The organism is Ciceribacter sp. L1K23, assembly GCF_018122705.1.
Taxonomy (GTDB): Bacteria; Pseudomonadota; Alphaproteobacteria; order Rhizobiales; family Rhizobiaceae; genus Allorhizobium.
Genome location: NZ_JAGRRC010000001.1, coordinates 2,702,746 through 2,758,604, shown reverse-complemented (window position 1 = coordinate 2,758,604; position 55,859 = coordinate 2,702,746). Strand labels below are relative to the sequence as shown.

General features: G+C 62.3%; 53 protein-coding genes and 2 tRNA genes (1 of these 55 running past the window's edge). 28 read left to right on the top strand and 27 right to left on the bottom strand.

The window, feature by feature from the left end:
* From J5J10_RS13290 to J5J10_RS13275, 4 genes are all read left to right on the top strand, one after another.
* Positions 1-195 carry the end of an Ivy family c-type lysozyme inhibitor gene (locus J5J10_RS13290; RefSeq protein ID WP_211930248.1) on the top strand. It extends 210 nt beyond the left edge of the window, so the window shows 195 of its 405 coding nt (coding positions 211-405); its start codon lies beyond the left edge, outside the window; the stop codon is at positions 193-195.
* Between the two features lie 154 nt (positions 196-349).
* Positions 350-3,016 carry a pyruvate, phosphate dikinase gene (gene ppdK, locus J5J10_RS13285; RefSeq protein ID WP_211930247.1) on the top strand — a complete coding sequence of 889 codons (2,667 nt, stop codon included), beginning with the start codon at positions 350-352 and terminating at the stop codon, positions 3,014-3,016.
* A gap of 112 nt (positions 3,017-3,128) precedes the next feature.
* The gene (locus J5J10_RS13280; RefSeq protein WP_211930246.1) at positions 3,129-3,596 is read left to right on the top strand and encodes a carboxymuconolactone decarboxylase family protein; all 468 of its coding nucleotides are present in this window, start codon (positions 3,129-3,131) and stop codon (positions 3,594-3,596) included.
* Positions 3,596-4,456 (top strand): sigma-70 family RNA polymerase sigma factor, encoded by an 861-nt coding sequence (locus J5J10_RS13275; RefSeq protein ID WP_211930245.1) that lies wholly within the window; start codon positions 3,596-3,598, stop codon positions 4,454-4,456. Before J5J10_RS13280 ends, J5J10_RS13275 begins: the two co-directional genes overlap by 1 nt.
* A gap of 9 nt (positions 4,457-4,465) precedes the next feature.
* Here the strand turns inward: J5J10_RS13275 and J5J10_RS13270 are convergent, their stop codons facing one another.
* Positions 4,466-4,789: a hypothetical protein gene (locus J5J10_RS13270; RefSeq protein WP_211930244.1), complete on the bottom strand. Its 324-nt coding sequence runs from the start codon at positions 4,787-4,789 to the stop codon at positions 4,466-4,468.
* Between the two features lie 164 nt (positions 4,790-4,953).
* On the opposite strand from J5J10_RS13270, the gene J5J10_RS13265 reads away from it, so the two are divergent.
* The 3 genes from J5J10_RS13265 to J5J10_RS13255 all read left to right on the top strand — a co-directional run bounded on the left by J5J10_RS13265 (position 4,954) and on the right by J5J10_RS13255 (position 7,465).
* Positions 4,954-5,586 carry a HupE/UreJ family protein gene (locus J5J10_RS13265; RefSeq protein WP_208548681.1) on the top strand — a complete coding sequence of 211 codons (633 nt, stop codon included), beginning with the start codon at positions 4,954-4,956 and terminating at the stop codon, positions 5,584-5,586.
* 129 nt (positions 5,587-5,715) lie between these two features.
* On the top strand, positions 5,716-6,459 hold the full coding sequence (locus J5J10_RS13260; RefSeq protein ID WP_211930243.1) for a hypothetical protein: 744 nt from the start codon (positions 5,716-5,718) through the stop codon (positions 6,457-6,459).
* Between the two features lie 94 nt (positions 6,460-6,553).
* Complete coding sequence (locus J5J10_RS13255) at positions 6,554-7,465, top strand: DUF1499 domain-containing protein (RefSeq protein WP_211930242.1); 912 nt, start codon at positions 6,554-6,556, stop codon at positions 7,463-7,465.
* A 6-nt stretch (positions 7,466-7,471) separates the two neighbouring features.
* On the opposite strand, the gene J5J10_RS13250 is transcribed toward J5J10_RS13255, so the two are convergent.
* The 3 genes from J5J10_RS13250 to J5J10_RS13240 form a co-directional block, all read right to left on the bottom strand.
* A complete protein-coding gene (locus J5J10_RS13250; protein ID WP_211930241.1) occupies positions 7,472-8,386 on the bottom strand; it encodes an MBL fold metallo-hydrolase in 915 nt (304 codons plus the stop codon).
* A gap of 8 nt (positions 8,387-8,394) precedes the next feature.
* Complete coding sequence (locus tag J5J10_RS13245) at positions 8,395-8,691, bottom strand: cupin domain-containing protein (protein ID WP_208548685.1); 297 nt, start codon at positions 8,689-8,691, stop codon at positions 8,395-8,397.
* 119 nt (positions 8,692-8,810) lie between these two features.
* The gene (locus J5J10_RS13240) at positions 8,811-9,374 is read right to left on the bottom strand and encodes a type 1 glutamine amidotransferase domain-containing protein (RefSeq protein WP_211930240.1); all 564 of its coding nucleotides are present in this window, start codon (positions 9,372-9,374) and stop codon (positions 8,811-8,813) included.
* A 227-nt stretch (positions 9,375-9,601) separates the two neighbouring features.
* Here J5J10_RS13240 and J5J10_RS13235 point away from each other — a divergent pair.
* The 3 genes from J5J10_RS13235 (at position 9,602) to J5J10_RS13225 (ending at position 12,813) form a co-directional block, all read left to right on the top strand.
* Positions 9,602-9,676: transfer RNA gene (locus J5J10_RS13235), tRNA-Gln, on the top strand.
* 92 nt (positions 9,677-9,768) lie between these two features.
* Entirely contained in the window at positions 9,769-11,286 is a 1,518-nt protein-coding gene (locus J5J10_RS13230) for a PLP-dependent aminotransferase family protein (RefSeq protein WP_211930239.1), read from the top strand.
* Between the two features lie 144 nt (positions 11,287-11,430).
* Complete coding sequence (locus J5J10_RS13225) at positions 11,431-12,813, top strand: aminotransferase class III-fold pyridoxal phosphate-dependent enzyme (protein ID WP_211930238.1); 1,383 nt, start codon at positions 11,431-11,433, stop codon at positions 12,811-12,813.
* A 67-nt stretch (positions 12,814-12,880) separates the two neighbouring features.
* Here the strand turns inward: J5J10_RS13225 and J5J10_RS13220 are convergent, their stop codons facing one another.
* Together J5J10_RS13220 and J5J10_RS13215 are read right to left on the bottom strand one after the other, a co-directional pair.
* The gene (locus tag J5J10_RS13220) at positions 12,881-13,639 is read right to left on the bottom strand and encodes an SDR family oxidoreductase (protein ID WP_211930237.1); all 759 of its coding nucleotides are present in this window, start codon (positions 13,637-13,639) and stop codon (positions 12,881-12,883) included.
* 35 nt (positions 13,640-13,674) lie between these two features.
* Positions 13,675-14,415, bottom strand: coding sequence for a sulfite exporter TauE/SafE family protein (locus J5J10_RS13215; RefSeq protein ID WP_211930236.1), 741 nt, complete (start codon positions 14,413-14,415; stop codon positions 13,675-13,677).
* 422 nt (positions 14,416-14,837) lie between these two features.
* On the opposite strand from J5J10_RS13215, the gene J5J10_RS13210 reads away from it, so the two are divergent.
* The 5 genes from J5J10_RS13210 to J5J10_RS13190 all read left to right on the top strand — a co-directional run bounded on the left by J5J10_RS13210 (position 14,838) and on the right by J5J10_RS13190 (position 19,900).
* A complete protein-coding gene (locus J5J10_RS13210; RefSeq protein WP_211930235.1) occupies positions 14,838-15,854 on the top strand; it encodes an agmatinase in 1,017 nt (338 codons plus the stop codon).
* A 33-nt stretch (positions 15,855-15,887) separates the two neighbouring features.
* Positions 15,888-17,018 carry an extracellular solute-binding protein gene (locus J5J10_RS13205; protein ID WP_208548692.1) on the top strand — a complete coding sequence of 377 codons (1,131 nt, stop codon included), beginning with the start codon at positions 15,888-15,890 and terminating at the stop codon, positions 17,016-17,018.
* A 98-nt stretch (positions 17,019-17,116) separates the two neighbouring features.
* On the top strand, positions 17,117-18,208 hold the full coding sequence (locus J5J10_RS13200) for an ABC transporter ATP-binding protein (RefSeq protein ID WP_211930234.1): 1,092 nt from the start codon (positions 17,117-17,119) through the stop codon (positions 18,206-18,208).
* Complete coding sequence (locus J5J10_RS13195) at positions 18,205-19,089, top strand: ABC transporter permease (RefSeq protein ID WP_211930233.1); 885 nt, start codon at positions 18,205-18,207, stop codon at positions 19,087-19,089. The genes J5J10_RS13200 and J5J10_RS13195 overlap by 4 nt, the downstream gene beginning before the upstream one ends.
* A 7-nt stretch (positions 19,090-19,096) precedes the next feature.
* Positions 19,097-19,900 (top strand): ABC transporter permease, encoded by an 804-nt coding sequence (locus J5J10_RS13190; RefSeq protein WP_211930232.1) that lies wholly within the window; start codon positions 19,097-19,099, stop codon positions 19,898-19,900.
* A gap of 22 nt (positions 19,901-19,922) precedes the next feature.
* On the opposite strand, the gene J5J10_RS13185 is transcribed toward J5J10_RS13190, so the two are convergent.
* Together J5J10_RS13185 and J5J10_RS13180 are read right to left on the bottom strand one after the other, a co-directional pair.
* Positions 19,923-20,228: a hypothetical protein gene (locus J5J10_RS13185; protein WP_208548696.1), complete on the bottom strand. Its 306-nt coding sequence runs from the start codon at positions 20,226-20,228 to the stop codon at positions 19,923-19,925.
* Between the two features lie 156 nt (positions 20,229-20,384).
* Entirely contained in the window at positions 20,385-20,789 is a 405-nt protein-coding gene (locus J5J10_RS13180) for a hypothetical protein (RefSeq protein ID WP_211930231.1), read from the bottom strand.
* Between the two features lie 303 nt (positions 20,790-21,092).
* On the opposite strand from J5J10_RS13180, the gene J5J10_RS13175 reads away from it, so the two are divergent.
* Positions 21,093-21,169: transfer RNA gene (locus tag J5J10_RS13175), tRNA-Pro, on the top strand.
* A 322-nt stretch (positions 21,170-21,491) separates the two neighbouring features.
* On the opposite strand, the gene J5J10_RS13170 is transcribed toward J5J10_RS13175, so the two are convergent.
* Positions 21,492-21,656 carry a hypothetical protein gene (locus J5J10_RS13170; protein ID WP_208548698.1) on the bottom strand — a complete coding sequence of 55 codons (165 nt, stop codon included), beginning with the start codon at positions 21,654-21,656 and terminating at the stop codon, positions 21,492-21,494.
* 198 nt (positions 21,657-21,854) lie between these two features.
* Between J5J10_RS13170 and J5J10_RS13165 the strand changes: the two genes are divergently transcribed.
* Both J5J10_RS13165 and J5J10_RS13160 read left to right on the top strand, forming a co-directional pair.
* The gene (locus J5J10_RS13165) at positions 21,855-22,142 is read left to right on the top strand and encodes a BON domain-containing protein (RefSeq protein WP_211930230.1); all 288 of its coding nucleotides are present in this window, start codon (positions 21,855-21,857) and stop codon (positions 22,140-22,142) included.
* A gap of 85 nt (positions 22,143-22,227) precedes the next feature.
* A complete protein-coding gene (locus J5J10_RS13160; RefSeq protein ID WP_211930229.1) occupies positions 22,228-22,728 on the top strand; it encodes a ferritin-like domain-containing protein in 501 nt (166 codons plus the stop codon).
* A 138-nt stretch (positions 22,729-22,866) separates the two neighbouring features.
* Here J5J10_RS13160 and J5J10_RS13155 read toward each other — a convergent pair whose 3' ends face one another.
* A complete protein-coding gene (locus tag J5J10_RS13155) occupies positions 22,867-23,094 on the bottom strand; it encodes a hypothetical protein (protein WP_208548701.1) in 228 nt (75 codons plus the stop codon).
* Positions 23,095-23,161: 67 nt separating this feature from the next.
* Positions 23,162-23,536, bottom strand: a complete 375-nt coding sequence (locus J5J10_RS13150) for a response regulator (RefSeq protein ID WP_211930228.1) — start codon at positions 23,534-23,536, stop codon at positions 23,162-23,164.
* A 194-nt stretch (positions 23,537-23,730) separates the two neighbouring features.
* On the opposite strand from J5J10_RS13150, the gene glgX reads away from it, so the two are divergent.
* Complete coding sequence (glgX, locus tag J5J10_RS13145; RefSeq protein WP_211930227.1) at positions 23,731-25,809, top strand: glycogen debranching protein GlgX; 2,079 nt, start codon at positions 23,731-23,733, stop codon at positions 25,807-25,809.
* 4 nt (positions 25,810-25,813) lie between these two features.
* Here glgX and J5J10_RS13140 read toward each other — a convergent pair whose 3' ends face one another.
* Complete coding sequence (locus J5J10_RS13140; protein WP_211930226.1) at positions 25,814-26,821, bottom strand: diguanylate cyclase; 1,008 nt, start codon at positions 26,819-26,821, stop codon at positions 25,814-25,816.
* Positions 26,822-27,284: 463 nt separating this feature from the next.
* Here J5J10_RS13140 and J5J10_RS13135 point away from each other — a divergent pair, with 463 nt between their 5' ends.
* Positions 27,285-28,310: a LacI family DNA-binding transcriptional regulator gene (locus J5J10_RS13135; protein WP_249116740.1), complete on the top strand. Its 1,026-nt coding sequence runs from the start codon at positions 27,285-27,287 to the stop codon at positions 28,308-28,310.
* An 84-nt stretch (positions 28,311-28,394) separates the two neighbouring features.
* Here J5J10_RS13135 and J5J10_RS13130 read toward each other — a convergent pair whose 3' ends face one another.
* The 5 genes from J5J10_RS13130 to J5J10_RS13110 form a co-directional block, all read right to left on the bottom strand.
* Positions 28,395-30,089, bottom strand: a complete 1,695-nt coding sequence (locus J5J10_RS13130) for a methyl-accepting chemotaxis protein (RefSeq protein ID WP_211930225.1) — start codon at positions 30,087-30,089, stop codon at positions 28,395-28,397.
* A 190-nt stretch (positions 30,090-30,279) separates the two neighbouring features.
* Positions 30,280-31,188, bottom strand: coding sequence for a cobalamin-dependent protein (locus tag J5J10_RS13125; protein ID WP_211930224.1), 909 nt, complete (start codon positions 31,186-31,188; stop codon positions 30,280-30,282).
* A gap of 125 nt (positions 31,189-31,313) precedes the next feature.
* Entirely contained in the window at positions 31,314-32,801 is a 1,488-nt protein-coding gene (cysN, locus tag J5J10_RS13120) for a sulfate adenylyltransferase subunit CysN (RefSeq protein WP_211930223.1), read from the bottom strand.
* A gap of 1 nt (position 32,802) precedes the next feature.
* The gene (cysD, locus tag J5J10_RS13115; protein WP_211930222.1) at positions 32,803-33,759 is read right to left on the bottom strand and encodes a sulfate adenylyltransferase subunit CysD; all 957 of its coding nucleotides are present in this window, start codon (positions 33,757-33,759) and stop codon (positions 32,803-32,805) included.
* A gap of 189 nt (positions 33,760-33,948) precedes the next feature.
* A complete protein-coding gene (locus J5J10_RS13110; protein ID WP_211930221.1) occupies positions 33,949-34,695 on the bottom strand; it encodes a phosphoadenylyl-sulfate reductase in 747 nt (248 codons plus the stop codon).
* 220 nt (positions 34,696-34,915) lie between these two features.
* On the opposite strand from J5J10_RS13110, the gene J5J10_RS13105 reads away from it, so the two are divergent.
* On the top strand, positions 34,916-35,347 hold the full coding sequence (locus tag J5J10_RS13105) for an Rrf2 family transcriptional regulator (RefSeq protein WP_211930220.1): 432 nt from the start codon (positions 34,916-34,918) through the stop codon (positions 35,345-35,347).
* 209 nt (positions 35,348-35,556) lie between these two features.
* On the top strand, positions 35,557-36,573 hold the full coding sequence (locus J5J10_RS13100; protein WP_211930219.1) for a sulfate ABC transporter substrate-binding protein: 1,017 nt from the start codon (positions 35,557-35,559) through the stop codon (positions 36,571-36,573).
* 118 nt (positions 36,574-36,691) lie between these two features.
* Here the strand turns inward: J5J10_RS13100 and J5J10_RS13095 are convergent, their stop codons facing one another.
* From J5J10_RS13095 to J5J10_RS13080, 4 genes are all read right to left on the bottom strand, one after another.
* Positions 36,692-37,348: a DUF2161 domain-containing phosphodiesterase gene (locus J5J10_RS13095; RefSeq protein WP_211930218.1), complete on the bottom strand. Its 657-nt coding sequence runs from the start codon at positions 37,346-37,348 to the stop codon at positions 36,692-36,694.
* Between the two features lie 99 nt (positions 37,349-37,447).
* Positions 37,448-38,758, bottom strand: coding sequence for a TRAP transporter large permease (locus J5J10_RS13090; protein WP_211930217.1), 1,311 nt, complete (start codon positions 38,756-38,758; stop codon positions 37,448-37,450).
* On the bottom strand, positions 38,758-39,297 hold the full coding sequence (locus J5J10_RS13085; RefSeq protein WP_208548714.1) for a TRAP transporter small permease: 540 nt from the start codon (positions 39,295-39,297) through the stop codon (positions 38,758-38,760). Before J5J10_RS13085 ends, J5J10_RS13090 begins: the two co-directional genes overlap by 1 nt.
* 67 nt (positions 39,298-39,364) lie before the next feature.
* Positions 39,365-40,399 (bottom strand): TRAP transporter substrate-binding protein, encoded by a 1,035-nt coding sequence (locus tag J5J10_RS13080; RefSeq protein WP_208548715.1) that lies wholly within the window; start codon positions 40,397-40,399, stop codon positions 39,365-39,367.
* Positions 40,400-40,798: 399 nt separating this feature from the next.
* On the opposite strand from J5J10_RS13080, the gene J5J10_RS13075 reads away from it, so the two are divergent.
* Together J5J10_RS13075 and J5J10_RS13070 are read left to right on the top strand one after the other, a co-directional pair.
* Positions 40,799-42,100, top strand: a complete 1,302-nt coding sequence (locus tag J5J10_RS13075) for a phosphatidylglycerol lysyltransferase domain-containing protein (protein ID WP_208548716.1) — start codon at positions 40,799-40,801, stop codon at positions 42,098-42,100.
* Complete coding sequence (locus J5J10_RS13070) at positions 42,097-43,452, top strand: virulence factor family protein (RefSeq protein ID WP_211930216.1); 1,356 nt, start codon at positions 42,097-42,099, stop codon at positions 43,450-43,452. The genes J5J10_RS13075 and J5J10_RS13070 overlap by 4 nt, the downstream gene beginning before the upstream one ends.
* Here the strand turns inward: J5J10_RS13070 and J5J10_RS13065 are convergent.
* Both J5J10_RS13065 and betA read right to left on the bottom strand, forming a co-directional pair.
* The gene (locus J5J10_RS13065) at positions 43,449-44,735 is read right to left on the bottom strand and encodes a chloride channel protein (RefSeq protein ID WP_249116739.1); all 1,287 of its coding nucleotides are present in this window, start codon (positions 44,733-44,735) and stop codon (positions 43,449-43,451) included. The two genes, J5J10_RS13070 and J5J10_RS13065, sit on opposite strands and share 4 nt — an antisense overlap.
* A 233-nt stretch (positions 44,736-44,968) precedes the next feature.
* Complete coding sequence (betA, locus tag J5J10_RS13060) at positions 44,969-46,624, bottom strand: choline dehydrogenase (protein ID WP_211930215.1); 1,656 nt, start codon at positions 46,622-46,624, stop codon at positions 44,969-44,971.
* A 96-nt stretch (positions 46,625-46,720) separates the two neighbouring features.
* Between betA and J5J10_RS13055 the strand changes: the two genes are divergently transcribed.
* Complete coding sequence (locus tag J5J10_RS13055; RefSeq protein WP_211930214.1) at positions 46,721-46,966, top strand: cytotoxic translational repressor of toxin-antitoxin stability system; 246 nt, start codon at positions 46,721-46,723, stop codon at positions 46,964-46,966.
* Positions 46,967-46,969: 3 nt separating this feature from the next.
* The gene (locus J5J10_RS13050) at positions 46,970-47,320 is read left to right on the top strand and encodes a helix-turn-helix transcriptional regulator (RefSeq protein WP_211930213.1); all 351 of its coding nucleotides are present in this window, start codon (positions 46,970-46,972) and stop codon (positions 47,318-47,320) included.
* A 114-nt stretch (positions 47,321-47,434) separates the two neighbouring features.
* Here J5J10_RS13050 and betB read toward each other — a convergent pair whose 3' ends face one another.
* From betB to betI, 3 genes are read right to left on the bottom strand one after another with little or no spacing between them, the layout of a single operon-like run.
* Positions 47,435-48,898 (bottom strand): betaine-aldehyde dehydrogenase, encoded by a 1,464-nt coding sequence (gene betB / locus J5J10_RS13045; RefSeq protein ID WP_211930212.1) that lies wholly within the window; start codon positions 48,896-48,898, stop codon positions 47,435-47,437.
* A 2-nt stretch (positions 48,899-48,900) separates the two neighbouring features.
* Positions 48,901-50,418: a choline-sulfatase gene (gene betC / locus J5J10_RS13040; protein WP_211930211.1), complete on the bottom strand. Its 1,518-nt coding sequence runs from the start codon at positions 50,416-50,418 to the stop codon at positions 48,901-48,903.
* A gap of 54 nt (positions 50,419-50,472) precedes the next feature.
* Positions 50,473-51,060 (bottom strand): transcriptional regulator BetI, encoded by a 588-nt coding sequence (gene betI / locus J5J10_RS13035; protein WP_211930210.1) that lies wholly within the window; start codon positions 51,058-51,060, stop codon positions 50,473-50,475.
* Positions 51,061-51,296: 236 nt separating this feature from the next.
* Here betI and J5J10_RS13030 point away from each other — a divergent pair, with 236 nt between their 5' ends.
* Both J5J10_RS13030 and J5J10_RS13025 read left to right on the top strand, forming a co-directional pair.
* Positions 51,297-53,102 (top strand): GGDEF domain-containing protein, encoded by a 1,806-nt coding sequence (locus J5J10_RS13030; RefSeq protein ID WP_211930209.1) that lies wholly within the window; start codon positions 51,297-51,299, stop codon positions 53,100-53,102.
* A 105-nt stretch (positions 53,103-53,207) separates the two neighbouring features.
* On the top strand, positions 53,208-54,206 hold the full coding sequence (locus tag J5J10_RS13025) for an NAD(P)H-quinone oxidoreductase (protein WP_211930208.1): 999 nt from the start codon (positions 53,208-53,210) through the stop codon (positions 54,204-54,206).
* A gap of 4 nt (positions 54,207-54,210) precedes the next feature.
* On the opposite strand, the gene chrA is transcribed toward J5J10_RS13025, so the two are convergent.
* A complete protein-coding gene (gene chrA, locus J5J10_RS13020) occupies positions 54,211-55,434 on the bottom strand; it encodes a chromate efflux transporter (protein WP_211930207.1) in 1,224 nt (407 codons plus the stop codon).
* Between the last annotated feature and the right edge of the window lie 425 nt (positions 55,435-55,859).

The window sequence follows — 55,859 nt, the reverse complement described above, 5'->3', positions numbered from 1 at the left end:
GAAGCCATCGAAGTGGATGGCAAGCCCATGGAATTGTTCAGGGCATGTGAGCCGAGAAATTGCCCGGTAAGCGAAATCCGGGTGCTGTTCTCGCCCGATGGAAAGCGGGCGGTGATGATGAGCAGGGATGTCGACAGGGGCGTCACGCTGCTTGGCGACCCGTCTCCAGCCGAGCGCGTGCGTCTCGAGGATTGATGGCGCAACGCGGATTTCTGTCGCTCTCCCAACCAAATTAACCGCGCCGCCGCATTTATGATGCAATGCAGCATTTTCTTTGTTTCCCCACGTTTTCAATCTGTCACAATTCCTGTAAGGGCAGAACTGGCCGTTGTGGGTGGAGAAGAGAACAATGACCAAATGGGTCTACACGTTCGGGAACGGCGCGGCTGAGGGGCGCGCCGCCGATCGCGACCGTCTGGGAGGAAAGGGCGCCAATCTGGCGGAGATGGCGGCACTCGGCTTGCCCGTGCCTCCGGGGTTCACGATCATAGCCGACGCCTGTTCGCACTTCTATGCGAACGGACGCACGCTCTCCGACGACATTAAGACCGAAGTCCTCGAAGCGCTGAAGACCGTCGAGGCCGTCACCGGCCGTGGTTTCGGGGAGACCGGCACCCCGCTTCTGGTGTCCATTCGCTCCGGTGCGCGCGCCTCGATGCCGGGCATGATGGATACCGTCTTGAATCTCGGCCTTAACGACGTCACCGTCGCGGCGCTTGCCCATCAGGCGGGCGATGCGCGCTTTGCTTGGGACAGCTATCGCCGCTTCATCCAGATGTATGGCGATGTCGTCATGGGGCTGGATCACGAGGTCTTTGAAGAAATTCTGGACCACGAGAAGGCGCGGCTGGGTCACGATCTCGACACTGAACTCTCCGCCATCGAGTGGCAGCACGTCACCGACCTCTACAAGCAGACCATCAAGGAAGAGCTCGGCGAAACCTTTCCGCAGGACCCCTTCGTCCAGCTCTGGGGTGCCATCGGCGCCGTCTTCTCGAGCTGGATGAACCCGCGCGCCACCACCTATCGCATGCTGCACAATATTCCCGGCGATTGGGGTACCGCCGTGACCGTCCAGGCCATGGTGTTCGGCAATCTCGGCTCCACGTCAGCTACAGGCGTTGCCTTCACGCGCAATCCGTCGACCGGGGAAAACGCGCTCTACGGCGAGTTCCTGATTAATGCGCAGGGCGAGGATGTCGTGGCGGGTATCCGCACGCCGCAGTCGATCACGGAGGAGGGGCGTCTTGCCGCCCTCTCGGACCGGCCGTCGATGGAGAAGGTCATGCCGGAAGCGTTCGGCGAGTTCAGGGCAATCTGCACGCGCCTGGAAGCGCACTACCGCGACATGCAGGATCTGGAGTTTACCATCGAGCGGGGCAAGCTCTGGATGCTTCAGGCACGCTCCGGCAAGCGCACCACCAAGGCCGCGATGAAGATCGCCGTGGACATGGTCGGGGAGGGGTTGATCAGCGAGCAGGAAGCAGTCTCCCGCATAGACCCCGCCTCCCTTGACCAGCTTCTCCACCCGACGATCGATCCCCGCTTCGAACGCAAGGTGATCGGCTCCGGCCTGCCTGCGTCCCCCGGGGCGGCGACGGGCGAGATCGTGTTCACGTCGGAAGAGGCTGTCATCGCCGAGGAGGAAGGCCGCAAGGTCATTCTCGTTCGTGTTGAGACCAGCCCCGAAGACATCCACGGCATGCATGCTGCCGAGGGCATCCTGACGACACGCGGCGGCATGACAAGCCACGCGGCGGTTGTCGCCCGCGGCATGGGCATCCCCTGTGTCGTCGGCGCCGGAAACATGCGTGTCGATACCCGCAACGAGCTGCTGCTGGGCGTTGGCGTCACGTTCCGCAAGGGCGATGTGATCACTATCGACGGTTCGTCCGGACAGGTTCTGAAGGGTCATGTCCCGATGCTGCAGCCGCAACTGTCGGGCGATTTCGCGAAGCTCATGGAGTGGGCCGACAGCAGCAGGCGCATGACCGTGCGCACCAATGCGGATACTCCCGTGGACGCTCGCGCCGCCCGCTCGTTCGGGGCCGAGGGCATCGGCCTTTGCCGCACGGAGCACATGTTCTTCGAGGGTGACCGCATTCACGTCATGCGAGAGATGATCCTCGCCGAGGACGAGGGGGGCCGCCGCGCCGCGCTCGACAAGCTGCTGCCGATGCAGCGGTCTGACTTCACCGAACTCTTCGTCATCATGCATGGCCTGCCCGTGACGATCCGTCTGCTCGACCCGCCCTTGCACGAGTTTCTGCCGAAGAGCGAGGAGGAGGTTGCCGAGGTGGCCGCCGCGATGGACATGGAGCCCGCCTTCATGCGCGAGCGGATCGACGCCCTGCATGAGTTCAATCCCATGCTCGGACACCGCGGTTGCCGCCTGGCGATCTCCTATCCGGAAATCGCCGAAATGCAGGCCCGTGCCATTTTCGAGGCGGCGGTCGCCGCCGCCCGCGAAACCGGTGCCGCCGTGGTGCCGGAGATCATGGTGCCGCTCGTCGGCCTTCGCTCGGAACTAGACTATGTCAAAGGTGTGATCGACCGCGTTGCCCGCGCCGTGATGGACGAGGCGAAGATGGAAATCTCCTACCTCGTCGGCACCATGATCGAACTGCCGCGTGCCGCCTTGCGTGCCCACGTGATCGCCGAAGCCGCCGAATTCTTCTCCTTCGGCACCAACGACCTGACGCAGACCACCTTCGGCATGTCGCGCGACGATGCCTCGGCCTTCATCCCGACCTACCAGAAGAAGGGGATCATCGAGCACGACCCCTTCATCTCGCTCGATTTCGACGGCGTCGGCGAACTGATCCGCATCGCTGCCGAGCGCGGCCGCAAGACGCGCCCCGACATGAAGCTCGGCATCTGCGGCGAGCACGGCGGCGACCCGGCGTCCATCCACTTTTGCGAGGATGTCGGACTGGACTACGTCTCCTGCTCCCCGTTCCGCGTGCCGATCGCGAGGCTTGCCGCAGCACACGCGGCGATCAAGGCGAAGGGATAGTATCCTTACGCATTCCGCTGTTTCCGGAATGTGCAGAAAAATTTCTCCCCTCATGTCACATTGACCATCCTCCGCTCGTCATGATCTCGTAACCAACAGAAGGAACGATCTCATGACTGCAAGACTTGATCCCTTTGCCGCCGCTCCCGCCCTGATGAAAAAGTGGATGGCGGTCTCCATCGATGTGGCAGGAAGCCTGGAGTCGAGCCTGGTCGAGCTGGTGAAAATCCGCTCCTCCCAGATCAATGCCTGTGCCAATTGTCTCAACATGCACACGGCAGAAGCCCGTGCCAAGGGAGAGACGGAGCAGCGCATCTACCTCCTGTCAGCCTGGCGCGAGGCGCCCTGCTATACCGATCGCGAACGTGCGGCACTCGCCTGGACGGAAGCGCTGTCCACGCTGTCCGAGGGGCACCCTGAGCCGGCGGTCCAAGAGGTCCTGCAGACCGCCTTTACCGAGGAAGAACAGGTGAAGCTGACGCTGATGATCAATGTCATCAATGGCTGGAACAGGCTTGCCGTCGGCTTCGGCCTGTGGATCGAGACGCCGGCAACCCAGGCGGCCGGAGTTGCCGCCTGATGTTGCCCGCCGACCATACGGATGCGGCGGCGAGCTTCGATCCCCTGAGGCGCAAGCTGATGCGGCTCGCCTATCGCATGTTGGGTTCGGTCTCGGATGCGGAAGACATGCTGCAGGAGGCCTTCATCCGCTGGATGAAGGCCGATCGCACAGAAATTCGCGAACCCGAAGCCTTTCTCCGCCGCGTCGTCACGCGACTTTGTCTCGACCAGCTGAAATCGGCACGGCACAAGCGCGAAACCTATGTCGGCCCCTGGCTGCCCGAACCGGTGGTGGAGGACGAAGACGAACCTGAAGACGTCAGCTTGCCACTGATGCTCGCTCTCGAACGATTGTCGCCGCTGGAGCGGGCCGCCCTCCTACTGCACGACGTCTTCGGCCTGCCTTTCGAAGAAATCGCAGCGACTTTGGAGCGCGATGTTGCCGCCTGTCGCCAGCTAGCGGCGCGAGCGCGTCGAAACGTGCGGGAGAGCCGCATCCGCTACGCCGTCGACCGCCAGCGGGGGCTCGAAATGGCGGAAGCTTTCTTCAAGGCCTCGCGTAGCGGCGATATGACGGCGCTGTCGGCCATGCTCGCCGCCGATGTCGGCCTGCATTCGGATGGGGGTGGCAAGCGCCCTGCGGCGATCGCACCGATCCTTGGCCATGCGGCGGTGATGAAGGTTCATACCTACCTCTCGGACAAGATCTGGCGGACGGGATCCGAACTGTTGCGGGTCGGTCTCGTCAACGGCCTGCCGGGCTTCGTCACCCGGGAGCCGGACGGCGAGTTGCAGACAACGGCGTTGCAGATCGAGGACGGCGCCATTACCGCGATCTATGTAATGCGCAATCCGGATAAACTCCGCCACCTGCATTGAACGAGTGGCTCAGCCGGGGATCGCCGGGATGTCCCGCATGAGATCGGGTTCGTCATGCAGGAAGGTGAGCTGGAGTGTTACCCGGCGTTCCCGGTCGTCTCCGCTTGCTGGCGCCTCGGGAGGATCGACGGCGATTCCACCGTCTATCAAGGAGCCGATCAAATCCTCTATCGCCGTGCCCGGTAGCGCAAGCCGGACCGTCGTCATCTTGTTGGAATACATGTGCACGTCCTCGATCCAGCCGCCGCACGCATTGATCGCGTCGAACACGAAGCTCGTCGCGTCATTGCGCTCCCGGCGCGTCGCCGCTGTCAGCATCAGGATGGAAGTCATGTGGGGTTGTCTTCTGTCAGGTCGTCTTCGACGCAGGTTACGCCTCAAGGAAGGCGCCGACAACCGGTCATGGAAGCCGTCATTTCGGCCGGTTGCATGCCGTGACAAATGCCGCCGACTGTGGGATAGCGGGGTGAAGTCAAACCGCGCTGGAGGGTGAGTCGATGCCGGTCCTCAGGCCATTCCCTGTCGCTCGCGTGCGGCAAGTTCTGTTCCACGTCGCCACCGTTACGACGATCCTCGTCGCCACCGCCGGGACCGCCGACGCCCATGTCCTGGGCGGCGCCATGGGTGGTTTCGGTTCGGGTTTCGAGCATCCGCTGCTGGGACCTGACCATCTGCTCGCGATGCTTGCCGTCGGCCTTTGGGGCGCCCAGCTTGGTGGCCGTTCCGTCTGGTCGCTGCCCGCCACTTTCCCGCTGATCATGTGTATCGGCGGCATTGTCGGCATGACGGAGCTCTTCCCGATACCATTCATGGAACTCGGTATCGGTCTCTCCGTGCTTGTGCTGGGTCTTGCAATTGCGGCCGCCTGGAAGGCGCCGGAGTTTGTTGCGCTGCTGCTGGTCTCCGTCTTCGCGATCTTCCACGGTTACGCTCACGGCCAGGAACTGCCGGGCGCCGCCGATCCCGCCGCCTACGCGGTCGGCTTCGTCGTCGCGACCGGCCTGATCCATGTCGCCGGTGTCGTCATCGGCATGGTGCTCGGTCGCATCCGCGAGGGCCGGGTGGTTCGCCTGCTGGGCGCGCTCATCGCGCTGTGCGGCGTCTACTTCGCCGTCAGCGCCGTCGTCTGAACCATGGCTGCGCGTGGAACGTCACAGACAGGCGAACATGGCGTCCCTGGCGAAAGCCGGGCGGAGCGGCGTCGGCGGTTGCGTGCGCTCGGATCGGCGGGACCGACATCGTTCGAACCTCCTTCGCGCATGGATCGGTTCAGGGCCGTAGCGCGGACAGGAGGGTTCCGTTTCTCCGCTGCCTGGCTTGCCTTCGGCTTCCTGCTCGTTCTTCTCTCCCAGACGCTGCCGCACGACTACGGCTTTCTGGAGCTTGGCTGGCTCTTCACGCTCTCGGTCTATGACCTCGTGCTTGCCATGCTGGGCCTGTCGGTGGCGCTCGCCTTCGCCGAGACGGTAGCGGCCGCCGCCGCCATCCCGGTGATGTTCGCCCTCGTCCTGCTGCCGATAATGATCTTCTTCGACGAGGTCTTTTTTCTCATCCGTGAGACGGTTCTGGGCTATAATCTCTTTCTCGTCGCACCGCTCGCCGTCATGGTTACCGGCCTTGCCCTCTGGCTGCCCGGCCGATGGAGAGACCGGGCGGCCGTTCTCGCCGCGGCAATCGTCGCCTTTTCGCTGTCGCTCTTTGTCGGACTGGATGATCTCGGCGTGGGGGTTGCCGATTTCGCCTCGGGCACGCTGTTCTGCAGCCTCTGGCTGGTCACCGCGCCCGGTCTCGTGTTGCGGCAGTTCCGCGGCGGCTGGCTCACCATCCCGTCCCGCATTATCGGCAGCTGGCTGGTGGTGATCGCGATCGTCGTCGGTGTCTCGCTCTATGTTCCGCCGAAGCGTATTGCCCCGCCACCGCCGCAGCCTTCGACCGACACCAGCATCCGCCTCGACGATGGAACGGTGATCGACGTTCCCGATCCCACCGACGAGGAGCAGTAGTCATGGACATCGCCACGCTGCTCCCTGGACGGATCGGATCCTTCGGAAAGACTGACAGCCTCGCACCAGCGCACCATGTCTTGGTGGTGACTGCATGAAGATCCGCTACGATCGCCCCGTATCCAGGTCCGCTTTCCTTGCCCGCCGGCTCGCCCTTTTCGCGCTGGCAATGATCCTTGTTGCCGGACTGGCGCATCGTTTCGGTCCGCTCTCCACGCCCGATTTCGTGGCACTTGCACTCGTCGCGGCCGTTCCGGCGGCTGTGTCGGTCCCCCTCGCACTTATCGGTCTCGCGCGTTTGTGGTTCGTCGGCGCCTTGGGCGGCGTTGCCGCAACGCGTGCCCTTCTGTATGCGGCACTACCGCTCGGCCTCGCGCTGTTCGGCGCCTGGCGCTACATGGCGCTGCCGGAAATCTATGACGTGACGACGGATGTCATCGATCCCCCCGCCTTCATCGAAACGGCCGAGTTCGACCAGAAATGGCTTCCGCGTCCGGCGATCCGTCCCGAGGACCGGAGGGAACAGGCCCGCGCCTATCCGGCGCTCGCCTCCCGCAGATACGATGGTGCGCTCGATCGCGTCTACGAGGCCGTGGTTCGCGTGGCGGCGCAAAAAGGGTGGCGGATTGGTCCGACCCGCGGCACCGAATATGCCGTTCCCGAACTGTTGCCGGAGACAGAAGCAGGCGAAACCGAACTCGACGGCGCACCGGATGACGTCGTGCCGGAGGTCGGCCCTGTTCCCAAGCCACGTCCGCAGGAGCCGCTCGTCTCTGTTCCCGCCACACCCGAAGGGACCGTCCTCATCCAGGCTGAGACCCGCGGCCTCGTTCTCGGTTTTCCCATGGATACGATGATCCGCCTGCGCGAAGAGGCCGAGACGACGCTCGTCGATCTCCGCGTAGAAAGCCGCTACGGACCCCATGACCTCGGTTTCGGCGCGGAGACTGCGCAAGACTTCCTGCATGCCCTCGATGCGGAACTGCTTGGCATCGCCGGCGATTGAGGAATGTCAGGCAGGCATGTAGGTGCCGGTGAGCCGGGGCGGCCCCTCGGTGATAACAAGCCCCTTTTCAACCAGATCCTCGATATGGGCCAACACTGAAAGTGCCGCAGCGCCGTGCAGTCTCGGATCCGTGCTGGCGTAGATAACCTTGACCATATCAGGGATCAGCCGGTCTCCCGCCTTGATGCGCTCCAGCACGGCCCGCTCGCGCATGCGCCGGTGGGTCCTCAGCCCCCGCAGGAAGGATTGCGGCTCCCTGACCGGGCCGCCATGGCCCGGCAGGAATATCCGGTCGTCACGCGTAAGCAGCCGCTCCAGTGAGGCCATATAGTCGCCCATCGCCCCATCCGGAGGAGCAACGATCGAGGTCGCCCATGCCATGACATGGTCGGCGGAAAACAGGATGCCGCTGCCGTCGAGAGCGAAAGCGGCATGGTTGGCGGTATGTCCTGGCGTCAGGATTGCCGTCAGCGAAAACCCGTCGGCTTCGATCCTGTCACCATCGCCGACCTTAACGTCGGGCACGAAGTCCGTGTCCGAACTCTCCGCAAACGGATTGGTCTCGCCCTCGTGCAGCGGTCGCGCCGGCCGGTGCGGCCCTTCGGCCACGATCAGGGCGCCGGTTGCCGCCTTCAGGCGGCGCGACAGCGGCGAGTGATCGCGGTGGGTGTGGCTGACGAGGATATGGCTGACGGGCCGATCGCCGATCGCTGCCATCAGAGCGGAAAAATGCGCGTCGTCCGCCGGTCCCGGATCGATCACCACGAGGCTATTCCTGCCGACAATGTAGGAATTGGTCCCGTGGAAGGTGAAGGGGCCGGGATTGTTCACGGTGATCCGCAAGACGTCCTCTGCGACAGGCACGGCCTGGCCATGGGCGGGCTGGAACTCCAGCTCGAACCGGGGTTGCTCGTCGCTCATTGGCTCGCTCACTTGTACTCGATCTCGATGAAGCTCATCGGCGCATCGCCGCCATTGATCACGTTGTGCTCGACGCCCGCCTCGCGGCGGTAGACCTCGCCGGCTCTGCTGGTGACACGCCGTTCGCCGCCGGCGTCCTCGATCAGGAAATGGCAGTCGGTCATCGGCACCACGACATAGCCGAGCCCGTGCACATGATGGCCGGTCGCAGCCCCCGGCTCGAAATCCCAGCGCGTCGCCCGAACCACCGCGTCATCGATCAGCAATGTGGGGATGGCGGGTGGACGGGCCGAGTAACCGGGCATGGCAGGCTCCTGCTGCGGGTGCGAAGGAACCGATTGTTATCGCCAAGCCGAGGCCGGCGCAAAGAAAAACAGCCCCGCCTCCGATGGAACGGAGACGGGGCTATCGTGCCGGGACGCAATCAGGCGGCGCGGCGCCGCTCGTGCTTGCCTTCCTCGATTTCCTCGACGATCTTGGAAACAAAGGCATCCAGATCGGCCGGCGACCGCGAGGTGACGATACCCTGGTCGGTCACCACTTCGGAATCCTGCCAGTTGGCACCGGCATGGACGAGGTCGGTGCGGATCGATTCATACGATGTCGCGTCACGACCCTTCAGAGCGCCGGCCTCGACCAGCAGCCAAGGACCGTGGCAGATGGCCGCCACAGGTTTGCCGCTGTCGACGAAATCCTTGACGAGCTTTACCGCGCTCTTTTCCTTGCGCAGCAGGTCCGGATTGATCTGGCCGCCGGGAATGACGAGGGCGTCATAGCTGTCTATGCGGGCATCGGAGACCGTCAGATCGACATCGATGGAATCGCCCCAGTCCTTCTGATCCCAGCTCTTGATCGGACGCTTTTCAAGCGAGGCGATCTCGACCTTGGCCCCTGCGGCCTTCAGCTTGTCATAGGGAACGCGAAGCTCCGAACGCTCGTAGCCGTCGGTGGCGAGAATAAGGACGCGGGCGGAATTGATGGAGGGCATGGTCTTCTCCTTTTTGTTTCGTTTCGGGGGACGACAGGAAAACCCGTGGCGGCATCGGATGTTCCGACACCTGCGACATTTGACCACCATGCGAGCGCTTCGTCCCGGCATCGCATCCGTCGTGAGACAACCCGTCAAAAAAGCGCGACGAAGTGATTGCCGCCATCGCCGAGCTTTGCTAATCAGGCGTCGATTTGCGGCGGGTGACACCGTTCCGCGATCTCTGTTGGGGCGTCGCCAAGCGGTAAGGCACCGGTTTTTGGTACCGGCATTCCCAGGTTCGAATCCTGGCGCCCCAGCCACCGCTTTCTTCCGAATTTCGCTGCTAAAGCGGATTGGTCCGAGCGAAGAGGCAGCACGCGCGGGCTGGCCCGGTTCTTGCTTCTTTTCGGGCATGAAAATAGCCCAGCTCCAACTTGCTTCAGACCATACCTGGCACCAGGTGTTCACGACGCTTGATCGTGAAGGCCAGGCGCTCAATATCCAGATTCGCCGTATGATCGTGCAGGCGGTCGAGACCGGACTTCTGCCGGTCAATGTGCGTTTGCCCTCTTCGCGCGAGCTTGCGCTTCGGCTCGGCGTCGGCCGCAATACGGTGACGGCGGCCTACCAGCAACTGATCGACGAGGGTGTGCTTGCCTCCCGCGAGCGCGCCGGCATCTTTGTTCGTGCCGTCGCGAAACCATCGGTCGCGGCAACTAAAGCCCGCCCGTCATCGGACTGGTCGGCCCGCTATGCGATCCGGCCGTCGCGCCTGCCGCAGATCAGCAAGCCGCGTGACTGGCGAACCTATCCCTATCCCTTCCTCTCCGGCCAGTACGATCCCGGCCTGTTTCCGACGAACAACTGGCGCGAGGCAGTGCGCGCTACATCCAGCGTCCAGGAAATCCAGGTCTGGGCCGCCGACATGATCGATGACGACGATCCCGACCTGATTGAGCAGTTGCGCATCCAGGTCCTGCCGCGCCGGGGCATATTCGCCCAGCCCGGGGAGGTGATCCTCACGCTCGGTTCCCAGCAGGCGTTATCGATGCTGGTCCAGCTGTTCGTCGGTCGCGATACGCCGGTGGGGCTGGAGGATCCCGGTTATCCCGACCTGCGCAACATGGTGCGGCTTGCCACCCGCAGACCGGTCTTTCTGCCTGCCGATCGAGACGGATTGCTGCCGGGCGATGAGTTCGCACGCTGCGAACTCGCCTTCGTCACCGCCGGCCATCAGTGCCCGACCACCGGCGTCATGCCGCTGGAGCGGCGTCTGGCGCTGGTCGAGGCCGCGGCGCGCAACGATGTGCTGCTGGTCGAAGACGATTACGACGCCGATCTCTCGGTCGAGGCCGACAGCGATATCCCGGCGCTGAAGAGCCTGGATACGGCGGAGAGGGTCATCTATGTCGGCAGCTTCTCGAAGGTGCTGGCGCCCGGACTTCGTGTTGGCTATGTCGTCGCGCCGAAGCCGGTGGTCGACGAACTGCGGGTCCTGCGGCGACTGATGCTGCGCCATCCCCCGACAAACAACCAGCGTTCACTCGCGACATTCATCGGCCTTGGACACTATCGGCTTCACCTCGCCCGCGCCGGCGCGGCCATCCTGGAACGGGCAAGTCTTATCGCCCGCCTTCTGCCGGAAACGATGCCCTCCTGCCGATTTGAACGGGGCGAGGGGGCGACGAGCTTCTGGATCGAGGGACCACCCGGCTTCGACGCGCGCGCCATGGCCGAGCATGCACGAAAACAGGGCATCCTCGTCGAGGCTGGCGACATCTTCTTCTCGGATCCGACACGCGGCGCCCGGTTTTTCCGTATCGGCTTCAGCTCGATCGCCACGCACCGCATCGAGGCCGGTATCGTCAAACTTGGGTCGGTCGTTGAGGAACACTGCCGCCGAGCGCTGGCTTTCGCCGATCCCGTTTGAGGCCTGGAGGAAGGCGGGGTACCAGATCGCCTTTTCGATGGTGCCAGCACCGGAAAACACGCCGGTTCAAGCGCGCGCGTGATAAAACTCTTCCGCCCGGAATGTCCGGGTTCGGCGGCCGAAAGGCAAAACGGGAGAGGTCTAATGAACATAGCCGCGCAGCCCAACGACATACGCGATGTCATCGAGGCCGACCGTGCCCATGTCTGGCATCATCTCGTCCAGCACAAGCCCTTCGAAACCAACGATCCGCGCATCTTCGTCGAGGGCAGGGGCATGCGGCTCTGGGATGCTACCGGCAAGGAGTATCTTGACGCGCTCTCGGGCGGCGTCTGGACCGTCAACGTCGGATTCGGCCGCGTCAGCATCGCCGATGCGGTGCGTGACCAGCTTGTGAAGCTCAACTATTTCGCCAACTCCGCGGGTTCGATTGCCGGCGCGAAGTTCGCCGAGAAGCTCATCTCGAAGATGCCTGGCCTCACCCGCGTCTACTATTCGAATTCCGGCTCGGAGGCGAACGAGAAGGTCTTCAAGATGGTGCGCCAGATCGCGCATCGTCATCACGGTGGCCGCAAGGTGAAGATCCTCTACCGCGAGCGCGACTATCACGGCACCACGATCGGCACGCTTGCCGCCGCCGGCCAGCCGCAGCGGCGCGAGCAGTATGGCCCCATGCCACCCGGTTTCGTCGAGGTGCCGCATTGCCTGGAATACCGCAGCCAGTACGGCGCCATCGACAATTACGGCGAGCGCGCGGCCGAAGCGATCGAGGAGGTCATCCTGCGCGAAGGGCCGGATACGATCGGTCTGCTCTGCCTTGAGCCGGTCACGGCGGGTGGCGGCGTCATCGTGCCGCCGACCGGCTATTGGCAGAAGGTCCAGGAGATCTGCAAAAAATACGATATCCTGCTGCATATCGACGAGGTCGTCTGTGGCGTCGGCCGCACCGGAAAGTGGTTCGGCTACCAGAACTTCGGCATCGAGCCTGACTTCGTCACCATGGCCAAGGGGGTCGCCTCCGGCTACGCGGCGATCTCCTGCACGGTGACGACCGAGAAGATCTTCGAGATGTTCAAGGACGATGCGGACGATCCCATGTCCTATTTCCGCGATATCTCGACCTTCGGCGGCTGCGTCGCCGGCCCTGCTGCCGCGCTGGAAAACATGCGCATCATCGAGGACGAGGGCCTGCTGGACAATACGCTCGCCATGGGCGAGCGCCTGCGCGCCAATCTGCGTGAGCTGATGGAAAAACATGCGGTCATCGGCGACGTTCGCGGCGGCGGCCTGTTCTGCGGCGCCGAACTGGTGGCCGATCGTGGCACCAAGGAGCCGGCACCGGAGAAGCTGGTCCAGGCGGTCGTGGCCGATTGCGCCGCCCAGGGCGTCATCATCGGTGCGACGAACCGCTCGCTTCCCGGCTTGAACAACACGCTCTGCCTCGCGCCTGCGCTGATCGCCGGCGAGAACGACATCGATACGATCACGGATGCGATCGGCAAGGCGCTGACCAAGGTCTTCGGCTAAGGCTTGCTTCACAACTGGAGATGCGGCACGAGAGGCCGTCGCGGTTTGCCGCGGCGGCCTTGTCCGTTCAGGTCGTTTCGCGATGGATCTGGAACGGCGCCCAGGACTGGCTGACCGGCATAATTTCCAGGCTGTTGATATTCACGTGTGGCGGCAGCGACGCGACCCAGTGGATGGTCTCGGCAATATCCTCAGGCTGCAAGGGGTTGGCTCCGGCATAGAGCCGGTCATAGGCCGCCTTGTCGCCGCCGGTACGGACCAGCGTGAACTCGCTCTCCGAAAGCCCCGGCTCGATCGAGGTGACCCGCACCCCTTTGCCGGAAAGGTCGCTGCGCAGTCCGAGCGAAAACTGGCGGACGAAGGCCTTGGTGCCACCATAGACATTGCCGCCCGGATAAGGCCAATTCGAGGCGATCGAGGCGAGATTGACGACGAGCCCACGACGCGCGATGAGCGTGTCGAGAAGCAGCCGCGTGATGGTGACGAGCCCTGTAATGTTGGTGTCTATCATCGTCTTCCAGTGGTCGAGATCGCAATCCTGAGCGGGGCCGTTGCCGAGCGCGAGGCCGGCATTGTTCACCAGCACGTCTATGTCACGGAAGCCTGCCGGTAGTGAGGCGAGGGCAGAGCGGGTCTCGGTTTCGTCGCGTATATCGAAGCACAGTGCCAGCGCTCGTTCCTGGCCGCCCAGTTCCTCGACCAGGGCATCCAGCCTGTCCTTGCGGCGGCCGGTCAGCACCAAGCTCCAGCCCTCGCGCGCGAAGCGTTGCGCCACGGCCTTGCCGAAGCCCGAGGTGGCGCCGGTGATGAAAGCGGTTTGCGACATGGGGTAATCCTTTCGACGGGCAAGAGACGTGCCGGTCAGGCCAGCGCGACGACGTAGACGGTCTGTGCGAGGCCGATCAGCGCGATGGCAACGAGGCCGATGGCGGCGACCCGTTCCCAGACATGTGGGGGCAGGCGGTGGGACAGGAAATAGCCGCACGCAAAACCGGCGAGCGTCATTGGACAGTAGATGATGAGCAACCGCAGCAGGTCGGCATCGATGGCGCCCATGGCCGCGCGGCTAGAAAGCGTGAAGATGTCGATCAGGCCGAAGAAGACAGCCAACACGCCGCGGACGTTTTCACGGCGCGTTCCTCCGGCCAGAAGCCACGCGGCAACGAGCGGTCCGCCGACCGCGAAGGCGGAGAGCAAAAGCCCGGTCGCGAAGCCGATGACGATGCCTAACGAGCGATGTGCAAGCCACGCCGGAGGGTTGCGAACGAGCGCCACCGATGCGGCGACCACGATCGTTGCCGACACTAGGATGCGCGCCAGATCACCTTCGAGATAAGGCACGATCAGGCTGCCGCAGAGCGCTCCCGCGAGGCCGGTCGCGACCAGGAGCCTCGTCACGCTCCAGTCGATGGGGCTTCGGCCCCGGTCGAGGACCGTGAAGCCGGTCAGCAGCAGATCGTTGATCAGGATGAACGGGACCATGCCGACAGGCGAGAAAAAGCCGGCGAAACCGAGCGCCGCGACGAGGGCATAGCCAAAGCCGGTGAGGCCGCGAAATGCGGCGGCGACGATCGTGACGGCTCCGATGACGAGCGCATCCATGCGCAGGGTCTCCTGACTGCCGGGAAAGCCGTCCGTTATCGAGCAGCCTTGCATTTGATAGCTGTCGACCGACACACCAGACAGGTCCAGTTTCGTCCGATCATGGGGCCAGCGTGGCTCGATATGCCCCGTCGTGAAAACACCGAGGCCTGATCTGTTTCACCCTTTTATTTCAAGGGAGCCTGAACGTTTCAGCCTTGTCGTTGATGCGCACATGAAGATGTTGATGCTATTTCAAATGCAATATGCCGAATAAAACGGCATTATCTTGATTAAAAAATATACTCCGTGAATAGAAATTGTGTTTTTACAAGTCTATCGGGCTGAGTCTCTCATGATGTCGCAAATATATTATTGTCAGGATTTGGCGCCATGCTAGCCTGAGCACAAGAAATAAGCGGCAGCGGCCGCAAGGGGAATGAATGACGACTGGCAGTTTTCATCCGGTTTCCGGAGTTGATCTCCCGCGCTTTGCCGGCATCGCAACATTCATGCGATTGCCGCACGTTTCGCTGGACGACCCGCGCCTGCCGGACGTGGAAATCGGCTTGATCGGCGTGCCATGGGATGGCGGCACCACAAACCGCCCAGGTCCCCGCCACGCGCCGCGCCAGCTGCGCGACAGTTCCACCATGATCCGCTTCCAGAACGCTACCACGAAGGTGCGCCCTTACGATCTGGCGCGCTGCGCAGATCTGGGCGATGTCGGCCCCAATCCGGCCGATGTCGCCGATTCCCTCACGCGCATCACGAGCTTTTACGAAAGGGTGAAGGCTGAAGGCATCCTGCCCTTGAGCGCGGGCGGCGACCACCTTTGCACCCTGCCGATCTTGCGGGCACTCGCCAAGGACCGGCCGCTCGGCATGGTGCATTTCGATAGCCACACGGATCTCTTCCATTCGTATTTTGGCGGCTTCAAATACACCCATGGTACCCCGTTCCGCCGCGCCGTCGAGGAAGGCCTGCTCGATCCGAAGCGCGTCTGTATGATCGGCATTCGCGGTTCCGCCTACGATTTCGAGGATCGCGATTTTGCCGATGCGGTCGGCATCCGTGTCATCCCGATCGAGGAATTTCATGCCCGGGGTGTGGACGACGTGATGGCCGAGGCCCGCGCTATCGCGGGCTCCGGCGAGACTTATGTCAGTTACGATATCGATTTCGTGGACCCGACGTTTGCGCCCGGCACCGGCACGCCCGAGATCGGCGGCCCGAACAGTTTTCAGGCGCTGCAGGTGGTTCGCGCTCTCCGTGGTCTGAACATTGTCGGCGCCGACCTCGTGGAGGTGTCTCCGCCAGTCGACCCCGGCGGCGGCACGGCCTTTCTCGGCGCCACCATCCTTTTCGAGCTTCTCTGCGTGCTTGCCGAGTGCAGGGCGCAGAAAACGGGCGGTATCGCCCGCAACGACAACAGCAAGACCGGAAAACCGGCGGCATGACTTCACGCAACCGATAAAACTGGGAGCATACCGATGACCATACTGAACAAGCCGCTGACACGGCGCACGATCCTGAAATCCACCGCGATCGGTGCCGGCGTTCTCGCCGCGCCCGGCATCATCTCTTCGAGCGCGCTGGCATCGTCCGGCGAACTCAACTTCACCGGCTGGGCCGGTTATCCCGGCATGACCGAAAAGGTTTTCCCGGCCTTCGAAAAGGCCACCGGCATCAAGGTGAACTTCACCGAGCAGCCGGACCAGGACACGATGTTCGCCCAGGCGAAAATCTCGCTCGAGACCGGCACATCCGACGTCATCGAGCCGACGCTCGACCGCGTATCCGCCTGGAACGCGAACGGCCTGTTGCAGGGATGGGATACCTCCAAGCTCGCAATGGACAATTATGCGCCCGGCCTCGCCGACGGGTCCGCCGACGAACTGGCGACGATCGACGGTCAGAAGCTGATCGTCCCCTCCGTCTGGGGAACCGAAGCGCTGGTCTACTCCAAGGAAGACTTCCCGACCGAATACGGCAAGGCCAGCCTCGGCGACCTGTTCAACCCGGACAATATGGTCACCGTCCGCGGCCATTCGGCGCTTGCGGCCATGGGCCGTTGGCTCGATGCCCAGGGCAAGCTGCCAAAGCCGTGGATCGATGGCTACAAGGACGAGGCCACCATGGTCGAGCTTTGGGACATCGCCCTTGCCGAGGCGATCAAGGTCAAGAGCAACATCGTCCAGTTCTGGAACGGCGAGAATGACGCCCAGGCGGCATTCCGCACCAACGGCGCCGTGCTCGGCCTTTGCTGGGACTCCACGGGCTTCAACATGGCCAAGGAAGGCTTCGGCTACCTTGCCCCGGCCGAAGGCGCCTTCGCCTGGAACCAGGGCCTCGTGCTGCTGAAGAGCGCCAAGAACGTCGAGCAGGCTCACGAATTCGCAAAGTGGGTATCGACCGCCGAAGGCTCGGCGCTCTGGGCGACCGCGTTCTCGGCCAACCCGGTCGGCAAGGGCGGTATCGACCTCATGGATCCGGCCGTGGCGGAATTCTACAAGTCGAGCTTCCCGGGAGATGCGGTCAGCAAGATGTACTGGTGGCCGAGCCAGGCCGCATGGTTCCTCGCCAAGCGCGGCGAATACGCCGACAAGTACAAGGCTGCCTGAGGACCTGAAGGAGCCGGAGCCGGTCGCGTGAGACGCGGCCGGCTCCCGACCTGCAATGACGGTCCGGTGACGGGCCATGAGGTGATGAGTTCCCGATCATGAGTGCCAGTATCGAACTTCGAAACGTATGCGCGGATTTCGGAAGCTTTCGCGCGGTCGATAATGTCTCGCTGTCGATCGAGCCCGGTGAATTCTTTTCCTTCCTCGGTCCATCAGGCTGCGGCAAGACGACGATTCTGCGCATGGTCTCGGGTTTCATCCAGCCGACCGCCGGAACCATCGCCATCGGTGGGCGCGATATGCGCAACCAGCGCCCCAACCAGCGGCCGACAGCCCTGATCTTCCAGAACCTCGCGCTTTTTCCGCTGATGCCGGTCTGGGAAAACATCGCCTTCGGGCTTGAGGCGAGGGGCGTTGACAAGAAGACCCGGCGCAAGCGCGCGGAGGAACTTCTTGCACTGGTCGATCTTCCGAATGCCGCGGACAAGGCTGTCAGCCAGCTGTCGGGCGGTCAGAAACAGCGCGTGGCGATCGCCCGAGCGCTCGCCGTCGAACCCGCCGTGATGCTGCTCGATGAACCGCTCTCGGCTCTCGACCTCAAGCTGCGCCAGCACATGCGCGCGGAACTGAGGGCGATCCAGAAGCGCACCAACGTCACTTTCATCTATATCACCCACGACCAGGGCGAGGCGCTGGCGATGTCCGATCGTGTCGCGGTGATGTCTCACGGCAAGCTGCAGCAGGTGGCTGCTCCCCGCGAGATCTACAACAAGCCCGCCAACGGCTTCGTCGCGGCCTTCGTTGGCGAAAGCAACATTTTCCGAGGTTCGCTGGCCGGCGGCGCGGAGGAGTTCGGCGAGTTCAAGACCGAGTCCGGCGTCTTCAAGGCGCGTCTCGGTCGCGATGTCGACGCCACCGCCAAGCTCTATGTCCGCCCCGAAAACGTCCGGCTGGAGGCGAAGGCCGGTTTACACAACACGGTCCCGGTCGAAGTCACCGACATCGCCTTTGAAGGCAATTTCATCTCCATCCAGACGATCGACGCCGCCGGCCGCACGATTGTCTCCGAAACCCGTAACGATGGTGCCGGGACGGTTCCCGACCGAGGCGCGAAACTGTTCGCGACCTTCGACCCCGACAAGGCCTTCATCCTCGCCGACGAGGTTGCGGCAAGCGTGGTGGCGGCATGAGGGACCTGATCGATCGATATGGTGCGACGCTCACTACGCTGATGTGCCTGCTGGTAGCGTTCTGGCTTCTCGTCCTGCTCATCCTGCCCAATCTGTACCTCTTTGAGAACTCCTTCCGGCCATATCTCCCGGTGCAGGAGATCGGCGGCCCGAAGGATGTCTACACGCTCAAAAACTATCTGACCTTCTTCCAGAGTCCGATCCATATCTCCGTGTTCCTCTGGACGGTCATCTACTCGTCCTTCGTCACGGCAATCTGCTTCGTCATCGCCTATCCGCTGGCCTACTACCTCTCCAAGAAGGCCACGCCTTCGAGCCTGCCGACGATTTTCCTGCTGCTGACGATTCCGCTCTGGGTCAGCGAGATCATGCGCTCCTTCGCCTGGTTCATCATCCTGTCGCTGAAAGGCCCGCTCAACTATCTTCTGATCAGCATCGATCTCATCGAAAAGCCGATCCGCTGGATGACGGGCTTCCGCAGCGTCATCATCGGCCTCGTGTACACCTATGTGCTGTTCATGCTGTTCCCGATCTACAACGCGATCCAGTCCCTCGATACCAGCCAGATCGAGGCGGCGGACGACCTCGGCGCACCGGCCTGGCGCATCCACTGGCGGGTGATCCTGCCGCATGCCAAGCCCGGCATCGCCTCCGGCGCTGTCATGGTGTTCATGCTGGCCGCGGGATCTATCCTCGTGCCGACGCTGCTCGCGTCGACGAATTCGCGCTGGTTCACCGAGATTATCCAGCAGTGGATGTTCGACTCGCTGGACTGGAACACGGGCGCGGCCTACGCCTTCCTGCTCCTGATCCTGTGCACCGTCTTCGTCACGCTGGTGATGCGGCTCTTCCGCGTCAAGCTGTCCGACATTGCGAAGTGAGGGTGCCATGAACCAGAAATCCGACTGGCTGTTCCGGCTCTATCTCGCCATCTTCCTCGCCTACATGCTGCTGCCACTCGTCGTGATGGGCGGCGCCGCCTTCAACGATAGCCGCTTTCCCTCTGTCTATCCGTGGGCCGGCTTCACCCTGAACTGGTTCGTGGAACTCTGGAATGATACGCGCCTTCTGAACTCGTTCAAGAATACGGTTCTCGTGGCTCTCGCCGTTGTGGCGGTGTCGGTGCCGATCGGCACGGCTGCGGCGATCCTGATCAACAGTCTCGGCGGTGTCGTGCGCTCCGCTCTCTACGGGCTGATGGTCGCGCCGATCCTGACGCCCGGCGCCGTCATCGGTATCTCCACCCTTCTTTTCTGGAATTCGCTTTCGGTTCCGCCCGGTCTCCACCTCGCGGTTCTCGGCCAGGTTTCCTATATCGCGGCCTTCGTCATGCTGCTGGTACTGGCACGCCTGCAGAGCTTCGACCGTTCGCTCGAGGAAGCTGCGCTCGATTTGGGCGCCAGCCATGCCATGGTGCTCCGCCGCGTGCTCCTGCCGCATCTCTATCCCGCACTGGGCGCCGGTGCCGTCATTGCCTTCTTCCAGTCTGTCGAGAATTTCAACGTCACGCTTTTCACACGTGGACCGTATGACACGATGACGGTCTACGTGTTCTCGAAGGTCCGCAGCGGCATCACGCCGACCATCAACGCTCTGGCGGTGATGCTGATTGCCGTCACGCTCGCCGGTGCTTTCGCGATGGAACTGCGTCGGCGGCATCTCCTGAAAAAGGTTCCAGCGCCCGTCGTGTGATCGGCGTGGGCCGTGCGCTTCGTCAGTCGCAGGTGCCGGGTATCTCCAGGCTATACGTCGTCTTGCCCGGACCATCCGGCAGAACCGGAACGAGATAGACCGTGAGGTCGCATTCCTGCGTCCGGACCAGCCACTCCTGTGCGCCGTCTTTTCTCGCTCCCGTGTTGGAGATCATGCCGATCGGTGCCTGGTGCAGGATGTTTGCCAGCTGTGCGCTGCCAAGAATCGTGCCGATCTTTTCGACGCTGTCATAATACCCTGACACGGCGGCCGCCGCCGGGGTCGAGAAAACCAGCGCCACCAGGATTGCAATCAGTCCAGACTTCATTCTGCTCTCTCCCGCTGAAGTGTGAGCAAGATTTTCACCATCCTTTTAACCGCGCAAGACGAATGGCGTCCTGACGCATCGCGATGATGCGCGGCTTAACGCCAAAAAAGAAGGCCGCCCCTTGGAACGGCCTTCCCGACTTGCGGCACCGGCGCGTTACGCGCCGCCGAGGAATTCCTCGCAATAGGTCTTGCCGTTCTGGCCCGGCTTGTCGACAACGATGCGGATGCTGCGGATCGTGTAGTCCGGGGCGACGGTCAACTGCACGGCGCAGCTCAAATATTCGGTGCGGGCAGAAGAAATCTTCTTGCCCTTCTTTCCGTCCGGCAGCGTTTCGTAAACGGCTGGTACCGAACGGGTCTTGTGACCGCCGCGCCATGCGTAGATCGTCGAGCCGCCGGCCTGGCTGTCGCTGTTCGGCGGGCCGAAGTTGGCAAAGAAGGCTCCGGCCGACTGGCCGTTCCAGCGTGCTTCGACATCGTTGCGGGCGGCACCGCCCGTGGTCGTGCATCCGGCAAGTGCCAGCATGAGGCTGGCGGTGGCTATTCCGCGAAAATTCATGTCCTTTTGTCCCTTGCGCTCTACGCCTGCGCCAGGCTCCGGTCCATCCGTTCTGCCGCCCCCGCAGGGCAGATCCGGCCGGGCCCCTTCCAGAGCCTGCGCATCTCCGGCTTAGCCTTATTCGGCAGCGGAAGAAATCGGCGTTTGCGGCTGGCCGATGAAATCTTTGCGATGATGCCGTGTTGCCACGCTTGCCGAGGAACCATCCAAAGCCGTCGCGAATTCGTCACGAAGGCTCCCCACAAAATGCAAATCTCCGCTTGTGCATCAAAAAAGGCTGGTCTATAGAAGCGCCGCTGGTCACGGAGTGTAGCGCAGTCTGGTAGCGCACCACGTTCGGGACGTGGGGGTCGAGTGTTCGAATCACTCCACTCCGACCAGTCGAAAAGCCCGCAAAAGCGGGCTTTTTTCTTTTTTGCGCAATCGCTGATGTGTAGCCTTTCAGCACTGCGGATGGAACTCACGCTCTCTCCATGGGTTTATCACCCGCAAACATCAAAGGAGAGACATCATGAACAGCGTCATCTATCTTGTCGGCCTCGTCGTCGTCGTGATCGCGGTCCTGTCGTTCTTCGGCCTTAGCTGATCGGCTGATCTTAGTTCCTGCGCCCGCTTGGGCGGGGATAAGCGACACCAATGGAAAAAGCCCGCTCCGGCGGGCTTTCCTCGTTTGTGGTCTATCGATGTCGGCTCTGAAGCTCCTTACGATCCCTTCTTGCCATCCGCCGGCTTCTGCTTGCGTTTGGCGTTGGGGCTCGGTCCAGTGCGCGCGTCCGGCTCCTGACCGTAGTAGGTCCCACCGAGCTGTCCGCCGCCGCTGGTATTGAGCGCGGCCTTTATGTCCTTGCGGTAGTCTTTTCTGGTCATGTTGATCTCCTTTCACCCAGACTTAACCGCGCAGGCGTTCGTTCGTTCCCCTCGTTTGGATTAAGGCGATGATACTTCGGTGCTGCATCCCCCGGCCCCCATCATGGCGGGATGTGTCTGCGAGGAACAATCTCCACGGGCGGGAATTACGGTTGATCGGCAGCACTACGTGCGCCGCCATCAGCGAGGAGAACCAAAATGCAGTTCAAGCCACAGACTTTTCATGGCGAACCGCCCGTCGTCGAGATCGAGAATCCGACCCAGGAACTGGTGGAGCGCCGCGTTGCCGATCTCTTGGCGGTGTCCGACGGAATAGACGCATCCGATATCGAGGTAACCGAAACAGGAGGCGATATCGTCCTGTCGGGCAGCGTCAGCCGGGAGGGTGAGATAGAACGGGCGGTCGAGATCGTGCGATCCATCCCTGAGGTTGGCAACATTATCTTGCGACTCAGATTGCGCAACCCACTCGCTGGCGCCGGCTGATTAAGCCTTTTTATCCAAGCCGGAACAAAGCGGGGGATTCCCGGTTGGATCGGCGGCAATAGCGCCACGTTTCAGGGAGAGTAAAATGGCTGAAAAGACATTGGAAGATCTGTTTCACGACACCCTTCGTGACATCTACTACGCCGAGCGCAAGATCGTGAAGACGCTGCCGAAGATGGCGCGTGCCGCTCAGGATCAAAAGCTCAAGGATGCGTTCGCCAAACACAAAGACGAGACCGAAGGCCAGATCGAACGCCTGCAGCAGGTCTTCGACATCATCGGCAAGCGCGCTCGCGCCAAGACATGTGCCGCGATCGAGGGCATTGTCGAGGAAGGCGAGGAGATCATGGAGGAATTCAAGGGCACCGCAGCCCTGGATGCCGGTCTCCTGGCGGTTGCGCAAGCGGTCGAACACTACGAGATCAGCCGCTATGGAACGCTTCGGGCGTGGGCCGTCGAACTCGGCATGAAGGATGCCGCCAAGCTTCTTGAGGAAACCCTCGATGAAGAGTCCAAGACCGACGAGACACTGAGCAAGCTCGCGACGTCCGCCGTCAATCTGGCAGCCCAGAAGAAGGCTGCCTGACACCCTCACGGATAGTTTGCTGAAAGGGGCGCGGCGAGGCCGTGCCCCTTTTTTGTCGAGTGGCCAACAGCGAAAAGAAAAAGGAGCCGGTTGCAGAGCGACCGGCTCCTTCCTCCTGGCCGATGCTCGACCGCCGCATTAATCCTCAAGATGCCGTTCGTGGGGTGCTCTGAGCGCTCGTAACCGCCCCGTCAGGTCCTGCCTGCGAATAACCACCTTTCGGCCGTCCTCCGTCTTGGCGGCAAACCGCCTGCCGGCGGACTCCGCCTCATGAAAGCTGGCATAACGTGCATGCTGCCACCGTCCGTCGACCATACAGACCCAGCCACTGCTATCGGGAAGAATGTCGAAATACACCTCAACCATGGAAGTCTCCTCGTCCAACCACCCACAACGCAGCGCCTACGGTTTGGTTCCATGGTGCGTGTTGATTTCAGGCGGCCCGGGCCGAGAGAATGTCGTCCACCACATTGTCGTAGTCGATCGGCTTCGAGCGAATGACGTCGCGCGGTATTCCGGCCTGTTCGATGATGGCCGGCGTCATCGCCGATACGACCCTGAACGGAATGGCCGCTTCCGTCAGCCTCTTGACGATGCCGGCTACGGTGCCGTCCTGAACATTGAAGTCCAGGATCGCTCCTCGAAAGGAGCGGGAGGCCAGAAGCGCCAGAGCTTCGCCACTCCGCGCCGTCATGACCACGTCGCAGCCTGCCGCGGTTACGCTTGCCGCCGCGTCGAGGGCCAACAACACATTGTCTTCAACAACGAGGATGGTATCGCAATGATGCAGGTCATCTGTGATCGTCATCCGCTTGGCTCCTTGATGTATCACTGCTGCCACAACTCCCGGCACGACCGTTTGTTCGCATTTATCTAAAATGCATGAAAACATGCTTTATCGAGAGTTAACGACCTAGCCGCGGAGCTTTCGCTGCAGCGCGGGAACCTATCGCGCCGCGCAGCATTATGGGCGCACCTTCCTCTGCTCGAAAGGCGGCCCCAATGGATACCCTGCGCACCTCTCGCGATGTCAGGCCGGGCGATTCCGCCCGTCTGGGCGCGACCTATGATGGCGATGGCGTCAACTTCGCGCTGTTCTCGGCCCATGCTGAAGGGGTCGAGCTCGTCCTTTTCGACGAATCCGGGCGTATCGAGACTGACCGTATAACCCTGCCTGAATATACGGACGAAGTCTGGCATGGCTACGTGCCGGGACTGAAGCCGGGAACGCTCTATGGCTACCGCGTCCATGGGCCGTATGATCCTGCGAATGGCCATCGCTTCAATGCAAACAAGTTGCTGATCGATCCTTACGCGCGTGAACTGGTGGGCGGCATTCGCTGGTCGCCGGAGGTCTTCGGATACAATCTCGACGCGGAAGACAAGGACATGTCCTTCGACGACCGCGACAGCGCGCCGTTCATGCCGAAATGCCGCGTTGTGGATCCCTCTGCCGCCGACTGGGGCAATGATCGCAGACCGATGGTTCCCTGGGCGGACGCCATCGTCTACGAAACACACGTCAAGGGCTTTACCATTCTCAACCCCGACGTTCCGGAAGAGCTTCGGGGCACGTTCGAGGGCATGAGCCAGAAGGCGGCGGTCGACTATATCAAGGCTCTCGGCATTACCTCCGTCGAACTGATGCCGATCCACGAATTCCCCGACGACAGCCACCTGCTCGACAGGGGTCTGAAGAACTACTGGGGCTACAATACGCTTGGCTTCTTCGCTCCCGCCGGCCGTTACTACGGTCCGCGCGGGCTTCAGGGGTTCAGAGATCTCGTGCGGGCATTTCACGATGCCGGCATCGAGGTAATCCTCGATGTCGTCTACAATCACACCGCGGAGGGTAACGAACTCGGTCCGACGCTATCATTCAAGGGCATCGACAATTTCTCATATTACCGCACGCTGCCCGACAATCACCGCTACTACATCAACGATACCGGCACGGGGAACACCGTGAACACCTCGCATCCGCGCGTTCTGCAGATGGTCATGGACAGCCTGCGCTACTGGGCTGGCGAAATGCATGTTGACGGGTTTCGCTTCGACCTCGGCACCATCCTGGGACGCGAACCGCAAGGCTTTGACCAGCGCGGCGGCTTTTTCGACGCGGTGACGCAGGATCCGTTGCTCTCGCGCATCAAGCTGATTGGCGAACCCTGGGACATCGGGCCGGGCGGCTATCAGGTCGGCGGCTTCCCGCCGGGCTGGGCCGAATGGAACGACAAATATCGCGACAGCACTCGCGAGTACTGGCTGAACGGCGACAACATCGCGCCGGACTTTGCGGCCCGCATTCTCGGATCGGGCGATATCTACGACCAGCGGGGCCGCCGCCCATGGTCGAGTGTCAACTTCATCACCGCCCATGACGGCTTCACGTTGAACGATCTGGTCTCCTATGACGGCAAGCACAACGAGGCCAACGGAGAAGAAAACAACGACGGTCACAACCACAACCGGAGCCACAATTACGGCGCCGAAGGTCCGACCGACGATGAGGGGATCAATGCCGTCAGGGACCGCCAGAAACGGAACTTCCTGGCGACTCTCTTCTTCTCGCACGGCACGCCGATGCTGCTGGCTGGCGACGAGTTCGGCCGCTCGCAGATGGGCAACAACAACAGCTACTGCCAGGACAGCGAGATTTCCTGGCTGCACTGGGAAAATCTGCCGCCAAGCAACGAAGCCCTGCGTGAATTCACGCGCCGTCTCATCGAACTGCGCAAGGCCCAGCCGCTGCTCCGGCGTGGCAACTGGCGCGATGGCATGGTCATCGACTGGCGCAACGCCGAGGGCGGCGAACAGAGGCCGGAGCACTGGCTCGACGGAAACACGCTCGTTCTGCACTTGAGGCGAGATGACCTCACGGAGGTCGAGGGCGCGTGGAGCGAGGTGCTGATCGCCTTCAATCCGGTGGACGCCGATATCGAGTTCTCCATGCCCGACCATTCCCTATGGCGCATGGAGTTGACAACGGCAGATCCCGACAGGAGCGGGGAGGACGTCGAGGAAGGCGGCACCTTCGCCATGCCGGCTCGCAGCCTCGCGCTGTTTTCGGGCAGACGGTGAGCGATCAGCTGTCGGAGAGCCGGGTCAGCACCTCGAAATCGTAAAGCTGCCCCCCGAGCGACAGCCGCCGCGCCGAGATCTGTACCGGTATCATTTCGCCGGAAGCACCACGGATCTCGGCGAGTTCGTCCGTGTAGCCACCATGTCTGTCGAGCAGCATGAGACGCCGCGTGCGCGCGTCGCTGCCGACGACCACGCCTGACGAAACCATCTCGCTATTCTGTATTTCGTCCCAGGTCTTGCCGACGAGGTCGAGGTAAGCCTGATTGACCCGCACGTAACGGGAATTCTTCTCGCCGGTGCTGGAAATTGAGAAGGCAACGGGAGAGAGATCGAAAAGTGCCTGGATGACGGGGTCAGACATCACTGGCGCTGCGGCAGGCCCCTTGTCTGCAAAGCCGAGGAGATCATCATCGATCGATGGCGTCATCTCGTAATCGGCGGGCAGAGAAAACTCATCCCGAATGACGGCGACCAGACGCCAGAGGTCCACTTCCAGGAACATCGGCTTGTGTCTGTCGTCCACCGACGCCAGCGTCTCCGGAATATGCGCGGCCGTATCCTGAAGACGTTCCCGTTCGCGCATGTCGGTGGCCGATTTCAGAAGATCGGTGAATTTCGCGGCGGCGATCTGGCGGACGATCTGATAGGCGTCTTCCAGCCGGGCGGCGCGCTCCCGTTCGAGCTCTTCCGTTCCAGCCCCGCCCCGCGATATCGGAAGCGTTTCCAGAATAGTGCGGACTTCGGCTTCCTCCGGACAGTCTTCCACCGCCGGCCGGCCCTGCGGGGCGAAGCGGATAAGTGCGAGGATTGCCTCCAGACCGAAGCGACCGGCATCGACCGGCGTCGGCGTGCCATCCTGGCCACCGGCGTGCGCCGTCAGCCGCGTCGGTCCGCCGTTGTCGTCGAAATAAATGCTGATCTCTTGCACATCCTCCGCAAGGTCCAGCCAGGGGTGTTCGCGGCGGAAAGCGGCAAGCGCATTCTCGTCCAGTATCGCGACAGCGTACATGTGTCTCCTCCTCGGCAAGATGACGACGCTTGCTTGCTTGCGCCGTCCGTCCGGGCACTTTGCCGGCCCGGATCGTTATGCCCGTCAGTATCGGCCGTCGACCTGTGAATATCGCCCCCAAAGCGGCATGGGTCACTCGACCTTCCCGGCATGGCGCATATATAGAAAAATACTTAAGTGTCGATGGTCTTAAGGCTGCAGTACCAAATTTCGCCCGCGGGGCCGGTATTCGGTGGAGATACCGCTAAACCATAACAAGAGGGCGCCGTTGTCACTTTCGATCGGAGCCATTCCAAGGCTAGACTACCAAAAATGTCGCCCCTTGAAAAGAAAATGGCGAAAAGAGACTATGGGTTTTGTTGTATTCTCGACTTTGACCTTTTGTTCCTGCGGGTTGATCGTGTCTGACGAGGTTTATGGGAAATGACGATCTCGAATATGGCCACTGCCCCGGAGGTGCTGCTTGCCTGACAAGCGAAAGAGCTCCCGCGTGACATTGGGCGACGTCGCCAAGGCAGCTGGTGTCAGCCCGATCACCGTATCGCGGGCTCTGCGCAATCCGGATATGGTATCCGCGGAACTGCGCGAGCGCGTGATGAGCTTCGTGGAGCAGATGGGCTATGTCCCGGATATCGCGGCCCAGGCTCTCGCAAGCCGCCGCAGCCAGCTGATCGCGGTTCTGGTGCCGGCGATGACGAACTACGTTTTCTCGGAGGTCATGAATGGCATTGAAGCGCGGGTCCGGCCGACGGATTTCCGTCTTCTCTATGCCAATTCCCATTTCGATCCCTGCGAGGAAGCCCGGCATCTGAAGCTGTTTCTCGGGCAAAGACCGATTGGTGTCATTATCGCCGGTGTCGACGGCCCTCAGGACAACAGCGCACTCCTGTCCCGCATGGGATGCCCGGTGGTCCAGATCCAGGAGATAAGGGAAACGGCGCTCGATATGGCGATCGGCTTCAGTCACTTCGACGCCGCCGCCGCCGCGACGCATCATCTGGTCGAGTGCGGATATCGACGTATTGCCTTGCTCGGCGGCAATCTCGGCGTCCGGGGCGAGCGGCGTCTCCTCGGCTATCGCAGCGAGCTCGAACGGCACGGTATCTTCGATCCCGCCCTCGTTCGTGGCTCCGCGGTTTTCGAGGGCGTCGGTGCAGGCGCCGAGCTCTTTCGCGACCTTCTCGAACGCGTCCCGGATGTTGATGCGGTTCTCTGTCAGACCGACGATCTCGCGCTTGGCGTGCTTTTCGAGTGCCAGAGACAGGGACGGCGGGTTCCCGACGACATCGGGGTTTGCGGTTTCAATGATCTTGAGTTCGCGCAAGGCTGCGTGCCGCCGCTGACGACTGTGCAGGTGCCCCGTTACGACATGGGTTATCGCGCCGCGGACATGGTCATCGCAGCGCGGTCCGGTGCTCGTCCCGAGTCGCGCGTCGACGTCGGCTTCCAAATCATGGTGCGCGGTTCCACAAAGAAACGCCCGACCTGAGGCCGGGCGCAAGTTGGGGGAGGAGATTATGGCGCCGGGTTCTGCCAAACCCGCGCTGTTTCTGTTGCGGTCAGACAGTCTGGATCAGGCTGCCCTTCCGGGTTTAAAGTGGCTGACCGCGGTCACGCCGTGTCCGCCGAGGTTGAATTGGCTGATCATGCCGCGCAGCTTCTGCGTTTCATTGGCGAGGCTTGAGGCCGCCGCGCTGCTCTCTTCGACCATCGCCGCGTTCTGCTGGGTCGTCTGGTCCATGGTGTTGACGGCGCCGTTGACCTCGTGAAGGCCGGTTGACTGCTCGCGCGAGGCCGTCGAGATCGCGACGACCTGGTCGTTGATCTCGACGATGAACTGGCTGATCTTGCGCAGCGCGCCGCCCGTGTCGCTGACGAGCTTCACCCCGGACGCGACTTCCGTTGCCGAGTTCTGGATCAACTCCTTGATTTCCTTGGCCGCCTTGGCTGATCGTTGCGCAAGTTCGCGAACCTCCTGCGCCACGACTGCGAAGCCGCGTCCTGCCTCGCCGGCGCGGGCAGCTTCCACGCCCGCATTGAGTGCAAGCAGGTTGGTCTGGAAGGCAATTTCGTCGATTACCCCGATGATGTTGGAGATCTTTGACGACGAGTCCTCGATGCGGCTCATGGCGTCCACCGCCTGCGAGACCACTTCGCCGGATTGTTCGGCGTTGGCCTTGGCCGTGCCGGCCATTGCCTGGGCCTCCTGGGCACGTTTGGCGGAGGCGGTGACATTGGCTGTGATCTCGTCAAGCGCCGCCGCAGTCTCCTCCAGGCTTGCCGCCTGGCTTTCGGTTCGGCGCGACAGGTCCCCGACACCCTGGCCGATTTCGCGCGTGCCCTGGCTGATCACGTCGACACTGCTGGAGATTTCACGGAACGTGTCGCAGAGCTGGGACACCGAACGGTTCAGGTCGTGCCGCAGGAATTCGAATTCCGCCGAGAACGGCTCGGAAAGCTGGAACGCGAAATCGCCTGAGCAGAGCCGTTTAAGCGCATCGCCGAGGGATGACACCGTATTCACCCGGGCGGTGACATCGGTGGCGAATTTCACCACCTTCACCACCTTGCCATGCAGGTCGAGGATCGGATTGTAGGACGCCGAGATGATGACTTCTTTGCCGGATTTTGTTACCCGCTTGAATTCGGATGACTGGTAGCGGCCTTCACGCAGCGCCGTCCAGAACGCCTTGTAGTCCTCGGAATTCGCAAAGGTCCGGTCGACAAAGATACTGTGATGCTGGCCGATGAGCTCCGGCAGCGTATAGCCCATCAGCGAGGTGAAGTTGTCGTTGGCGCCCATGATGGTGCCGTCGACACTGAATTCGATGATCGCCTGTGAGCGGCTGATCGCGGCGATCTGTGCGGCGTAGTCGACGTTCAACAGACGTGCCTTTGCATCGGCCCATTCGACGACGAAGCCCACGGTTTTGGCCCCCTCTTTGAGAGGCGTCACCAGAAGGTCGAAGACACGCGTTCCGACGGTGATGGTCGCGCTGTGCCGACTCTTCAACGCCGCCAGCATCTTGCGCTGATGCGACGGGTTCTTGTGGAACACGTCGATATTGCTGCCGATCAGCGACGCGACGCTGAATTTCGGCAATTCCTTCTTCAGATCCGCTTCGGCCTCCTTGAGCAGCTCGATCACGGCCGGATTCATGTAGGTGATGTTCAGCTTGGCGTCGGCGATCATCACATTGGCCTGCAGCGAGTCGAGGGCGAGGCTCTTTGCGGCGGTCTTGGCATTCACGAGAGAGGCGAGTCCCATTCTGTCCACCTGGCTGGGCGATCACGCGTCGGAAGGCGGTCGCCTGGAGTAAATTAGCGTTACAAGAAATATCGACGGAAAATAAACAAATCGCTAAAATAGAATGTCTTTGTATATCTTTTGCGCGCGGTTTTGGAGTTTCCCGCATGAGAGGAAGCGGCAGCTCCAGCGTGCCGATGGTGGTGGCAAATCAGGCCGTATGCGACCGTATGGCGGGTGTGGAATGCAGCATGTCCACGCAGATGTCGAGATTCTCGAAGAAACGAACCGCCGGCATGGAGGGCATCTCGGCGAAAGCAGGTCCGCCGAGCCAGATAGCAGTCTTTTCCGGTAGCACGCCGCGCAGGTCGCGAAGCCGCATTTCCACCAGCCGCTTTTTCCCGGCAAGCCCACTGAGGCAGACGACATCCGCATGGCGCTGCCGCGCGGCGGAGGCGATTTCGCTGACCGGGAGGTCGGGTCCGAGGTAAAGCGCGTCCCATCCCGCAAGACGCGCCATCAGCGCGACAACGAGAGCGCCCACTTCGTGCTGTTCGCCCTCGAGCGTTGTGGCAATGAGGCATTGGGCGCCGGCAGAGGCGGGAGGGCACGAATCGAGCATGGTGCCGAGAACGCGTTTCACCGCGGATGTTGCAAGATGCTCGGCGGCTACCGTAACGGCGCCGTTCGCCCAGAGCAGTCCGACCTCGTGAAGAAGCGGGATTGCGGTATGGCGAACAAACCCCTCCGATCCCTCCTTGTCCGCCCGCTGTTGCAGGGCATCCCGGAGTTTCTCGCCATCAAGGGTCTGGATGTGCTCTAGGACCGATACGAGCGAGAGGCGGGCGCGATGGTTCTCCTCGATCCGTATCAGCTCCTCGATAGGCAGATTGATCAGAGTTCCGATCCTGTAGCCCGCATCGCTGCATGCTTTCAACAACCGCAACTGTTCGGCCTGTTCGCGGGTGTAGAAACGTCGTCCCGTCTCGCTTCGACCCGCCGGCGCAAAACCGTATCGCCGCTCCCACGCATGCAGCACAAGTTTCGTAATGCCGCTGATCCGGAGCACATCCGCGAGGGTCAGAAGAGCCTCACCTCTGCCGGCTTGAGCATCCGCCATGCTTGTCCTCTCTCGACTCAATGTCGCGATTTTAGCAATGCGGAATGAAAGGCGGGAGCAAATTTTGCGGATCGGCAAGAAATCGCCCCTTGCGAGGCGATTTTCCGTGGTTTTCGCCTGAAGGACTAGCCGTCGATATCGTCCAGCAACTGCCGCGCTGTGGTCGTCGTCACACGGCGCGTCTCGACTTCGTCGCGGCGGCTGGCGAGCAGTTCTGTTGCCAGCAGCTGTTCGGCGAGATCGGCCGGCAGCGAGAGAATGACCCGGCCCTCATGGGCATTGAGCCCGCCGAGGTCGGTGCGCTTGGCCGTGATCATGCCGCCGGCGACCGTGTTGTTGGTATCCGGATCGATCAGGATGAAGGCACCCGTACCGCGATTGAGCTCGTAGGGATCGAAGATCGCCGTCTCGTCGAAGGAAAGATGCACCTTGCCGATGGCATTCATCTGCAGCATTTCAGCTGCCTGCCACTTGCCGGACTTCAGATCCAGTTGCTGCACCGGCTGCACCTGCACCCGCTGGCGACGCGAACCGGCCTTCAGCCAGTAGCGCTTGCCGGGCACGATGCCGTCCGGCTGGAGAGCAACGATCTGGGCATCGAAGGCTAGCCCCGTCTGCGGCTGGGCATCGAGCGAGACGATCATATCGCCGCGTGCCACGTCCACTTGCCGGTCAAGAACCAGCGTGATCGCGTCGCCCGCGACGGCCGCATTGCGCACGAGGTCGAAGGTGACGATCTGCTTGACGTTTGCGACCTGGCCGGAGGGCAGGATGGCGACGCTGTCGCCGGGCTTCACCGCACCACCGGCGACCGTGCCCTGGTAGCCGCGGAAGCTCTCGCCCGGACGCGAGACGCGCTGCACGGGCAGGCGGAAGCCGGTCGACTGGCCGGAGCGCAGGGTCGCAAGCTCGAGCGTCTCGACCAGCGTCGGGCCCTCGTACCATGGGATCACAGAGCCTGCGGGATAGACGACGTTTTCGCCCTTCAGAGCCGACATCGGGATTGCCGTCACCTGACGCACGCCGAGCGTCAGGGCGAGTGCCTTGAACTCGGTGCTGATCTGGTCGAACACGGCTTTGTCATAGGCGACGAGGTCGAACTTGTTCACGGCCAGCACGAACTGCTTGATACCCATCAGCGAGGCAATGGTGGCGTGCCGACGGGTCTGCTCCAAAAGGCCCGCGCGGGCATCGACCAGCAGCACGGCGAGATCGGCCGTCGAAGCACCGGTTGCCATGTTGCGGGTATACTGCTCGTGGCCGGGAGTATCGGCAACGATGAAGGAACGGCGGTCGGTCGCGAAATAGCGATAGGCGACATCGATGGTGATGCCTTGCTCTCGCTCGGCCTGGAGACCGTCGAGCAGAAGCGCGAAGTCGGGCAAGCCGAGATCGTTCTGCTGGCCACTGTCACGGCGCAGGCTTGCTGCCTGGTCTTCCTTGACGGCCTTGGTGTCCCAGAGCAGGCGGCCGATCAGCGTCGACTTTCCGTCGTCGACGGAGCCGCAGGTGATAAGGCGAAGCGGACGCGAGTCGCGGATAACAGGTGCGGCGTCGGCGTGAGGCGCCTCGAGGATTTCAGCGGCGAGGGCGGTGTTGGCTGGAGCGGTCATCTCAGAAATATCCTTCGCGCTTCTTCTTTTCCATCGATCCGGCCTGGTCGCGGTCGATGGCGCGGCCCTGGCGTTCGGAGACGGTGGCGATTTCGAGTTCGGCGATCACCTCGTCGAGGGTGGTCGCATTGGAGCGGATGCCGCCGGTCAGCGGCCAGCAGCCGAGCGTGCGGAAGCGCAGCATGCCTTCCTGGATCTGTTCGCCGGGCAGGGCCTCGAAGCGCGGATCTTCCGCCCACATCAGCATGCCGTCGCGCTCCACATACTTCTGCTTCTTGGCGTAATAGAGCGGCGGCAGCTCGATGTTCTCGGCCTGGATGTAGCGCCAGATATCCACTTCGGTCCAGTTCGACAGCGGGAAGGCGCGCACGCTCTCGCCGCGGCGGATCATGCCGTTATAGATGTTCCAGAGCTCCGGGCGCTGGTTGCGTGGGTCCCATTTGTGATCGGGTGTGCGGAAGGAATAGATGCGTTCCTTGGCCCGGCTCGCCTCCTCGTCGCGCCGTGCGCCGCCGAAGGCTGCATCATACTTGCCGGCGTCGAGCGCCTGGCGCAGCGCTTCGGTCTTCATCACGTCGGTATGATAGGCCGAACCATGGGTGAAGGGGCCAATGCCTTCTTCTCTGCCGCGCGGATTGGTGTGCACGATCAGGTCGAGATCGAACTTCTCCGCCGTCGCATCGCGAAACGCGATCATCTCCGGGAACTTCCAGCCGGTGTCGATGTGGAGCAGCGGGAAGGGCACGCGGCCGGGGAAGAAGGCCTTGCGCGCCAGATGCAGGAGAACGGACGAATCCTTGCCGATCGAATAGAGCATGACCGGCTTCTCGAACTCGGCCGCCACTTCGCGGAAGATGTAGATGGCTTCGTTCTCGAGCGCCTTCAGATGCGGATCGAGCGGCGGCTTGGTCTGCGCGTCCCGCGAATGCGGATCGAATTCGGATGTGTGTACGTGCATGGTCTTCTTTTTCTTTCCCTGGGCTCTCGCCCTCTATCTTCGGTCGCCTTGCCCCTCATCCCCCTGCCGGGACCTTCTCCCCGCAGGCGCGGAGAAGGGGCAGAACGGTTACCGCGTTGCCCTTCTCCCCGTTCACGGGGAGAAGGTGGCGGCAGCCGGATGAGGGGCAGCTACCTAAGTGAAATCAATTCAAGCCGGCGTCGGTACCAGAGACGTCGCCGCCTCCGGCACGTGCAACCCGCATTCGCGCTTCTCGTCATTCTCCCACCACCAGCGACCGGCGCGTTCCGGCTCGCCCGGCTTGATCGCCCGCGTGCAGGGCTCACAGCCGATCGAGGGGTAACCGCGCTTGTGCAGCGGATTGGTCGGCACGCTCTCCGCTTCGACGTAGGCGTTGATGTCGTCGATCGACCAGTCGGCCAGCGGGTTCACCTTGATCAGGTCGCGCTCGGCGTCATATTCGGCGAAGGGGGTGGCCGCGCGGTTGCCGGACTGGGAGCGGCGCAAGCCCGTGATCCAGAAGCGAGCGCCAGACAGCGCCTCCGCCAGCGGAACCAGCTTGCGCACATGACAGCAGGCATGGCGGGCCTCGACGCTTTCGTAAAAGCCGTTCAGGCCGTATTTCGCCGCATAGGCGTCGATATCATCTTGCCTAGGGTAAAACCGCTTGATGGTGACGCCGAAACGCTCCTCGGTCTCGGCGATCAGGTCGACCGTCTCCTTGAACAGGCGCCCCGTCTCCAGTGTCGAGACGTCGATCGGCAGATCGGCCAGACCGATAGCGGCCGTGATCACTTGATCCTCGATTCCGAGGGAGGTGGTGAAGACGGCGCGGCCATCAAGCGCGGCAATGACGCGCAGCCGCTCAGTAAGGCCTAGGGTCGCAAGCTGTGCGTCGAGCGAGCCTGCGATATCTGCGGGTGTGTCTGTCATCATCCTGTTCCTGGCAATTTGCGCAATTATCGAGGAAGATCATGACAACGGACAGAAAACGGCTTTCGCGCGAGCGCCGTCGTAGAGCAAATATCTCTATCGGTTGGATGAAATACGGCATTTCCTGCCGGAGGCTGTCATTCGACTGTTTGAACCATATGGCGTTTTGCGCTAAGGGCTGCCGCAGCGTTGGCCGTGTCCGACGCTGTGTCGGTGGGCCGGAATGATCACGCAGAAAGCCAAATACGCATTGAGAGCCCTGACCTTTCTCGCCCGAGCCGAACCGGGCGACCCGATTCAGATTCCGGAGATCGCCGAGCAGCAGAAGATCCCGAAGAAGTTTCTGGAACAGATCATGCTGGATCTCAAGCGGGGCGGTCTGGTCGACAGCCGTCGCGGCAAGCAGGGCGGCTATCTCCTGCATCGACCTGCTAGCGAGATCACCTATGGCGAGGTCCTGCGCCTGATCGACGGCCCGGTCGCGCCGCTGCCCTGCCTGTCCTTGACCGCCTATCGGCGCTGCGAGGATTGTGAGGGCGAGAGCGACTGCGAGATCCGGCGGGTTTTCGCCCGTGTCGCCGACGAAACACGGGCCGTGCTCCTCACCACCAGCCTCGCCGACGCCGCGAAGACGGAAGTGCCCGAACCGGTCTGAACCCATCTCTGCCGTTCCGTCTAGCGTTCGCCCATTCCGGAGAATCCGGTTTGAACGCGAATTTATGCCCCCGTGGCTCCGACAGACAAAAAGTCATCCCGCCAAGTCCAATCTGAGAAGGGAACGCTTTTGCTATTTTTCTCACCGCGTTGACTAAGACGACTAGTTCGGTAGTCTTTAATCGTTAACGCCACAGAGGAGGCACGAGCATGAAGTGCATTGGGAAAAATCTTGCGGCGTTTTTGGTCGGCATGGGACTGTCGACCGGCCTGGTGGTCCAGGCGTATGGCGCCGAACTGCTGAACGTGTCCTACGATCCGACACGGGAATTGTACGCCGAGTACAACGAGGCCTTCGCCAGGCACTGGCAGGCCGAAACGGGCGAGACGGTCAGCATCAGTCAGTCCCACGGAGGCTCTGGCAGGCAGGCCAGGGCTGTCATCGAGGGGCTGGAAGCGGACGTCGTGACACTCGCCCTTCAGAGCGATATCGACATCATCGCCGAGCGGTCGCAACTGATCGGCCCGGACTGGCGGACACGTCTGCCGAACAATTCTGCCCCCTACACGTCCACCATCGTATTCCTTGTCCGCAAGGGCAATCCGAAGGGCATCAAGGACTGGGGTGATCTGGTGAAGGGCGATGTCCAGATCGTGACACCCAACCCCAAGACCTCAGGAGGTGCGCGCTGGAACTACCTCGCGGCCTGGGCCTGGGCCAACAAGGAGTTCGGGGGCGACGAAGCCAAGATCAGGGAATACGTCGCTGAAATCTACCGCCGCGCGCCGGTGCTCGATACTGGCGCCCGGGGTTCGCTGACGACTTTTGCCCAGCGCGAGATCGGCGACGTTCTGATCTCCTGGGAAAACGAGGCCTATCTGGCCGGCAAGGAATTTGGCGCCGACAGTTTCGACATCGTCACGCCGTCCCTGTCGATTCTCGCTGAACCGCCCGTCGCGGTCGTCGACAACAACGTCGACAAGAAGGGCACCCGCAGGGAGGCCGAGGCCTATCTTCAGTATCTCTACTCGGCCGAGGGCCAGACACTGGTCGCGAAGCACTTCTACCGCCCCTCGCGTCCCGATCTCGTGCCCGACGCGTCAAAGGTCGATCTGCCGACGCTCGATCTCGTCACCATCGACGATCCGCTTTTCGGAGGATGGGCGAAGGCGCAGCCCACCCACTTCGGCGATGGTGGCGTGTTCGACCAGATCTACCGGCCATGACGGGCGGTTCCTCCCAAGCAGTACGGCGGCACCGCAAGGAGCCGCCGTACTGCTGTGAACCTCGTTGATAGCCCGAATGCCTGGGGGATGAGCTGATCGCTCTATCACCCTGAGCTTCTCAATCGACCGGCTGACGCCAACGCTGCAAGGCCTCTTGTCCCGCCGCGCTCAGGCCGTAGATGCCCCGGTCCAGCCGCTCGAACCAGCCATAGACGTTGGAAAGCAGGATCTTGCCCGCTTCGGGAACCTGCGCCCGGACGTCCCGGACCTTGAGCGGTCCCGCAGCCAGCGCGGAGGCGCAGCCAAGCGCCTGCTGTCGATAGGCTGTCATCAGAGGTTGGCGCGTGCTGCCGCCGACGGCGGGATCGCCTTTGCGGCGCTGGTGTTCGCGCATCAGCCGTGAGCGGCGTTTCGGACTGGTTCGTGGCATGGGCGTCACCGAGCCGACGATGACGTTGACCTCCCCGATATCGGTAACGCCCAGCATGCCGATCCCGAGCCGGCGGCAGAGATCGCGATAGCGCTTGTCGGTCTCGCGTCCCTTGCCCTTGGCCGAGACGCGCGCCGCGATCCAGACCTCGTCCGCCACCGACGCACGATCAACCGCCTGCAGGACCAGCTCGAGATTGAACTTGAGTTTGAGTTCGCAAACGACAACGACCGGCGGATCATCCTCGCTCAGCCCGACAATGTCGCAACCGCCGACTTCGCCTTTGACGGTATACCCCGCCTGTTCGAGGAAGCCTTTGACGGGCAGGTAGAGCGACGTTTCCATGGGCCGTGAGATTCGGTTTTAGATAGAACCGACACCTACAGTGCTTTGTCGGGGCGCGTCACCCGAAAAGCGCCCGTCAGGTTGCAGCCGCGTCCCGTCTCAGACCAGGAAGATGGAGATGATCGGAAACGCCGTCAGGATCGTGATACGAATGAGATCCGCTGAAACGAAAGGCACGATGGCCTTGTAGGTTTCCTTGATCGGCACGTCCCGCGCCATCGCCGAGATGATGAAGAGGTTGAGCCCCACAGGCGGCGTGATCATGCCGATCTCGGCCACCATCAGCACAAGGATGCCGAACCAGATCGCGAAGTGCTCCGGGCTCATCCCGAAGTCCATGGCCGTCACGATCGGGAAGAAGATCGGGATCGTCAGCACGATCATGGAGAGCGAATCCATGATGCATCCGAAGACGATGTAGAGCGCAAGAATGATGACAAGCACGGTCATCGGATCGAAGCCCTGCGCCGTCACCCATTCCGCGCCCACCTGCGGCAGCCGGGAAAAGGCGAGGAAGGAATTGAACACGGAGGCGCCGAGAATGATGAAGAAGATCATGCCCGTCGAGATGGCCGTTTCCTTGAAGCAGGCAAGCAGCGATTTGGGATCGAGCCCGCCGTTGATCCAGGCGATGAAGCCGGTGCCGATCGCACCGATGGCCGCAGCCTGCGTCGGCGTGAACCAGCCGAGGTAAATGCCGCCGACCACGGCCAGGAAGATCGCCGCGACCGGCCACACGGCGAGCAACGCCGGTATGCGGTCCCGCCACGGCAGTCGCGGCGAATGGCCGGCGCTTTCCGGATACAGGCGGACATAGATCGCGATCACGATCAGATAGGAGATCGCCGCGATGATCCCGGGCACGAAGGCGGCGAGAAACAGCTTCGCGATGTTTTGCTCGGCAAGGATCGCGTAGATCACCAGCACCACCGACGGCGGGATCAGGATGCCGAGCGTGCCGCCGGCCGCCAGCGACGCGGTCGCCAGTCCGCCGGCATAGCCCTTGCGCTTCAGTTCCGGCAGGGCGACCTGCGCCATGGTCGCGGCGGTCGCGAGCGAGGAGCCGCAGATCGAGCCGAAACCGGCGCTGGCACCCACCGCCGCCATCGCGACACCGCCCTTGCGATGGCCGAGAACCGCCGCCGCCGCATTGAACAGCGCCTGGCTCATGCCGCCGCGCGCCGCAAACTGGCCCATCAGCAGGAAAAGCGGAATGATCGAGAGCGAATAGTTCGCATTGGTGTTCCAGGCGAGCGCCTTCATCTGCGCGAGGATCGGCGTCCAGCGATCGAGGACCAGGAAGGTGCCGACCATGCCCGTTCCGAGCATTGCGGCCCCGATCGGCACGCGCAGGAAAATAAGCAGAATGAGGACCGGAAACGACCAGAGCCCGATTTCGATATTGCTCATCAATGGGCTCCGACAGACATTTCAATATCCCGCCCCGACCGTATCTCGCGGATGTCGGACAGGATGACGAACAGACCGACGAGGATGTTCGCGATCAGCAACACAAGGGCGATGGCATAGCCCCACCAGACGGGCAACTGGAGGATGGATGTGGTCTCGCCATTGGAAAACTTGTCCATCGTTCCCACCCAGTGTCGCCAGGTGACGATCACAATCAGACCGGTAACGATCACATTGCCGATGAGCTGCGTCCAGTTCATGGCCTTCGGGCCGAGGCTGGAGATCAGCAGGTCGACACCGACATGGCCGCGCCTCAGCTGACAATAGGGAAGGAAGGCAAACACCGCGAGGCCACACAGAGCCTCCACCAGCTCGATCTCTCCGGCCAGAGGACGGATGACGAGCCCTCCGACGATGGAGATGAGCGTGAGTGCGCAGGCTATAACGAGGCAGAACCCGCCGAACGCGACGAGCACGATCGCAAGCCTCCTGACGTAACGCTCCAGTCGCTCGAACGAAGGGGAGGTTTGGGTGTCCATTGCGGGCATCCTCGAAGGTATCCAGAAAACGCGGGCGCCCCGGGAGGGCGCCCGCTATCGGGCGATCTTACTTGCTGTACTGCTGGATGAGCGCGAGAGCGTCGTTGTAGAGCCCGGTTCCGTCCATGCCCTTGCCGTCCATCTCGGCGATCCAGGCCTTGGTCACGGCCTCGCCGGCCGCCTTCCAGCGGGCGGTTTCGGCTTCGTCAAGAGTGATGATCGTATTGCCGGCCTTTTCCGCGATGTCCTTGCCGCGGATATCGCCTTCGTCCATGGCCTTGCCGAACAGACGGGCGAGCTCCTGGCCGGAATTGTCGTCGATCACCTTCTTCAGGTCATCCGGCAGGGCGTCGTAGCTGTCCTTGTTCATCGCGAAGACGAACGTGCCGGTGTAGAGCCCGTTCGGTCCGGAGAACGCCGTATGGTTCGGTGCCAGTTCGGCAATCTTGATCGCCGGCGTCACTTCCCACGGAACCACCGACCCGTCGATGACGCTCTTCGACAGGCTTTCCGGTACCGCCGTAACCGGCATGCCGATCGCCGAAGCGCCCATGGCCTCCAGCATCTGGTTGACGACCTTGGAGGTGCCGCGCAGCTTCAGGCCTTTCATGTCTTCCAGCGACTTCACCGGCTTGGAGGCAATGGTGTGGATGAGGCCCGGACCGTGGGTGTGCACGGCCAGCACGTGATAGTCGGTCAGTTCGTCCTTCAGGTGCTTTTCGTAGTAATCCTGGAAGGCGACCGATGTAGCCTCGGCGGTCGTTACCATGAACGGCAATTCGAAGGCTTCCGATTTCGGGAAGCGGCCCGGCGTGTAGCCGAACAGCGTCCAGGTCAGGTCGACCACGCCGTCCTTGACCTGATCGACGAGGTCAGCCGGCTTTCCGCCAAGCTGCATCGCCGGATAGAGTTCCACCGCAATGCGCCCGCCCGATTCGGCCTGAACCTTTTGCGCCCAGGGCTCCAGCACCTTGGACGGAATGGTAGCCTGCGGCGGCAGCATCTGGTGCAGTTTGAGCGTGACGTCGGCGGCCCACGACGCCCCCGCCGACAGCGTGAAAGCAAGACCGGCAAGGCCGGCAAGAAGCGATTTCGTCAACATATTCTCCTCCAGAACGTCTGTTTATCTCCCGCAGTCGCGCCCTCATCGCCTGGCGACGCCGATTTTCAACGCCGCCAACGATGCGCGCTGCGAACTCCCGTATCGACAGCGACTGCACCATTACATGCTGGCATGGTTTCCCATATTCCACAAATAACGTTCGCACCCCAACGCATAATCATTTTGATATCGATACGGCGATAAAGATTGCAATGTGTAATCGCTTGTAAGCGTCCTTTGTTGCCGTCTCGCGGGCGCGGGTGAATTGTTGCGCTGAAAATTCGTCTCGCGAAGTGAATTTTAGAAAGTCCTTTTAAAACTCGTTTACATGTCGGTGGCACAAGCCTCGTTCCATGCAGCCATTCTAATGCGCGCTCGACAGACGGCTTACGGACCCTCATGACAGACGTGACTGATACCATCTTTGTTGCTCCGGCGAACCCGGTTGCAAAACCCGGCCTGCGCCGTGCGTTCGAACGGCTGCGCTATTCGATCGCCCGTCGACCGACAACGCTGCTGCTGGGAAGCGTCGGACTGCCGGCCGGCCTGGGGCTGCTTTTCGACGAAAGCGTCTTCGGCCTGATATCCGGGCAGATCCTTCCGACGGGCGGTGCCGATGCGGCAGGTGGCGGCATCGGCCTGGCGGCAGCAGCCGGTGTCCTTGCGGCCCGGCGCCTGCGCCGGGGCGATGATCGGTTCGAGAGCTCGCCGTGCGACGCCGACGTCGCCCGCGCAGTCGAAATTCTGGGACGTCAACCCAACGCCGCCGCCGGGCTTGTCCGGCTGGGGGACAAGCGGCTGCTGTTTTCCGACTGCGGAGATGCCTTTATCATGTATGCGCGACGCGGACGCTCCATGGTGGCGCTTTTCGATCCGGTAGGCGCGCGCGAAACCTGGACGGCACTCGTACTCAAGTTCATGCGCGACGCGCGATCCAGAGGTTGTCGACCGGTTTTCTATCAGGTTTCTCCGGAGTTTCTGTCCTGCGCGATCGAGGCCGGTCTGAAGCCCTACAAGCTTGGCGAGCAGGCCGTTGTCGATCTGACCACGTTTTCTCTTGCGGGTGGCGACTGGCTGAAGCTACGCCGTTCGATCAATCGGGCGGAGCGCGATGGTCTCACGTTCGATATGGTGGCGCCTGCCGATGTGCCCGAGATCCTGCCCGAGCTTGCGGCCGTCTCCGATGCCTGGCTTGCCGCTCACAATGCCGGGGAAAAGGGCTTTTCGCTCGGCACCTTCAAGGAGCACTATGTCGCCAGCGAACCGGTCGCCGTGATCCGCCTCGAGGGCCGGATAATCGCGTTTGCAAGCGTGCTCACCACCGCATCCGGCGGCGATGCCTTCATCGACCTGATGCGCCACATACCGAACACGCATCGCGGCGCCATGGATCTGCTGTTCGTGCGCATCATGGAATATCTGAAGCAGAACGATTTTCGCAGCCTTAACCTGGGCATGGCGCCGCTCGCCGGTCTCTCCGCGCACGATCGTGCTCCCCTGTGGAATCGGATCGGTCGGCAGGTCTTTGAGAACGGCGAACGCTTCTACAATTTTCGCGGCGTGCTGGAATTCAAGTCCAAGTTCGATCCGCGCTGGCAGCCCCGCTATCTGGCCGTGCCGGGCAGGGGCTTTCCTCTGGTGGCCATGCTTGACGTCACGCTGCTCATCGGCGGCGGCCTCAAGGGCGTGCTGCGTCGATGAGGACCAAAAGCGGCATCATCGCGCTGGCACTCGCCATTTTCATCGTGCAGCCGGCGCTGGCCGCGGATAACTTTGACACTCGAAGCCTTCCAGTCGACCGTATCGTCCGCCCCGACACCAATCCTCGGTCGGTGATCATCCTGCTATCGGACGCTGCCGGCTGGTCCGCAACGGAACAGAACGTAGCGCAGGCGTGGTCGGGCGAGGGAGCCATTGTTGTCGGCGTCGATCTGCCGACCTACTACCGCGCCCTTCGTGCGGAGACGCGTGCCTGCCTCTACCTCGTCTCCGACATCGAAAGGCTCGCTCGCCAGCTTCACCGCGCCGAAGGCATGGCCACCTTCACGCCGCCGGTCGTTGCCGGCCTCGGCGAAGGCGGCACGCTGGCGCTGGCGATCGCCGCCCAGACCCCGCCGTCGACCGTAGCCACGACACTCGCTGTCGATCCCGGCGCCGTGGTACCCATCGAAAAGCCGCTTTGTACGCCGGCACCAAAGACCCCGCGCCATGGCGGCATTCGCTACGGATTGACGAAGGGAACGCTGCCGGGTGCCGTGCGGGTAACCTTCACACGGGCGGCGACGCAGGACGGACGTGACCATCTGGTCGATATCCAGGCGACACACTCCGATATTGAGGTCGTCGACAGTCGGGATCAGGCGTCTGCGACACTGGAAGAGGCGGGTCTCAGAGTGCTGAGCGAGGCGTCGCACCACGGCACGCCTCTCGATCTGCCTTTGGTGGAGGTTCCCGCCGTTCCTCGCCACGATGCCTTTGCCATCATCTACTCGGGCGACGGTGGCTGGCGCGACATCGACCAGAAGCTGGGCTTCTTCCTGCAGGAGGATGGTGTCCCGGTCGTTGGCGTCGATGCGCTGCGCTATTTCTGGAGCGAAAAGCCGCCGCCGCAGGTTGCAGACGATCTCTCGCGCATCATTGCCACCTATCGTGGCCGCTACGGAGCAAGCCGCGTCGTTCTGATCGGCTACTCCTTCGGCGCTAACATCCTGCCGAAGGCCTACACGCTGCTTCCTGATGCGGACCGGCAAGCCGTTGATCTTCTGTCGCTGCTCGCACCATCGCATCAGGCGGATTTCGAGATTGCCGTTTCCGGATGGCTCGGCGCTGCGGGAGCGGGCAAACATGGAGATCCCGTCGACCACCTGGCAACCGTCGAACCCGCCAAGATCCAGTGCATCTACGGTCTGGCGGAAAAGGAAAGCGCCTGCCCGGCACTAGAGCCCCGGGTGACGGCGGGGGTCCAGCTCGTTTCCCGCCCCGGCGGGCACCATTTCGACGGAAACTACCGTAAGCTGGCGGACGAGATCATGGCGCGCATCAGACGCGACTAGTCGGTCTTCGTTCCGGTCCGCGCCTCGGCCCGCTGTGCCCGGATCACATCCGCGATCCAGGCACGGGACAGGCCGTGATAGAGCGGCTCGGGTGCGACCAGCCGCGAGGTGATGTAGCCGAGCATGGCCGCAGCCATGAGCGCGATCACTCCCTCGTGGCTGTCAGTCATTTCCAGAATGATCACGAAGGCCGTCATCGGTGCCTGCACGACACCGGCGAAATAGCCGGCCATGCCGAGGACGGCCGCCAGTCCGATGCTGACGCCGAGCAGTTCCCCGACCGTGCTGCCGAAGCCCGCACCGATCGAAAGCGAGGGCGCGAAAATGCCGCCCGGAATCCCCGATGCCATCGAGAGGAACGTGACGGCGAACTTTTCGATAAAGTAGGACAGCGACAGTGCTTCGCCGGACAGCGCGGCGTGCGCCTGTTCGTAGCCCGTGCCGAACGTCGAGCCGCTGGTGGCGACACCGATCACCGCAATGGCAAGACCGCAGCCGGCGGCGAGCAGTACGGAGCGCCTGAGCGGTTCAGGCTGCGTCCAGCGCTTGATCCTTCGCGTGACGCGCAGCGCCATGGCGGAGAAGAGGGCGCCCAGAAGTCCGCCGCCGATGCCGCAGACCACCACGACCAGCCATTCTCGCGGGACCGCCACATTGAGCGATGTCGCGCCGAAATAGGTGTAGCTGCCGACGAGCGCCATCGCCGACATGCCGGAGAGAATGACGGCGGTCAGCACCAGTCCGTTCGCCCGGGTCTGGTAGGAGCGGCTCATCTCCTCGATCGCGAAGACGATGCCGGCAAGCGGCGTATTGAAGGCTGCGGCGATCCCGGCGGCCGAACCGGCGAGGATGAGCCCGCGGGCCTGCGCAATGCCGCCGATGCGAGCTGTGAGCAGCATGATTGCGGCGCCAACCTGAACGGTCGGACCTTCGCGCCCGATCGATGCGCCCGAAAGGAGCCCCAGCAGGGTGAGCAGGATCTTGCCCACCGCCAGCCGGATGGACAGCAACCGCCACCGGTCTTCGGCCTCCTTGAAATGCCGCGCGGCGATTGCCTGCGGTATGCCGGAGCCCTGCGATCCCGGAAAGAGCCGGGCGGCAAGGAACGCGCAAAGCGCAAATCCCAAGGGCGTCATGACGAGGGGAAGCAGGAACGCCCAGGAGCCGCTGGTCCGGACCCCTTCGAACATATGCTGCGACCAGTCTGCGGCCTTGGCGAATCCGACGGACACGACACCGATCGCGAGCGCCCCCGCCCAGAACACGATACGGGGTTTCCACAAGCGCCACGATCCCCAGACTACGCGGGATCGCCTCAGCAGTTTTGGTTTTGGCCGACCCAAAAAGCCGCTCCTGCAGTTTCAATGCGCAGGCGATGCCGGTGTTTTACCGCCATTCACCTGTATGAGACGTCGTCTCGTCCCTTATGGGTGCCAGCGACCGCCATGACAAGGCGGAATAGCATGACCCGGTACGGCTTTTCCGCAAAACCGTGGTGCCGCGTGAGAAAACGCGGTTAACGGTCGCTCGTCTCCCAGCGCGGGTTGATCCACGGCTCCTGATTGCTGCGCGGCAGCGGCTGCCTGCCGAGAATATGATCCGCGGCCTTCTCGCCCGTCATGATGGAGGGGCCGTTCAGGTTGCCATAGGTCACATGCGGGAAGATGGACGAATCCGCGACGCGTAGCCCTTCGACACCGATGACCTTGGTCGTCGGATCGACAACGGCCATAGGGTCGTCGGCACGGCCCATCTTGCAGGTGCCGCAGGGGTGATAGGCGCCTTCCAGGTGTTCCCGCAGATAGGCGTCGATTTCCTCGTCCGACTGGACATTCGGCCCCGGTGCGATCTCCGCTTCGCGATAGGGATCGAAGGCCTTCTGATTGAAGATCTCGCGGGTCATGCGCACCGCATGGCGGAACTTCACCCAGTCCTCCGGATCGCTCATATAGTTGAAGCGCAGGACAGGCGCGTCCTTCATGTCCGGCGAGCGCAGCGTCACCGAGCCGCGTGACTTCGACATGTTGTAGCCGACATGCGCCTGGAAGCCGTGGCCGCCGACGGCAGACTTGCCGTCATAGGAGATTGCGATCGGCAGGAAGTGATACTGGATGTCGGGCCATTTGACGCCTGGAGCGGATCGGATGAAGGCCGCCGCCTCGAACTGGTTGGAAGTGCCGAGCCCCTTTTTGAAGAACAGCCATTGCGCGCCGACGATCCCCATCCAGAACCAGTTGTTCTTCGAATGCAGGGTGATCGGCAGCTTCGACTTGAACTGGTGGTAATATTCCAGGTGATCCTGCAAATTCTGGCCCACACCCGGACGGTCGGCGACGACAGGGATGCCCATGTTCTGCAAATGCGCCGCTGGTCCGATGCCCGACAGCATCAGGAGCTTCGGCGAGTTGAAGGCCGAGGCCGCCACGATCACCTCGCGGTTCGCCCTGATGATCTCAATCTTGCCGCCGATCTCGACCTCGACGCCGACGGCGCGGGTGCCTTCCATCACGACCTTGCGGGCATAACAGCGGATCAGCGAGACATTCGGTCGTTTCAGAGCGGGCCGGAGATAGGCATTCGCCGTCGACCAGCGCCGCCCCTGCCAGCTCGTCTGTTCCATCAGGCCGAAGCCTTCCTGTTGCCGACCGTTATAGTCTTCCGTCACCGGGAACCCGGCCTGCCGTCCCGCTTCGATGAAGGCGCGATAGAGCGGGTTCCTGATCTCGCCACGACGGACATGCAGCGGACCATCGGTGCCCCGCCAGCCCTCTTCGCCGCCATGCGAAGTCTCCTGCCGCTTGAAATAGGGCAGCACGTCCGCATAGGCCCAGCCGGTCGCACCCATCTCTTCCCAGCGGTTGAAGTCCTCCGCATGGCCGCGCACATAGACCATGCCGTTGATCGACGACGACCCGCCCATAACCTTGCCGCGCGGCGCGATCATCCGGCGATTGTTGAGATGCGGCTCGGGCTCCGTCATGTAGCCCCAGTTGTAGCGATCCATGTTCATCGGATAGGCAAGGGCTGCCGGCATCTGCACGAACGGCCCGATATCGGACCCGCCGAATTCCAGCACGATGACCGTGTTCTTGCCGTCCTCCGACAGGCGATAGGCCATGGCCGCACCCGCCGAGCCGGAACCGATGATGACGAAATCTGCTTGCTGGGTCATGGGAGAGTGATCCGGTGCTTAGTGGTAGAGGTGACAGGCGTATCGCTCTGCGCTATATTCAGGCACATCGATATCGCTCAGGGCTGCGGTGGCGGGATGAAGGAAGTCGTTGTGTCGCAGCGTGCCGACAAGGCGCTGCAGAGCATGCAACCCAAGCGTCGTGTTGCGATCATTGCAAAGGTCAAGGCCTATGCCCGTGGCGAAAGGGTCGACATCAAGAAGATGAAAGGCCTTGAACTTTGGCGCATCAGAGTTGGTGACGACCGCGTCATCATCGATGATCAGGGGCGGATTGTTCTGGTCGTGGCGGCCGGTCCGCGCGGCAGCATCTACAAGGAGTAAGCGATGGGACGGATCCAAAAGATCGAGATCGAAGGCAAGGCCTATGTCTTGCTGAGCGAGGAAGACTACGAGGACCTTGTCGACGGTCTTGAGGCGAGCGCTGTGCTGGCCGAAATCGCCGGCGGTCAGGAGGTCTGGCCTTTGTCCGTCGTCGAAGCACGCGCCAACGGTGAAAACCCGGTTCGGGTTTTCCGCACCTACCGAAAGATGTCCGTCTCCGACCTCGCTGCCGCCGCCGGCATTTCGCAGCCCTATCTCTCGGAGATCGAAAGCGGCAAGAAGACCGGCTCCGTCGACGTCCTGAAGCGCATTGCTGCTGCCTTGAAGGTCGATCTCGACAACATCGTCGTCTGAGCGGCGCGTAACTCCGTCATCCTCGGTCCTCGGGTTAAACCCGAGGATGCCCTGAGGGGCCGCAGTTCCGGAATGGATGCCCAGGTCAAGCCCGCGCATGACGAGCTCCAGACATCAATACGGCGCCTCGCACTTGCCCATGCCGACATAGACCGTCTTCAACTCGGAATAATGCTCCAGCGCTGCCGCCGAATTCTCGCGGCCGAAGCCTGACTGTTTCGAGCCGCCAAAGGGGATCTCGACCGGGCAGAGATTATACGTGTTGATCCAGAGCGTTCCGGCTTCGAGCTGATCGACCACGCGATGCGCGCGGGAGAAATCGGCAGTGAAAACACCGGCCGACAGGCCGAATTCCGTGGCGTTGGCCCGCGCGATAACCTCTGCCTCATCCTCGAAATCGAGCACGCACATCACCGGCCCAAAAATCTCCTCGCGCGCAATGGTCATGTCGTCGGTGACATCGGCGAACACGGTCGGCTGGATGTAGAAACCTTCACCGGTGACGCTGTTTGGAATACCGCCGCCGGTGATGAGCGTCGCGCCCTCGGCCTTGCCCTTGTCGATGTAGGACATGACCTTCTCGCGCTGGGCGAGCGACACCATCGGCCCCATCTGCGTCGCCTCGTCCTGCGGATCGCCGATAACGATCGCCTCGGTGCGGGCCTTGAGGCGCGAGAGGAACGTGTCCTTGATCGCCTTGTGCACGAAGACGCGCGTGCCGTTCGAGCAGACCTGGCCCGTGGAATAGAAATTCCCGAGCATGGCGCCCGAGATCGCGCTGTCGATATCGGCATCGTCGAAGACGACCAGCGGCGACTTGCCGCCGAGTTCCATGGTGACATGCTTGAGCTGCGAGGCCGCAGCCCCTGCCACCTTGCGGCCCGTCGGCACGGAACCGGTGAGCGACACCTTGGCGACATCGGGATGGCTGACCAGAAGGGGCCCGGTCTCGCGGTCCCCCTGCACGACATTGTAGACGCCTTTCGGCGCGCCGGCCTCGATCAGGATCTCGGCGATCTTCAGCGCACCGAGCGGCGTCACTTCCGACGGCTTGAACACCATGGCGTTGCCGGCGGCGAGCGCCGGTGCGCCCTTCCAGCAGGCGATCTGCTGCGGGTAGTTCCAGGCGCCGATGCCGACGACCACGCCAAGCGGCACGCGCTTGGTATAGGCCCAGTCGCCACCCAGCGGGATCTGGCTGCCGTTCATCGCGGTCGCGATGATGCCGCCGAAAAATTCGAAGCTGTCGGCACCCGAGGTCGGATCGGCGACGATGGTCTCCTGGATCGGCTTGCCGGTGTCGAGCGTCTCGAGCTCGGAAAGCTCGCGGTTGCGCTCGCGCATGATCTCGGCGGCCTTCTTCAAGACACGGCCGCGGGCCGCCGGGCTCCAGGAAGCCCATTCCTTCTGCGCGCGCTTGGCAGACGCAATTGCCTTCTCGACAATGGCAGGCGTCGCCGCATGCAGCCGGGCAATCACTTCGCCGGTGGCCGGATAGATGCTCTCGATGATGGTGCCGGCGGTATCCTCGACGTATTCGCCGTCAATGAAATGGGAGGCTTGCGGTTGGGCTTTCATCATTATTCTCCGCGCGGATAGCGTTTGGATTCCTCGAGATTGTCGAGGTTCATGTGGTTGCGCATGTAGCGCTCGGATGCCTTCTGGAGCGGCTGGTGGTCCCAGGGGAAATAGGCGCCGTTTCGGAGCGCCTCGTAGACCACCCAGCGCCGCGCCTGGCTTTCGCGCACGGCGGAATCGAACTCCACCATGTTCCAGCGCGCGTCACGCTTGGCGCGGAAGCCGGAGATGACATCAGCATAGGCGGGATCGCCGGCCAGGTTCGTGAGCTCCTTCGGGTCGGCGTCCAGATCGTAGAGCTGCTCCGGATCGAGCTCGCAGTGAATGTATTTCCACTTGCCCTCACGGATGCCGACAAGCGGCGCATAGGAGGCTTCCGCCGCATATTCCATCAGCACTGGCTCGGTGCGGGGGGTGCCGTCGATCATGCCCTTGAGGCTGATCCCGTCGGTCCACGGCTTGATCTCCTGGATGTCGATGCCCGCGAGATCGCAGAGCGTCGGCGTCACGTCGAGGTTGGAGGTCGGCGTCGTATGCAGCCCGGCCGTGACGCCCGGACCTGCTACCATCAGTGGCACACGGGCCGAACCCTCGAAGAAGTTCATCTTGAACCACAGACCGCGTTCGCCCAGCATGTCGCCATGGTCGGAGCAGAAGAAGATAAGCGTGTCGTCCAGCATCCGGGTCCGCGTCAGCGTGTCGACCAGTTCGCCCACCTTGTCGTCGAGGTAGGAGATGTTGGCGAAATAGGCCTGGCGCGAACGCTTTACGTTCTCGTCCGTGATGTTGAAGCCCGCATAGTCGCAGGACTTCAGGATGCGTTCCGAATGCGGGTCCTGCTTCTCCAGCATGCCGACCTCGGGCATGAGATGCGGGCAGTCGTTATAGAGGTCCCAGTATTTCCGCCGGGCGACATAGGGGTCGTGCGGATGGGTGAAGGAGACCGTGACGCACCATGGGCGGCGCTCTTTGTCGTCGTTCTCGCGGGACAGCTGGTAGAGCTTCTGGTTGGCGAGGAAGGCGACCTCGTCGTCGTATTCCATCTGGTTGGTGATCTCGGCAACACCGGCGCCCGTTACCGATCCCATGTTGTGATACCACCAGTCGATCCGCTCGCCCGGCTTGCGATAGTCAGGCGTCCAGCCGAAATCGGCCGGATAGATATCGGTCGTCAGCCGCTCCTCGAAGCCGTGCAGCTGGTCCGGTCCGACGAAATGCATCTTGCCGGAGAGCGCCGTGTAATAGCCGGCACGGCGCAGGTGATGCGCGAAGGTCGGGATCGAGGAAACGTATTCGGCGGCATTGTCGTAGACCCGCGTCCGGCTCGGTAGCTGACCCGCCATGAAGGAGGCGCGGGCAGGGGCGCAGAGCGGCGAGGAGGTGTAGTTGTTCCGGAACCGCGCCGAGCGGGCCGCCAGCGCCTTCATGTGCGGCGCGTGCAGGAACTCCGCCGGGCCATCGGGAAAAAAGGTCCCGTTCAACTGGTCGACCATGATGATCAGAATGTTCGGCTTGCCCACGGCGTCACTGTCCCCGGTTTGAAATATCGTAAAAGCAATCAGGTCCGCCTGCAGTCATCGGACGAAGCCCTTGAGCTGCGCTTCCAGATAGTCCTCCACTAGTGCCACCGATGCGGTGGAACTGATCGGGGCGGAGCGCAGACTTTGCCGGATATAGAGCCCGTCGATCATCGCGGCCGCGCCCTCTGCAATCCGCGCCGCGTCATCGGGCGGGCAAAGGCGACCAAGTGCCGACAGGAGGTTGGACCGCAACCGCCGCGCATAGACGACAAGCAGCCGCCGCGTCTCTTCCGACCGTTGCGCATCGACGTAGAAGGCGAGCCAGGCCGCCACCGTCTCCGGCGTGAACTGCTCCGCAGCGAAGCTGACCCTGAGCACGGCCGAGAGACGCGCGCGTGGCGTCTCTGCCCCTGCAAGCGCCTCAACGGCGTCGCGCCGCAATTGCCGCAGCAGCTCACGGATCGTCTCGTTCAGCAATTGCTCCTTGGAGCCGAAGTAGTGATGCGCAAGTGCCGCCGACACGCCGGCTTCCTTGGCGATCTCCGACATCGTGACGCCGAGAGAGCCGTGCTGGCCGATCGTGCGCAGCGCCGCATCCGTCAGCGCCTTACGGCGCAGGGGCTCCATTCCAACCTTGGGCATCTTCGTTCTCCTGGTCCGCAGTTTATTTTTGATTGACTGATCAATCAACAAAAAACTCCTTGGCCGCGAATGACATTCTTACTTTGCTATTGGATGCGTTAAGGTGCTGTTTTGATTACAATTTTACTGACCGTTATGTCACAAAACTTTCATCCGATTGTCATGTACCGGAAAGGTTTTCTTGACGATTACCAAGGACGATCACCCCATAAAAACAAAGGTATTTGGAGAAGGTCATGATTGCGCAGGCAGCGGTTGAAGCAGGCGTTCTGCGTCGGTTCGCTGACGATCAATTGCTGACACTCGCGAAACTCGTCGTCGAGAATGCCTTTCAGCCGATCGTCGAGGCAGGGACCGGCGCCGTATTCGGTTATGAATCCCTGATGCGCGGGCAGGACCGCATCGGCTTTGAAAACCCCGTCGATTTCCTGGATCGCGCCGAGCAGTGCGGCCAGTTGATGGCGTTGGAACAGATGATCGCCGCCCGCTCGCTGGCCAAGTTCCAGACCGTGCCCGATTATGCGGGCGCCACGCTTTTCCTCAATCTCGACGTCCGCCTCATCCCGCAGGGCCATGCGCTGATGGCGTCGGTTCTCGCCCATCTCCGCAAGGCTGGCATCCCGCCGTCCTCCGTCTGCTTCGAATTGTCGGAGCGCTTCGACAATACCAATCATCCCGAGTTCGCCGAGCTCGTCCAGTCCATGCGCCGCTCGGGCTTTAAGCTGGCGATCGACGATTTCGGCGTCGGCCACGGCGAGATGAAGCTGCTCTGCGACTATCCGGTCGACTACGTGAAGATCGACCGGCACTTCGTCTGCGATATCGACAAAAGCCCGCGCAAGCGCCACCTGGTCAAAAACATCGTCAACATCGCCCACGTTCTTGGCGTGCGCGTCATCGCGGAAGGTATCGAGACCGAGGCGGAATTTCTCGCCTGCCGTGAGTTCGGCGTGGATCTCGTGCAGGGCTGGTTCATTGCGCGGCCGACCACCTTCGTGTCCGAACTGCTGCCCGGCTTCCCTCATCTGCAGGATCTCGGCAAACTCAAGAGCACCACGCAGACGCTCGACGAAATCCTGATCCGCAAGCAGATCGAACACCTGCCGACCGTCTACGAGAACGACAGCATAGACTCCGTCTTCGATCTCTTCCGCCGCAATCCGCGCCAGACCTTCTTTCCCGTGCTCAACGCCAATGGCGAGCCGCGCGGCACGATCAACGAATACCACCTGAAGGAATACATCTATCAGCCGTTCGGCCGCGATCTTCTCAAGAACAAGATCTACGAGCGGACGATCTCGCACTTCGTCACCCGCGCGCCGATCGTCGGGCTCGATGCCGACGCCGAGCGCCTGACAACGATCTTTGCCAACATGGACGGTTCGGACTGCGTCATCCTTACCGACAACATGCGCTATGCCGGCGTCGTCTCAGCCGCCTCGCTGATCCGCGTCATCAATGACAAGCAGTTGCAGGTCGCCCAGGACCAGAACCCGCTGACGAGCCTTCCTGGTAACCGCGCTGTTCGGGATTTCATGCAGCAGGCAGGCCGCGACGGCGACGAGGTTCGCTATTTCTGCTATTGCGACTTCGATAACTTCAAGCCGTTCAACGATCACTACGGCTTCCATCTGGGCGACCATGCCATCTCGCTGTTCGCCGCGCTGATGCGCCGCTATTTCTTCTCCGACGGCGATTTTCTGGGCCATGTCGGCGGCGATGATTTCTTCATCGGCGTGCGCGACTGGACGCGGGATGAGATCACGGAAATCCTCGACCGTTTGATCTCCGATTTCCACGACGACGTGGTGGAGCTTTATTCCGAGGAGGATCGCCGCAATGGCGTCATCCGCGGCCATGATCGTAACGGTAATCTGCGCGAGTTCCCGCTGATGCGCTGCTCGATCGGCGTCCTCGAACTTCCGGGCGGCCTCGTCATCGAGGATATCAACCGCATCAGCGCCATGATCGCTGGCATCAAGACGAAGGCCAAGGAAAGCGACAGCGGCCTGTTTCTCGGTGCCTTCCAGGATCCGGATTGAGGCCTGATCGGTATCTCTGAATGGTCGCCGCGACGATCCACCTCCTTCCCATCGCCATGATCCTGGCCTAGGTAAGGCTCTCCGACCATAGCAGAGGAGCCGGCCATGTCCCTTCCATCGACCATGCGTTTCGTGGATCTGCCGTCATTTGGCGGACCGGAGGTGATGCGCCTTAGCGAGACCGCCGTTCCGACGCCGCGTCCGGGCGAAATCCTCATCCGCGTCGAGGCCGCCGGCGTCAATCGACCGGATGTCGCCCAGCGCCAGGGCACCTATCCGCCGCCGAAGGATGCAAGCCCGATCCTCGGGCTTGAGGTCGCCGGCGAGGTGGTCGGCTTTGGCGACGGCGTGGCTGAATTCGAAATTGGCGACCGCGTCTGTGCGCTCGCCAATGGCGGCGGTTACGCCGAATATTGCGCCGTCCCGGCTGGCCAGTCGCTGCTCTTCCCGAAGGGCTACAATGCCGAGAAGGCTGCGGCGCTGCCGGAGACGTTCTTCACCGTCTGGGCCAACCTTTTCCAGATGGCGGGTGTCACAGAAGGCGAGACCGTGCTGATCCACGGCGGCACCTCCGGCATCGGCACGACGGCCATCCAGCTTGCCAAGGCATTCGGGGCTGAGATTTACGCCACCGCCGGCTCGGATCAGAAATGCAAGGCCTGCGTCGATCTCGGCGCCAAGCGCGCGATCAACTACAAGAACGAAGACTTCGTCGAGATCATCAAGGCCGAAACCGGCAAGCGCGGTGTCGATGTCGTCCTCGACATGGTCGGCGCACCCTATTTCCAGCGCAACCTCTCGGTCCTTGCCAAGGACGGCTGCCTGTCGATGATCGCCTTCCTCGGCGGCGCCGTCGCCGAACAGGTCGACCTGACCCAGATCATGGTCAAGCGCCTGACAGTCACCGGCTCCACCATGCGGCCGCGCACGGCGGACGAGAAGCGCGGTATCCGCGACGAACTCGGCGCCGAGGTTTGGCCGCTGCTGGAGAAGGGGACCGTCGGGCCGGTCATCCACGCGGTCCTGCCCTTCGATCAGGTTGTCGAAGCGCATCGCCTGATGGAAAGCTCAAGCCACATCGGCAAGATCGTCCTGAAGCTCTGACCGCTCAGGCAAGCCCGATCAAAATCCCGCCGGCCGCCGCGACCAGCACGACGATCCACGGCGGTGTCTTCCATGCCATCAGCAGCACGAAGCAGGTGAGCGCCAGCGCGAAGGGGTAAGGTCCTGTGATCGCGCTGGTGAAGACAGGCGAATAGAGCGCCGCGCCGAGAATGCCGACGACGGCCGCATTGGCGCCGCGCATCAGCGCCTGCGCCGAGGCCTGCTTGCGGAAGGCATCCCAGAACGGCAGCGTGCCGAGCAGCAGCAGGAAGCCGGGCAGGAACACCGCCACCAACGCGATCGCCGCGCCGGCAATGCCATTCGGCTCTGGTCCCGACACCGCACCGAGATAGGCCGCGAAGGTGAAGAGCGGACCCGGCACCGCCTGCGCCGCCCCATAGCCGGCGAGGAAGGCGTCATGGCTCACCCAGCCGCTGCGCACCACTTCAGCCTCCAGCAGCGGCAGCACCACATGCCCGCCACCGAACACCAGCGCGCCCGAACGATAGAAGGCGTCGAACAGGGAGACGCCTTGAGACCCCGCAGTCGCCGCGAGAACCGGCAGGCCGATCAGCAGAATGAAGAACGCCGCTAGAAACAGCGTGCCCGTCGAGCGGCTGACGGGAAAGCCGATATGCCCGGTAAGTTCAGCACCCGGTCCGCGACAGAACAATAGGCCGGCGACGGCCCCGAGCGTGATCGCCGCGACCTGTCCAATGGCGCCGGCGGCGAGCATCACCACGAGCACCGCGCCAAGCGCGATCGTCGCCCGCTCCTTGTCGGGGCAGAGGTTCCTGGCCATGCCCCAGACCGCCTGCGCCACGATGGCGACCGCGACGATCTTCAATCCGATAAGAATGCCAGAACCGATCCGTCCCCCCATCATCGTCGACCCAAAAGCGAACGCGATCAGCAGCAGCGCTGAGGGTAGGGTGAAGGCCGTAAACGCGGCGAGAGCCCCGAGCGGGCCGCCGCGCAAAAGTCCGAGCGCGAACCCGACCTGGCTGGAGGCGGGACCGGGAAGAAACTGGCAGAGCGCCACGAGGTCGGCATAGGCCTTTTCATTGAGCCATTTCCGCCGGACGACCAGCTCGTCCCGGAAATAGCCGAGATGGGCGATGGGGCCGCCAAAGGACGTCAGGCCGAGTTTGAGGAATGTGACGAAGACTTCGCCCGCGCTGCCGGCGGGTTGCCGTCGGGACTCGGTGGACGGGGTGCTGTCGGTCATTGCGCCTTCTGTTTTTTGGAGTGGCGGCACACTAGACGGAATTGCGTGACAAGGGGAAGAAGGCGCGGTTTTTTCTCGGTACGATCGCAGACAAGACAGACGCCTTGAAATCATCGCGCGTCAGGCCTACCTTGCGTTTATGTTCAACGAAGCGAAAGGAGGTGATCCAATGTCTAATGGGATATCGGTTCTGTTTAAGGACTTTGGAAAGGTGACGGTGGCAGCGAGGCAGCCCTCCGCCTGACATCTCCCTCCTTCGCGTCCCGCCAGACGCGGGTCCGGACAGCAACCGGATTTCATGGAAGGGCCGCCGAGAGGCGGCCCTCAGACTGCTGACAAACCCCTGGCTACATCCGGGGGTTTATGATTCACTGGGACATGTTGAAGAAACCTGCTCCCGAACAGACGGCTCTCGAGATGGTGAC

Bases quoted from the DNA above. Each gene is read 5' to 3' on its own strand.
- J5J10_RS13240 (WP_211930240.1), bottom strand. From the start codon at position 9,374: ATGCCCTCCATCAATTCCGCCCGCGTCCTTATTCTCGCCACCGACGGC.
- betI (WP_211930210.1), bottom strand. From the start codon at position 51,060: ATGCCCAAGGTTGGAATGGAGCCCCTGCGCCGTAAGGCGCTGACGGAT.
- J5J10_RS13205 (WP_208548692.1), top strand. From the start codon at position 15,888: ATGACCATACTGAACAAGCCGCTGACACGGCGCACGATCCTGAAATCC.
- ppdK (WP_211930247.1), top strand. From the start codon at position 350: ATGACCAAATGGGTCTACACGTTCGGGAACGGCGCGGCTGAGGGGCGC.
- J5J10_RS13150 (WP_211930228.1), bottom strand. From the start codon at position 23,536: ATGACGATCACAGATGACCTGCATCATTGCGATACCATCCTCGTTGTT.
- J5J10_RS13030 (WP_211930209.1), top strand. From the start codon at position 51,297: ATGATTGCGCAGGCAGCGGTTGAAGCAGGCGTTCTGCGTCGGTTCGCT.
- J5J10_RS13200 (WP_211930234.1), top strand. From the start codon at position 17,117: ATGAGTGCCAGTATCGAACTTCGAAACGTATGCGCGGATTTCGGAAGC.
- J5J10_RS13270 (WP_211930244.1), bottom strand. From the start codon at position 4,789: ATGACTTCCATCCTGATGCTGACAGCGGCGACGCGCCGGGAGCGCAAT.
- J5J10_RS13170 (WP_208548698.1), bottom strand. From the start codon at position 21,656: ATGACCAGAAAAGACTACCGCAAGGACATAAAGGCCGCGCTCAATACC.
- J5J10_RS13220 (WP_211930237.1), bottom strand. From the start codon at position 13,639: ATGTCGCAAACCGCTTTCATCACCGGCGCCACCTCGGGCTTCGGCAAG.
- J5J10_RS13260 (WP_211930243.1), top strand. From the start codon at position 5,716: ATGGATCGGTTCAGGGCCGTAGCGCGGACAGGAGGGTTCCGTTTCTCC.
- J5J10_RS13105 (WP_211930220.1), top strand. From the start codon at position 34,916: ATGATCACGCAGAAAGCCAAATACGCATTGAGAGCCCTGACCTTTCTC.
- betA (WP_211930215.1), bottom strand. From the start codon at position 46,624: ATGACCCAGCAAGCAGATTTCGTCATCATCGGTTCCGGCTCGGCGGGT.
- J5J10_RS13050 (WP_211930213.1), top strand. From the start codon at position 46,970: ATGGGACGGATCCAAAAGATCGAGATCGAAGGCAAGGCCTATGTCTTG.
- J5J10_RS13110 (WP_211930221.1), bottom strand. From the start codon at position 34,695: ATGATGACAGACACACCCGCAGATATCGCAGGCTCGCTCGACGCACAG.
- J5J10_RS13190 (WP_211930232.1), top strand. From the start codon at position 19,097: ATGAACCAGAAATCCGACTGGCTGTTCCGGCTCTATCTCGCCATCTTC.
- J5J10_RS13055 (WP_211930214.1), top strand. From the start codon at position 46,721: ATGAAGGAAGTCGTTGTGTCGCAGCGTGCCGACAAGGCGCTGCAGAGC.
- J5J10_RS13155 (WP_208548701.1), bottom strand. From the start codon at position 23,094: ATGGTTGAGGTGTATTTCGACATTCTTCCCGATAGCAGTGGCTGGGTC.
- J5J10_RS13255 (WP_211930242.1), top strand. From the start codon at position 6,554: ATGAAGATCCGCTACGATCGCCCCGTATCCAGGTCCGCTTTCCTTGCC.
- J5J10_RS13070 (WP_211930216.1), top strand. From the start codon at position 42,097: ATGAGGACCAAAAGCGGCATCATCGCGCTGGCACTCGCCATTTTCATC.
- J5J10_RS13225 (WP_211930238.1), top strand. From the start codon at position 11,431: ATGAACATAGCCGCGCAGCCCAACGACATACGCGATGTCATCGAGGCC.
- J5J10_RS13245 (WP_208548685.1), bottom strand. From the start codon at position 8,691: ATGCCCGGTTACTCGGCCCGTCCACCCGCCATCCCCACATTGCTGATC.
- J5J10_RS13100 (WP_211930219.1), top strand. From the start codon at position 35,557: ATGAAGTGCATTGGGAAAAATCTTGCGGCGTTTTTGGTCGGCATGGGA.
- J5J10_RS13215 (WP_211930236.1), bottom strand. From the start codon at position 14,415: ATGGATGCGCTCGTCATCGGAGCCGTCACGATCGTCGCCGCCGCATTT.
- J5J10_RS13250 (WP_211930241.1), bottom strand. From the start codon at position 8,386: ATGAGCGACGAGCAACCCCGGTTCGAGCTGGAGTTCCAGCCCGCCCAT.
- J5J10_RS13025 (WP_211930208.1), top strand. From the start codon at position 53,208: ATGTCCCTTCCATCGACCATGCGTTTCGTGGATCTGCCGTCATTTGGC.
- J5J10_RS13195 (WP_211930233.1), top strand. From the start codon at position 18,205: ATGAGGGACCTGATCGATCGATATGGTGCGACGCTCACTACGCTGATG.
- cysD (WP_211930222.1), bottom strand. From the start codon at position 33,759: ATGCACGTACACACATCCGAATTCGATCCGCATTCGCGGGACGCGCAG.
- J5J10_RS13230 (WP_211930239.1), top strand. From the start codon at position 9,769: ATGAAAATAGCCCAGCTCCAACTTGCTTCAGACCATACCTGGCACCAG.
- glgX (WP_211930227.1), top strand. From the start codon at position 23,731: ATGGATACCCTGCGCACCTCTCGCGATGTCAGGCCGGGCGATTCCGCC.
- J5J10_RS13095 (WP_211930218.1), bottom strand. From the start codon at position 37,348: ATGGAAACGTCGCTCTACCTGCCCGTCAAAGGCTTCCTCGAACAGGCG.
- cysN (WP_211930223.1), bottom strand. From the start codon at position 32,801: ATGACCGCTCCAGCCAACACCGCCCTCGCCGCTGAAATCCTCGAGGCG.
- betB (WP_211930212.1), bottom strand. From the start codon at position 48,898: ATGAAAGCCCAACCGCAAGCCTCCCATTTCATTGACGGCGAATACGTC.
- J5J10_RS13180 (WP_211930231.1), bottom strand. From the start codon at position 20,789: ATGAATTTTCGCGGAATAGCCACCGCCAGCCTCATGCTGGCACTTGCC.
- J5J10_RS13125 (WP_211930224.1), bottom strand. From the start codon at position 31,188: ATGGCGGATGCTCAAGCCGGCAGAGGTGAGGCTCTTCTGACCCTCGCG.
- J5J10_RS13140 (WP_211930226.1), bottom strand. From the start codon at position 26,821: ATGTACGCTGTCGCGATACTGGACGAGAATGCGCTTGCCGCTTTCCGC.
- J5J10_RS13275 (WP_211930245.1), top strand. From the start codon at position 3,596: ATGTTGCCCGCCGACCATACGGATGCGGCGGCGAGCTTCGATCCCCTG.
- J5J10_RS13185 (WP_208548696.1), bottom strand. From the start codon at position 20,228: ATGAAGTCTGGACTGATTGCAATCCTGGTGGCGCTGGTTTTCTCGACC.
- J5J10_RS13130 (WP_211930225.1), bottom strand. From the start codon at position 30,089: ATGGGACTCGCCTCTCTCGTGAATGCCAAGACCGCCGCAAAGAGCCTC.
- J5J10_RS13210 (WP_211930235.1), top strand. From the start codon at position 14,838: ATGACGACTGGCAGTTTTCATCCGGTTTCCGGAGTTGATCTCCCGCGC.
- J5J10_RS13085 (WP_208548714.1), bottom strand. From the start codon at position 39,297: ATGGACACCCAAACCTCCCCTTCGTTCGAGCGACTGGAGCGTTACGTC.
- J5J10_RS13265 (WP_208548681.1), top strand. From the start codon at position 4,954: ATGCCGGTCCTCAGGCCATTCCCTGTCGCTCGCGTGCGGCAAGTTCTG.
- J5J10_RS13090 (WP_211930217.1), bottom strand. From the start codon at position 38,758: ATGAGCAATATCGAAATCGGGCTCTGGTCGTTTCCGGTCCTCATTCTG.
- chrA (WP_211930207.1), bottom strand. From the start codon at position 55,434: ATGACCGACAGCACCCCGTCCACCGAGTCCCGACGGCAACCCGCCGGC.
- J5J10_RS13280 (WP_211930246.1), top strand. From the start codon at position 3,129: ATGACTGCAAGACTTGATCCCTTTGCCGCCGCTCCCGCCCTGATGAAA.
- J5J10_RS13165 (WP_211930230.1), top strand. From the start codon at position 21,855: ATGCAGTTCAAGCCACAGACTTTTCATGGCGAACCGCCCGTCGTCGAG.
- J5J10_RS13080 (WP_208548715.1), bottom strand. From the start codon at position 40,399: ATGTTGACGAAATCGCTTCTTGCCGGCCTTGCCGGTCTTGCTTTCACG.
- J5J10_RS13075 (WP_208548716.1), top strand. From the start codon at position 40,799: ATGACAGACGTGACTGATACCATCTTTGTTGCTCCGGCGAACCCGGTT.
- J5J10_RS13160 (WP_211930229.1), top strand. From the start codon at position 22,228: ATGGCTGAAAAGACATTGGAAGATCTGTTTCACGACACCCTTCGTGAC.